26 protein-coding genes (1 of these 26 running past the window's edge) are annotated in these 57,671 nt (G+C 52.4%); 5 read left to right on the top strand and 21 right to left on the bottom strand.

Annotation, left to right across the window (positions count from 1 at the left end; translation table 11 throughout):
- From TH25_RS17235 to TH25_RS17195, 9 genes are all read right to left on the bottom strand, one after another.
- A protein-coding gene (locus TH25_RS17235; protein ID WP_114089549.1) for an efflux RND transporter periplasmic adaptor subunit crosses the window boundary here: on the bottom strand, positions 1 to 1,559 show its 5' portion. 310 nt of this gene lie to the left of the window's left edge; the window shows 1,559 of its 1,869 coding nt (coding positions 1-1,559); it begins with the start codon at positions 1,557 to 1,559; its stop codon lies beyond the left edge, outside the window.
- An 81-nt stretch (positions 1,560 to 1,640) separates the two neighbouring features.
- Positions 1,641 to 1,937, bottom strand: a complete 297-nt coding sequence (locus tag TH25_RS17230) for a DUF3467 domain-containing protein (RefSeq protein ID WP_114089548.1) — start codon at positions 1,935 to 1,937, stop codon at positions 1,641 to 1,643.
- Positions 1,938 to 1,993: 56 nt separating this feature from the next.
- Positions 1,994 to 14,464, bottom strand: a complete 12,471-nt coding sequence (locus TH25_RS17225; RefSeq protein WP_114089547.1) for a calcium-binding protein — start codon at positions 14,462 to 14,464, stop codon at positions 1,994 to 1,996.
- 458 nt (positions 14,465 to 14,922) lie between these two features.
- Positions 14,923 to 15,351: a universal stress protein gene (locus TH25_RS17220; protein WP_073957205.1), complete on the bottom strand. Its 429-nt coding sequence runs from the start codon at positions 15,349 to 15,351 to the stop codon at positions 14,923 to 14,925.
- A gap of 2 nt (positions 15,352 to 15,353) precedes the next feature.
- Complete coding sequence (locus TH25_RS17215) at positions 15,354 to 17,966, bottom strand: TRAP transporter permease (protein WP_114089546.1); 2,613 nt, start codon at positions 17,964 to 17,966, stop codon at positions 15,354 to 15,356.
- A gap of 183 nt (positions 17,967 to 18,149) precedes the next feature.
- Complete coding sequence (locus TH25_RS17210) at positions 18,150 to 19,127, bottom strand: TAXI family TRAP transporter solute-binding subunit (RefSeq protein ID WP_114089545.1); 978 nt, start codon at positions 19,125 to 19,127, stop codon at positions 18,150 to 18,152.
- Between the two features lie 213 nt (positions 19,128 to 19,340).
- Positions 19,341 to 20,192: a beta-keto acid cleavage family enzyme gene (locus TH25_RS17205; RefSeq protein WP_114089544.1), complete on the bottom strand. Its 852-nt coding sequence runs from the start codon at positions 20,190 to 20,192 to the stop codon at positions 19,341 to 19,343.
- Entirely contained in the window at positions 20,189 to 21,529 is a 1,341-nt protein-coding gene (locus TH25_RS17200; RefSeq protein ID WP_114089543.1) for an aspartate aminotransferase family protein, read from the bottom strand. The genes TH25_RS17205 and TH25_RS17200 overlap by 4 nt, the downstream gene beginning before the upstream one ends.
- Positions 21,526 to 22,473 (bottom strand): MurR/RpiR family transcriptional regulator, encoded by a 948-nt coding sequence (locus TH25_RS17195; RefSeq protein ID WP_114089542.1) that lies wholly within the window; start codon positions 22,471 to 22,473, stop codon positions 21,526 to 21,528. The genes TH25_RS17200 and TH25_RS17195 overlap by 4 nt, the downstream gene beginning before the upstream one ends.
- 701 nt (positions 22,474 to 23,174) lie before the next feature.
- Between TH25_RS17195 and TH25_RS17190 the strand changes: the two genes are divergently transcribed.
- Positions 23,175 to 23,618: a MaoC family dehydratase gene (locus TH25_RS17190; protein ID WP_114089541.1), complete on the top strand. Its 444-nt coding sequence runs from the start codon at positions 23,175 to 23,177 to the stop codon at positions 23,616 to 23,618.
- Positions 23,619 to 23,640: 22 nt separating this feature from the next.
- Here TH25_RS17190 and TH25_RS17185 read toward each other — a convergent pair whose 3' ends face one another.
- The 6 genes from TH25_RS17185 to TH25_RS17150 all read right to left on the bottom strand — a co-directional run bounded on the left by TH25_RS17185 (position 23,641) and on the right by TH25_RS17150 (position 30,821).
- Positions 23,641 to 24,174: a GNAT family N-acetyltransferase gene (locus TH25_RS17185; RefSeq protein WP_114089540.1), complete on the bottom strand. Its 534-nt coding sequence runs from the start codon at positions 24,172 to 24,174 to the stop codon at positions 23,641 to 23,643.
- Positions 24,175 to 24,182: 8 nt separating this feature from the next.
- Complete coding sequence (locus TH25_RS17180; protein WP_258549200.1) at positions 24,183 to 24,878, bottom strand: helix-turn-helix domain-containing protein; 696 nt, start codon at positions 24,876 to 24,878, stop codon at positions 24,183 to 24,185.
- Positions 24,879 to 25,160: 282 nt separating this feature from the next.
- Positions 25,161 to 26,279 carry a replication initiator protein A gene (locus tag TH25_RS17175; RefSeq protein ID WP_073957198.1) on the bottom strand — a complete coding sequence of 373 codons (1,119 nt, stop codon included), beginning with the start codon at positions 26,277 to 26,279 and terminating at the stop codon, positions 25,161 to 25,163.
- Between the two features lie 834 nt (positions 26,280 to 27,113).
- Entirely contained in the window at positions 27,114 to 27,617 is a 504-nt protein-coding gene (locus TH25_RS17160) for a hypothetical protein (RefSeq protein WP_114089536.1), read from the bottom strand.
- A complete protein-coding gene (locus TH25_RS17155) occupies positions 27,617 to 28,492 on the bottom strand; it encodes a ParA family protein (protein WP_114089535.1) in 876 nt (291 codons plus the stop codon). The genes TH25_RS17160 and TH25_RS17155 overlap by 1 nt, the downstream gene beginning before the upstream one ends.
- Before the next feature lie 1,114 nt (positions 28,493 to 29,606).
- Complete coding sequence (locus tag TH25_RS17150) at positions 29,607 to 30,821, bottom strand: winged helix-turn-helix domain-containing protein (RefSeq protein WP_181847676.1); 1,215 nt, start codon at positions 30,819 to 30,821, stop codon at positions 29,607 to 29,609.
- A gap of 879 nt (positions 30,822 to 31,700) precedes the next feature.
- On the opposite strand from TH25_RS17150, the gene TH25_RS17145 reads away from it, so the two are divergent.
- The 4 genes from TH25_RS17145 (at position 31,701) to TH25_RS17130 (ending at position 49,152) form a co-directional block, all read left to right on the top strand.
- Positions 31,701 to 33,248: a ShlB/FhaC/HecB family hemolysin secretion/activation protein gene (locus TH25_RS17145; protein WP_181847674.1), complete on the top strand. Its 1,548-nt coding sequence runs from the start codon at positions 31,701 to 31,703 to the stop codon at positions 33,246 to 33,248.
- A gap of 15 nt (positions 33,249 to 33,263) precedes the next feature.
- Positions 33,264 to 47,198: a filamentous hemagglutinin N-terminal domain-containing protein gene (locus TH25_RS17140; protein WP_147253037.1), complete on the top strand. Its 13,935-nt coding sequence runs from the start codon at positions 33,264 to 33,266 to the stop codon at positions 47,196 to 47,198.
- Positions 47,199 to 47,244: 46 nt separating this feature from the next.
- On the top strand, positions 47,245 to 48,039 hold the full coding sequence (locus TH25_RS17135) for a SapC family protein (RefSeq protein WP_258549199.1): 795 nt from the start codon (positions 47,245 to 47,247) through the stop codon (positions 48,037 to 48,039).
- Between the two features lie 192 nt (positions 48,040 to 48,231).
- Positions 48,232 to 49,152, top strand: a complete 921-nt coding sequence (locus tag TH25_RS17130; protein WP_114089531.1) for an SDR family NAD(P)-dependent oxidoreductase — start codon at positions 48,232 to 48,234, stop codon at positions 49,150 to 49,152.
- A 16-nt stretch (positions 49,153 to 49,168) separates the two neighbouring features.
- Here the strand turns inward: TH25_RS17130 and TH25_RS17125 are convergent, their stop codons facing one another.
- The 6 genes from TH25_RS17125 to TH25_RS17100 form a co-directional block, all read right to left on the bottom strand.
- A complete protein-coding gene (locus TH25_RS17125) occupies positions 49,169 to 52,501 on the bottom strand; it encodes an error-prone DNA polymerase (RefSeq protein ID WP_404969430.1) in 3,333 nt (1,110 codons plus the stop codon).
- A gap of 142 nt (positions 52,502 to 52,643) precedes the next feature.
- A complete protein-coding gene (locus TH25_RS17120; RefSeq protein WP_258549203.1) occupies positions 52,644 to 54,179 on the bottom strand; it encodes a Y-family DNA polymerase in 1,536 nt (511 codons plus the stop codon).
- A 16-nt stretch (positions 54,180 to 54,195) separates the two neighbouring features.
- Complete coding sequence (locus TH25_RS25500) at positions 54,196 to 55,041, bottom strand: ImuA family protein (RefSeq protein WP_258549198.1); 846 nt, start codon at positions 55,039 to 55,041, stop codon at positions 54,196 to 54,198.
- Positions 55,042 to 55,150: 109 nt separating this feature from the next.
- Complete coding sequence (locus TH25_RS25495; RefSeq protein WP_114089529.1) at positions 55,151 to 55,921, bottom strand: helix-turn-helix transcriptional regulator; 771 nt, start codon at positions 55,919 to 55,921, stop codon at positions 55,151 to 55,153.
- A gap of 42 nt (positions 55,922 to 55,963) precedes the next feature.
- Positions 55,964 to 56,734: a helix-turn-helix transcriptional regulator gene (locus tag TH25_RS25490; protein ID WP_181847672.1), complete on the bottom strand. Its 771-nt coding sequence runs from the start codon at positions 56,732 to 56,734 to the stop codon at positions 55,964 to 55,966.
- An 86-nt stretch (positions 56,735 to 56,820) separates the two neighbouring features.
- Positions 56,821 to 57,591 (bottom strand): helix-turn-helix transcriptional regulator, encoded by a 771-nt coding sequence (locus TH25_RS17100; protein WP_114089527.1) that lies wholly within the window; start codon positions 57,589 to 57,591, stop codon positions 56,821 to 56,823.
- Between the last annotated feature and the right edge of the window lie 80 nt (positions 57,592 to 57,671).

Raw genomic sequence — 57,671 nt, 5'->3', positions numbered from 1 at the left:
CGGTATTGGTTAAGGGGACTAAGCTCGAACAGCACATCGCCTTCCTTGACCGGCGATCCGATTTTCTGTGACAGGTCGCCTTCGATAACATACCCGCTAAAAGGGGCTGTCAACGCGGTCCGGGCCAACTGGCTTTTAACCAGTTCCAGTTCGGAAATCGCCTGCTGCATCCGGGATCGCAAAATCCGCGCTTCGGACAGATCGCGTTCGCCTGTCGCCGCCTCGATCTTGCGCTGGCTTTCCACAATCGAACTTTGCAGTTCAAAGCGGTGCAGTTCCAGTTCCCGAGTTTCCATGCGACCCAGAACATCGCCCTTCTGAACAACATCACCCGCCCGCACCAGGCCTTCGGCAATAAAGCCGTCAAAGGGTGCCGGAACGGCACGCTGGACCAGGCCCTGTACTTCGGTTTCCGCACTGACGCGATAGGGCATATGAATGATCAGGCTGGCGGCAAACAGCAACACGATCAGGGCGGCAATCGCCTTGATACGGGCATGATGCAGGCCAAAAACCCAGCCCATCGCCCGGTTGGCACGTCGGTAAAAACGGTCCAGTGTGCCGCGTGAAGCTGCCATTTGCAGCCCAAAGGCCGGAGCGACCAAACCGGCAATAACACCCCCAAGAGCCTGAACACGCAGACTTTGATCAAGGTTGCATTCAATCTGAACAACAATGATGCCATCGGCAACATCTGGCAATGCTACCGGCCAGGACCCCACCCACGCCTTTTCGCGCCCTTCCACCAGCTTAGCATGGCTTTCGGTGGCGGTTTGCGAACTGCTGCCAGCACCGGAAAAATAAACCGGCGCGTTCTGGTAAACCGCCTCGCGCATGGCATCGACGATCAGATGCACCCGGTCACTCTTGGCTGTTACCGATGCGGTATGAGAAGATCCAAGAATACGAACATGCCGCCCCTTGACCAGGCCAATCGTCACCCGGTTGGCAACAAGGTCATCGGCCATAACAGTGGCGCAACTTGTTGCGCCCGCCTCGATGTCGGTACAGGAAAGCAGGGCGGAACTGGCGTGTTGACCATAGCGCAAGGCAACAGTTTCGGCGGTATCGCGATATTGTTCCCCCCGCCAGAAACCTGCCAGCCACGCCGCATTCCATTGCAGGCACCGCATTGCAAGGTTCAGGCGCTGGGTATCGGCAGTTGGCAAAACAACGCCAACCGCGCCTTTCAAATCGTCATCAACAAAAATGACGTTTGAAACATAGCCGGTGCCCATTTCCGGGTTGGTGGTGGCAACACCACTGCGCACAACAAGGCTGCGCTGGACAACCTGTGTCAGAGCCGCGCCCGGGCTGTTATCGGCACCCCGATAGGCAGCGACGCGAAAATGCCTGTTGGCACCTTCGGCACTGTTAAAGGCCACAACAATTTCGCCAGGCTTTACCCCCAGAACAAGTTCCAGGTTGGCACGACACAAATCAATCCAGCCATCGGCCAGGTCCGAAAAAGACCGTGCCGATGAAAGCTTGCGCCATAATTCAGGGGATATAAACCCCGACGCATCGCCCAGTGGCGGATTACCGGGAATAGTGTTCAAAACGCCCCCAATCCCCGATAATCAGTCCCCCGCAAGTCATCTCCATTCCCCTCAAAACAGAGCCGTCAGGCAAACCCGAGCTTAGTCGAGTTTGCCATAAACCCGTTCATATTCGCCCAGCGTGTGATCCAGGATCTTTTTAAGGCGCTTGGCCGCAAACGGGCTCATGATGATGCGATCACTCAATTGAACGCGTACATCACCCTGCCCGCTGCTCCAGACCTGGCTGGTACCAAACAGGAACATGACCTCTTCGCGCGTGCTGGCAACGTTCGATACGTTGGCATAGGTGCTGCGCATGTTGGAATCATCCCAGTTGATTTTGCGCTGGTCTGCATCCGTCGCGACACCCGACTGCGGTTTGGTATTTTCGGTCATTCTTTGTAAATCCTTATATTCACTCGTAAATTCAAATTGTCAGCAAGGTGTCGGGCTTACGCGGCCCGGGATGCCTGTGTGATTTCCACCACCGGCTGATTCATACCCTGGGCCAGTTCCGGCACGAAAATCGGTGCATCGCCCGTCGCGGCATCGTTCAGCCACAAACCGGAATCCGCATCGAAAATCAACGACGTACCACCCGAGGGGGCCAATGCAGCGAAATCAACATAACGGCCGTTTTCATCAAGCCAGAGGAAAGCACCATCCTGCGGTTGTGCATCCTGGCCAGAAGAAGACTCACCACTGTCAGACTGCGGTGCATCACCACCCGGAGCCCCCGCGGGTGCTCCTTCCGGTGCTGCGCCACCTGCTGCTGTTCCATTATTTGATGCCGGTGCCGGCGAATTTCCAGCCCCCTGTGTTGCAGAACCTGTATCCGGCCCCGTCGCAGGCTGATCATTTGCACCGCTCGGCGTGCTGACCTGACCGCCGAAAGAAACCGACGGTGTAGCACCAGCCTGTCCGTCCGAGGCATGCCGGACCGGTTCAAGCAGTGTTGCGCCTTCGATGAATTCCGCGATGGTATTATCCACAACACTGCTGGTGCGCTGCGGGATCATCACTTGCGGGATCATTGACGCATCAAATGTGCCGCGCGGGTCAAGGCCAAGGGTCTGCGATGTTCCGGACGTGCCCTGATTCAGGCCACCAAAACCGGATCCAGTCGATTGTGTTGACGAAGACGGTTCATTTCGGGGCGCGGTCGGTTCGGGACGCTGATCCTTTGCGAAATAGGCCGCCTGCGGTTGCAGGATCGGATCGCCCTGGAAGGCCGGGAATTCGGTTTTGGAATTCCGTTTTTCATCGATACGGAATTCACCGTTTTCGATCTGAACCAGGTCGAGTTTCTTATCTGCAACGATGAAGTTTGGCTGTTCCCCACCCAGGATAAAGTCCACACCGGAACCGGAATCAAGGGTGTCATGACGACCGGTAAAGGATTCCGTTGAACGGGCCATACGCGGCAGACTGTCGTGATATTCCTTGCCCGCTTCACGCGGAACGAAACCGTAATAAACTTCGCCTTCGTCCCCGATCAGAATGTCGTCATTGGCACCGCCAAACAGATCATCTTCAAAGGCACCGCCGATCAGTTCGTCATTGCCTGCATTGCCAAACAGCGTGTCGTTGCCGTTATTTGCAGCCAGCAATTCCTTGGTATGAATTTCAAGGCGGTCTGTGGTGTTCCGATAGGTTGCCCCGCCCTGGTCGCCAATAATGGCGTCATTGCCGTCATTGCCTTCCATATAATCATCAAACGAGCCACCAATAATGATGTCATTGCCATCATTACCAAAAATGCGATCATTTCCGCCCACGGCCTGATTACGCGTTTCAAGGGTATAATGGGTGCCCAGATCCCAGTCTTTCTTCTCGGCAATCACAAAGATCGGCGAATCATCAAGTTTCAGGTATCCGGCATCCCCCAGGATAACATCGTCACCCGAACCGGCCGTAATCGTATCATTGCCCTGTCCGCCAAAAATGACGTCATTGCCCGCACCGGCCGTAACGGTGTCATGTCCGCCAACGCTTTCCTCAACCGTCTCAAACAGCACCAGCGTCCCGTCCGCCTTGCGAGTCAGTTCCGCCAGATCGCCAGAGATATAATCCTCGCCGCTACCGGTTGTGATGGTATCGGATCCCGACCCGCCAATAACAACGTTATTGCCATTCCCGGCATTAATGACGTCATCAGCAGCAGTATCCAAATCGCCATTGCGGCCCTTGACATCTGCGCCAACGCTCCATTTCGGAACAACAATGCCAAGGTCGCCGAGAATGGTGTCATCGCCATTGCCGGTTTTGATCGTATCTTTGCCGATACCACCCAGAACAAAGTCAATCCCGGTCGACGCGCCGGTCGTGATGTTGTCATCACCACTAATGGTTTCTTCAACCGTTTCAAAGCTGAGAAGGTTGCCGTCGCCATCACGTTTCAGTTCAGCAAGGTCGCCCGAAACATAATTGGTGAAACCCGCCCCATTTGTTGCGCCCGTACCAATGATAATCGTGTCATCACCGGAACCACCCAGAACAACCTTGTTGCCGTCATCGGCATAAATCTCGTCGCCATTGGCTGTACCGATATTGCCATTCCGTGCAATTATATCCGGTCCGGCATTGCCGACCGGGATGATGATGCCAAGATCGCCAAGAATAATATCGGTACCATTATAGCCATAAATGGTATCGGAGCCGATCCCACCCAGGATGAAATCATTCCCGGTCGAGGTGCCTGTGGTAATGTTGTCATTACCGCCAATGCTTTCTTCAACCGTTTCAAAGCTGATCAGATTGCCATCGGCATCCTGTTTCAGTTCGGCAAGGTCGCCGGAGATATAATTGGTGAAGCCTGCACCACTGGTCGCGCCGGTACCAATGGTGATGGTGTCTCCACCAGAACCACCCAGGACGATCTTGTTCCCGTCACCGGCTGTAATGGTGTCTTTGTTGGTCGTACCATTCAGAACGATGTCACCATTCCGCGCCGTGACTTCCAGTCCGACCGTGCCAACTCGAACGATTTGACCCAAATCACCTAGAATAGTGTCGTTCCCATTATAGCTGGTAATAGTGTCGTCACCGGTACCACCCAGGATGAAATCATTCCCTGTAGACGCGCCTGTAGATGTGCCGCTGGTAATGATGTCATTACCACCAATAGCCTCTTCAACCGTTTCAAAGCTGATCAGATTGCCATCGGCATCCTGTTTCAGTTCGGCAAGGTCGCCAGAGATATAGTTGGTGAAACCTGAACCACTGGTCGCGCCGGTACCAATGGTGATGGTGTCTCCACCAGAACCACCCAGAACGATCTTGTTCCCGTCACCGGCTGTAATAATGTCTTTGTTGGTCGTACCATTCAGAACGATGTCACCATTCCGCGCCGTGACTTCCAATCCGACCGTGCCGACACGAATGATTTGGCCGAGATCACCCAGAATAGTGTCGTTCCCATTATAGCTGGTAATAGCGTCATCACCGGTACCACCCAGGATGAAATCGTTACCGGTCGAAGCACCCGTCGTGATGATGTCATTCCCACCAATGCTTTCTTCAACCGTTTCAAAGCTGATCAGGTTGCCGTCGCCATCACGCTTCAGTGCGGCAAGATCGCCCGAGACATAGTTGGTGAAACCCGCCCCATTGGTTGCACCGGTACCAATGGTGATGGTGTCATTACCGGAGCCCCCCAGCACAACCTTGTTTCCGTCACCCGCGCTGATGGTATCGTTGTTGGTCGTACCAAGGCTGCCATTGCGCGCAATCACATCGGGCCCGACACTGCCAACCGGAATGACGATGCCAAGATCACCCAGAATAATGTCATTGCCGTCACCAGCGGTAATGGTGTCATCACCGATGCCACCCAGGATCACATCATCGCCCGCACCGGTTTCGATGGTATCGTTGCCACCATTGTCTTCATCAACCGTTTCAAACTTCAGAACCGGGTCGGCGGCAAGTTCACTCAGCGGATCATCCGATCCTTCTTCGACGGTGTAAGTGCTGCGCGTTACCGCTGCATTGTCACCGGCGACAAAATTATTGCCTTCGCCACCAAAGATGACATCTGCAGCACCACCACCAATCAGGAAGTCATTGCCCGCATTGCCGTAAAGGGTATCGTTACCGCCATTTAAACCATTGCGCGCAACAATATCGGCATCCGTACCATTGGCCGGGGTGACATAGCCGAGATCCCCCAGAATGACATCGATACCGTCTTCACCGGTGAGCGTATCCGCCCCCGTACCGCCAATGATCACGTCATTATCGGCACGGCCATTGATAACATCATTGCCGCCAACATTTTCAAATGTGGTTTCCGCCCGTGAAATACGGCTAACCTTGTCACGCGTGACCGTCCCGATATCGCCCAACAGGGTATCATTGCCTTCGCCACCATCAATGGTGTCGTTGCCGCCACCACCAATCACAACGTCATAGCCGCTATCGGCATTGATCAGGTCGTCACCGCTATTGCTGCCGTCACGCCCGGTAATCGTTGCACCAAGTCCGGTTGACGGTTCGATCTTGCCATAATCGCCAAGAATAATGTCCGAACCCGTCCCACCGAACAGGGTTTCGCTCCCGCCGCCGCCCAGCAGCATGTCCGAGCCCGAACCACCATCGATGGTATCGGAAGAACCTTGACCTTCATCAACGGTTTCAACAGAAATCACATCAAGGATCGTATTGGGCTGGCTGCGCAGCAGGCTGATATTATCACCGCCAACAACATCACGGCCAACTTCACCATAGAGTGTGTCAGACCCCAGACCACCAACCAGGATGTCGTTGCCACTGCCCCCCTTGATGGTGTCCTTGCCCGTTGCCTTATTATCACCCTTGACCAGATACTGACCCGGCGTTGTGGCACCAGCAGCCCCCTGAACCAGACCGGTATCACCCAGCAGCACGTCATTGTGGTTGCCACCATCAATAAAGTCATCGCCGATACCGCCAAAAATGATGTCTTCGTTGTCACCACCGGTAATCGTGTCGTTCCCGCCAACCAACGCGGCAATATCAGTATTGGCGTCAATCAGCATACCGTTATTGTCAAAGGTGATGGTGCCGGTATCGCCAAAGATGATGTCGTTACCATCACCCCCGTTAACCTCGTCAGTACCAGCACCGCCAAACATATAGTCGTCGCCGTCATCACCATTCAGGACGTCATTGCCACCCTCCGAGGCCGAGGAGACCAGCGTCAGGCTGATTGCGGTCGAGCTGGTTTCGTCACCGAACATGCGGTCGGAACCATCACCACCATACAGTTTATCGTCACCCAGACCACCAACGATCAGGTCAAGACCACGCTCGCCATACAGGGTGTCATTACCATCCTCGCCAAAAATGTCGTCATTGCCGGAGCCACCATAAACGATGTCATCCCCGGTACCGCCATGAATGATGTCGTTGCCGCTTCCGGCCTCGACATAATCATTCCCGGCCCCGGCATAGATGGTGTCATTGCCAACATCACCATAAATTTTGTCAGCACCCGACCCGCCATAAATGGTGTCGTCCCCCTTACCGGCACGAATAACAGCACTGCCCGTGCTCATGGTACCACCGGAAATACCGTTGCCATCCAGACGGATCACGTCGTCCCCGGCCCCGCCATCAAGAACCATATCCGATGTAATACCGCTCAGGATGATTTGGTCATTACCCGCACCGCCATAGGCGACCACGGATTTAACATTGTGGAAAGTCTGAACCAGATTATCAAACAGCGAGGAACGAACCTCAATTGTCTCATTCCCTTCGGTTCCGCCAACATGCTTGATATAGAAGGTTTCATCACCGTCTTCGGTGTTATCAACCAAACGGTCCCCGGCATGGGTCCCCATATTGATGGTCAGGGTGCCATCACTCAGGGTTCCAAGAACCGGTTCGCTTGGCGGAACCAGATCCCAGGTAAAGATGGTTGCCTTGAAAATCGTGTAATCAATTTCAAAGATCGTAACATCCGTGAACAGCAGATGTGCCGTAACATCGGCAATCGCCGCAACACGAATATAAAGTTCACCATGAATTTCAAACAGATATTCCGGCGATATTTCCATCAAGGCCAGGAATTCGGAAGGCCGTACCTTGCCGTCATGATTGGGATCGTTCAGATCAAAGGAAATGGTTGTGCCCAAGGCAAGCTTCAGACCGCCTGAGGCCGAAATAATACCTGCGCTGACCGTCAAACTGGCAGACCCGTAGATTTCGCCATTCAAAACAACTTCCGGCAGATCTTTGGAGCCAGCATGTTGATCGATGATATAGAAACCATCAAACAGCGAAATCGGATTCCCGCTATCGACAAAGTCTTCCAGACCCTTGAGGTCATAACCACCAGCAAAGTCGAACGTTGCCTTGAGATCGGTACCAATTCCGATTTCAAGCATCAATAATGGCGGATAAAGCGGATAGGGCCAGCTTTTGTTCAGGTTGAACTCAAGATCAAATTTCGGCAGATCAAAACGGAACAGTTCGACTGCATCGGTCTGGCCTGTCAAAAGTTTGAGTGGCAAATTTTTATCCGTAAGAATCGGCACTTCAAAGATATTATGCCAGGTTTCTTTGGTCAGATCATCGAACAGACCACCGACACCATATTTGGTCTTGAAGTCGTCGTAATTGCCAAACGGATAGCTTCCACTAATAACCTCGGCAAGATTGATGCTTTCAACACCCTTACTGTTATGAAGGACAGTATCGCCATCATAGCTGAAGGTACCAAAATTGGCACCAAGGGCATCTGTTCCCGCCTCTTCCCGGAATTTGTTAACGGTATCAATCAGGTCAAGCAGGTTATCGACCGTACTGATAAATCCAAAGACGCCACCATTGGCTGCACCAATCGAACGTGCCATATCGAGGATTGACATATTGCCAATCACTTCGGAAATACCGGGAATCGGCGATGTCAGAAACTCGACCAGCGGACGAACCGGATCAAGGATGCTGTCGATTTTATCAAAAATCGGCGCCAGCACATTATTAATAATACCGGTCAGACTCATCGTCACGTCACGGAACTCAAGCGTTCCGTAGTCTGCTACCGCAGTGGTGCCATTTCCAAACTGCTGGTGGAAATCAAAATCAACAAACAGCTCATGACTGATTTCCGGCAGTCCCAACCCGGAGGCAGCACCGGCAGCGGAGCTTCGAAGATTGAGGTCAAGCTGGCCTTCCGCATCAATACGGGAATTAAACAAGTGATTGACTGTGCGAACTTCACCAAAGGCCAAGCGGCCATCATGCGCGCGACTATTGCTGTCAATGTTGTTATCAACATTGTTGCCCTGGTCCGGATTGATATCAAAAGTCACTTTACCCGAAAAAGCCGATGCCTTGTCAGTAATATCGGAATTGAGAATGCCCTGTCGGCCATCCGCATCCAGACCGTTGAAACCAAGACTAAAGTCGACCACAAGTTCGTCAATCGCACTGGTATCGACAAAGAAACCCTGCGCAGCGTTGACACCGAAATCAAAATCAAAATCCATGCCCAGAGTAAGGTTGACCGAACCACTGGAAATATCGATGCCAAGACCTGCAATCCCCAAATCGTTAACAAGGGCAACCGCCTGGTCAAAGAAATCCCAGTGAATATCCGCTGAAAAACGAACTTCATCAATATCCTGATCATAAACGGAGATCACATCGACATTCTTGCTGTGATCAGATCCGTCAACGGCACCAAGCTGCTTGAGCACGGCTTCAATGGCATTTTCCGCAACAATATTGGTCGGCACAACCACGCCAGGATTGTCATCCTGGAAGTCCTGGATGGCTTCGGAGATCGAGTCAATAAGCCCTTCGTGAAGGTCTTCGAAATACTGCGCGGTTACGCCAAGCGCATCACCAATAAACGGCAAATCCAGTTCCAGCAGGCGATTTTCAATCTGGCCTTCAAGCTGGCTAAGGAAATAATCCAAACCGTTCAACAGCAAGCCCGGATTATTCAGAATACTGCCAGAATCCAGGCTGTCACCAAGGTCTGCACTGGTGACTTTGACAACTTTGCCATCACCAAAATAATCGCTGGCCTGAACACCGACACCCGGATTGAAGTCAACACCGCCAATTGAGAGTTGCAAATCTGCCTTAACAGCGACGTCAGATGAAACACTAGCAATGTTGGCAATATCGTTGCTGTCAAGTTCATTGAAATACAGCCGATCATCATTCGCCGAGCCGTTATATTCGTCATTCAGCGTCAAATCGAATTTCGCGGGGCCAGAAACCCCAAAGCCCGACTGCCCGGCAACAGTACTGCCCGCCAAGCTGCCCAAGGCAACAGACCCGCCACTGACTTTACCAGTTGCAGCACCGAAGTTGGTATTGAAATTCAGGTCATTGGCCGAAACCGTCAGGTCAAAATGAACTTTGCTGTTCTGGGTATCTATGAAGAAACGGTCATTATTGCCATCGGCATACAGCTTGCCGCCGGTCAGAATCCGCGCATTGTCGACTGCAGTTGTCTGCGTTCCGGCAATGCCCAAATCTTCTGCGGCGGTTGAACCGTTCACCGATTTAATGACCAGGCCAGGTTCGGCACTGGTGGTGGCAACGTCAGAAACCTGCAGGCTGGCACCGCCGCCCAACAGATCGGTATCCGCAGTTAAGGAAAGTGTTTGTCCGCTGACCGAAACGGTAATCAGGTTGCCAAGGGCGGCATAATCCGGCACGGAATCCGCAATACCATCAACATTAACGGTATCCATGAAGGCCGCACCGAGTGCACGTTGCAAAGCAGCCTCGAAATCGCTGGTCGTGCGGTTTTCATCGGCATCCAGATGAATGGTAACAGGTGCCGCCCCATTTACGGAAATGGCAAAATCAAACGCCGCAGCAGGGTTGAATTCATCGCCAAATGTACCGGAAATCACACCGCCACTGGCATTGCTATCCAGCCCCAGATCATCCAGACCAGAGGGAATAGAAGCCGCATCCGCCGTGGTCAGATCGGTAAAGACAAGGCTGCCATTTCCATCGATCTCGATGGTCAGTTCAGAACTGTCAATCCCGGCACTGGTCGCGGCCTGCTCAATACCGGCAATAATGTCGGAAACGGTGGCGCCACTGGTGATCAGGGCATCAAGATCAACTTCAAAGCTTTCGCCATTGGCAAGTTTGATCGACAAGTCGGTTTTATTTGACGCATTGGTACCAATGCCCTGCCCGCCATTCAAATTGCCAATGGTCGTGCTGCCCGTTGCCGGGGTGCTGTTTTCCGGCTGGCTGAGACGGAAACCCAGCGTGAGCCCGACGGTGGCCGCCGCCGTGACATCAACAAGACCCGTGCCGTTGACATCAACAATATTTTCAAGCCCGCCCAGAAGGTCCTTTACAGCCTGGTCATTGGCCTGATCGGCCAGATCGCCAATGGCAAGATTAAGCGATTCCTGGCTGGTAAGGCCCGCAGGCGAATAGTTGATGTCAATCATCAGGGCCGTCTGGTCCTGGGTCAGATGAACATCAATTGCGTCGCTGTTGGCATCCATACCAAAGGCGGTTTTAAGTGCGCTTTCAAGGTCGGCCAGACCGGAGGACGGATTGTTTTTAAATGCCAGAAGTTTTGCCTTCATATCGGCGGCAAAATCAAGCAGGCCAGTCGCGCTCATCCCCAGAAGCGGCAGATCCACGGCCAGATCGGAACCAGCATATTTGCCGCTGATATATTGCAGTGCGTTTTGAAGAGCTGCGGCAATACTGTCAACATCCAGATCGGTCAGGGCCGCAACATTCTCGCTGTCCAAACCACCCAGATCAACGGTCGGTGTCAGGTTCTGCAAATCGCTGATGGAAGCAAGCTGATCCATCGTAATCGAGATATTGCCAACCGTAACATCATCGAGAACATCGCCAGAAATATCGACATTCGACAATGTCAGTTGTGCGTAAGGCTGGTCCCCGTTACCCGAACTGAAATGGACATCGGCAATGGTATCAATGGATGTATTTTCACCACTCGCTGTGACAAGAACATCACGCGCCGTCGTCGGGGCGGTTTGCCCGCTTTCCGGATCGGTAAAGCTGTTATCAACCGACACAACCGCATTCAGCAACACCGAACCTGAACCATCCGCTGTAAAATCGATCAATCCAACGCGGCCGGTGGCATCTAAATTGGTAATCGACATGTCGATATGGACAGCAGTATTCATATTCTGCAGGCCAAGATGCTTGGCATAGCTATCGCCATGCAAGGCACTACCGGTAATACGGCCAACGGATTCAGATGAATTCGCCTGGTTGGAGCCTTCAATTCCCAGATTCAGGCCAACCAGTGAATCATTGATTGATGTCACCGTCAGATCAACCGCATCCATACGCAACGAAGAATTGATCAGGTTGCGTTCGCTGACTTTCTTGGTATCCGCATCAAATACCGAGGAAATGGATGTTGCAACCTTAAGGACCGCCTTACCATCCTCTTCCCCGACAGAAACCTGCACAATATCGCTGTAATGTTTCTGAAGTAGATTCTTGTCGCTATCCTTGGCACCGAGTTGTTCTTTCGGAACCTCAATCCCGGACAGTGCGGCATTTACAGCATTTGCAAATGCTTCAGCCGTGGTCCGTTCAGAATCTGCCGCAATATTCACGATCACCGGCGGGAATTTGCCGACCTTGAGAATGAACGATGTTGCTTCGGTAAAATCAGCATTATCGGCAATATTGCCACTCAGAACTGCAGACGGGGTCGAAGCCGTTGTATCTGTATAAGCATTTTTGCCAAGACTTAGGCCCATATCCCCGGCATTGTCACTGGAGCTGACCGATGAATCCGTGATGGTGATGCGGAACGTATCTGTATCAAGCGACACATCGAGATTTTCATCAAGCGCATTCAACTGGTCAACAAGCTGTTCAACGGTCCAGTTTTTATCAACGTCAAGGGTATATTGCGTCCCGTCACGCATCGTGATTTGCAGATCGGCCTTGCCGTCATCAGCAGTCACAATACCATTGCCATCGAACAGATTTTTCAGGAGTGGCGTTTCGCTACTCCAATCCACATCATGACCCAGGGCGTGCATATCAAACAGAAGGGTGGCCGAAACACCAATTGTCGATGTTACGGAAATGCTACCACCCGTTGCCGTTAAGCTGTCCAGCGAACCAATGGCACTACCGGCATTGAAATTGACATCGCCGCTGTAATCCTGGCTGTCTGAATAGGCAATATCCATTGCAAGCGAACCATCGACAAAGCGCAGGTTAAGCGCGTCGATCATCTGTTCGGCCGTGCCGGTGAAGCCCAAAAGTTCGCCAGCCTGTTGGGAAAATTCAACGATATTGGTAAAGGAGGTTTTACCCGCCAAACTGCCAATTTCCAGTTTGGCAGCCTTGTTGTCATCATTCTTGGTTGCAGTGAAAACCAGTTTGCCATTTTGCTGGCTAACACTCACACGATCTTTAACCGTTGTGGTTGCAAGTGCCGCACTAATGGCTGTCACCAGATCACCAAGACTGTCGATCGGCTGGTTATCGTCAGAGTCATCGGGCGCACTGTCATTGGGAACAGCAACATTAACTTCCTGACCATCAAGGGTCAGCACAAAGGTAAAACCATTATTGGGAAACGGATGCTCGCTCAGGTCAATAACATCGCTGACAAGGTCAACGCTGGAATTGGCATCGCTTGCAGTTGCGCTCTGATGTTCGTCAAAGCCCAGCACACCGACTTCGGAACTGAGCTGGGCGATGATATTCTCCATTTTGGCGGCCAGATCGACCGCTTCACCAATGGTCAGACCATCGGTGAAAGGCAGACTGGCATCCAGAACATCGCCCTGGTCAATGCTGTCAACCGCGCTGACAAAATTGTTCATGATGGCAAGGAAATCCTTGGCATCAAAATTGGACAGAAGCTGCAATTCCGAATTCATCGAAACATTGACTTCTTCGTTCAGGCCAACAACATGGCCCGTCACGGTAATGTCCGGATTGGTACCAGCAGCAATACCGGAAATTCCCGCCGCGGGCCCCTCAAGCGTCAAGGGCAGGCTGGCAAGAACCGTATTGGCGTCCCCGTTATTTGCAGCGTTAACCGTGACATAATTGGTCAGATTGGAAATTGACGACAGCTCGGAAGTCGATTTGTTGTCGAGCTTGTCACCATCAACCACATTCAGGGTAACAGAATATTTGATGCCCCCATCAGATGCATCGTTCGCTGTGCCCCCAACTTTAAAGGGCACAATCCCCAGAGTCAGGGTATGACCGGTCAAATCCTGGTCAACCGAGCTTTTCAGGCTGAGACTGTCAAGGCTGAAGGTAACGGCAGAGCTTTCGCTTGCAGCCCCCTGATCAACCGTCAGGGTAAAGCCGATGTCAAAGGTGAGATTCATGTGACCATTGGTATCAAGCGAAATATTGTAGTCACGCGTCGGGTCGTCCGCACCAATGGTGAAGTCGCGATCAATCTCCTGCGACATGACGACTTTAAAGACGTCCTTGCCATTTACCTCAGAATGCTCAATCGTTAACGAGCTGTCATCGGCATTGTAGTAGCCGGATTCCTCGAAAAACGCTTTCCAGTCCGTTTGCAAGTTGGAAAGATCATCGGTCTGATCATTTTCAATCGCAGCAACAATATTATCCAGGGGGTCCACCAAATTCTGGTGAAAGATGTCGCTAATATCGGCAATGGCACCCGCACCAGAGGAGGCTTCCGTACCCACAACCATCGGCAAGGGGTCAGCAAACAGGTCATGACCTTCGAGATTGTCGAGCAGGTTTTCAACCTGGGTCAGTGCCGCGCTGATGTCGTCAGTATATTTCGTTTCCAGAGGATCCGCCGACAAAAGAACACGTGGCTCAATCGGCTCCACATGCAGACGCCGGGTCGTGCGAATGGGGGCAGCCAGCAACGCCGCATGGCTGACCTTTGCATCACGGTCGTGTTTACGCTTGCCCGAAACCCAATTCCGAATTGTCCGCATCGAATGACGCCTTTTCCCGAATATCACTGAGACCCCTACATCTGCACCCCAAATGCAGACACAACTATACCATAGTGGTACTTCTTAAAATTTATACAATAAACACGGATCAAACTGGACTCGAAAATTCTGACAAATACTGACAATCATGTGCCAATTCGTCGCCCCGCCTGCTTTATCGGGCAACAGCACTACGGACAGTCAATATATTGAAAATAAAAATAAATATTACAAAAACACTGATCGAAAAGCCTCTGAGCCCAACCAAATTTCAAGGCACCGATCAAAACCGCATTTTTTATACCATTAGGTATAAAACTCACCTCGCAAGGCTATAGACATTCGGATAATCACCTTGCTGCGAAAATCATCACAATCGTTTACGTCGTCACTATCAGGCAAAAAAAGCGGGCATGCCACAACATGCCCGCCAGACAACAAGGGAATGGATAGAAGGGTCAGTCGCGAACGACAAGCACCGAACAGGTGGCATGACGCACAACACGCGCGGCATTTGGCCCCAAAAGATAGTCTTTCAGTTCCGGTCGGTGGGCCCCCATGACGATCAGGTCACAGTTGGTTTTTTTGGCGATCTGCAAAATCACCTCGTAAACCGTGCCTTGCCCCACAATATGCTGCACCTTGATTTCCGCCGGCACGTTTGCTGCGACAAATTCGTGCAGGCGTTCGTTATAGGCTTCGAGAACCTTTTTCTCGTATCCCTTGGGGAAAAACTGCCCGACCATCGACATGCCAACCGTTGGCACAACAGTAAGCACATGCAGACGCGCACCTTCCTGGCGAGCCTCGCGGATGGCTGCAGGCAGGGCCTTTTTCCATGACGAATCATGGTCCAGATCGACAGTAACAAGGATATCCTTATACATCTTCAGCCCTCCTTGACGGGTGCACGGGTGCCATCACTATGGCGATGGCGACGACGCTGGAGGAAGATGATCAGGCCCAGCAACAAAAATGCCGGGGCAAAAAACACTTCCTTGGGCATCCGTTCCGCCTCAAGCTTGATGGCAGTGATTTCATAATCAAAATCGATCCCCACCTTTTCGGCCGGGCCGCCAAAGACAACGTCATCGACATAAATGCGGCCGTCTTCATTACGCACCGCGATCCCGGCATTATACAGGCGATCTTCGCCTGATGCCTTGGGCCCCAGCGGCAACATGACCGATTTCTTGACCTCATCGCCTTCCAGGTTGATGCCTTCGACATCAATGCGCAAATTGGCATTGGCCGGCAAAGTGGCAACCTTTTCAACAATTTCGGCAGGGTTGACGTTGTTATAGGGCGGTTCGACCAGATCAAGCCAGAAACCGGGCCTAAACAGGGTGAAGGCGACCAAAAGCAATGCCGCACTTTCCCACAGGCGCGAACGGGTAAAGAAATACCCCATTGTTGCCGCCGCAAAGACCAGCATCGCAATGATCGCCACCACAATCACCCAGATGGCCTCGAAAACATGATCAATACCGATCATCAGAAGCTGGGTATTGAACAGGAACAGGAACGGCAAAACGGCGGTGCGCATGCTATAGAAAAACGCGACAAAGCCGGTTTTCATCGGATCCGCCCCGGATATGGCGGCTGCGGCAAAGGATGCCAGCCCCACCGGCGGTGTCACATCGGCCATGATGCCGAAATAGAACACGAAAAGATGCACCGCAATCAGCGGCACGATCAGGCCATTTTGGGCGCCCAGTTCAACAATCACCGGGGCCATCAGGCTGGAAACCACAATATAGTTGGCCGTGGTCGGCAGCCCCATGCCCAGGATCAGGCTGATAACGGCCGTCATGATCAAAATCAGCATCAGGTTGCCACCCGAAATGATTTCGACAAATTCAACCATCACCTGGCCAATGCCGGTAAGCGAAACCGTCCCCACGATAATACCGGCTGCGGCGGTTGCAACGCCAATGCCGATCATATTGCGCGCACCAGTCGCAAAACCGTCAATAACGTCAACAACACCGGTGCGGAACAGGGACATATAATCGGGCTGTTTGCGGAAAAAGGCCTTAACCGGCTTTTGCGTCAGCATGATGAAAATCATCAGCACCGTCGCCCAGAAGGCCGACAGGCCCGGTGATTTCAGTTCGATCATCAAAAACCACACCAGAACCACCACCGGCAGCAAATAATGCAGGCCGGCCTTTGCCGTTTCACCCAACGGGGGTAATTCAACAACCGGCTGGTTGGGGTCATCCATTTCCAGATCGGGATATTTCGAGGCGTAATAAAGACCCGCCAGATAAATCAGCACGCATTCAACCGAAACAATCCAGCCAACAGCCGCACCAAATAATTGCTGCTGCCATTCCAGGGCGTAATAAACCACCCCGGACACGATCACCAGCGAGCACAGAAAAATCAGCGAACGCAAAAGCGTGCGCTTCATATCGGGCTCTTCACGGCGCGGCAGGCCCTGCATATTGGCCTTAAGCGCCTCAAGATGCACAATATAAATCAGCGCAAGATAGGAAATGGTTGCAGGAAGGAAGGCATGCTTGATGACTTCGGGATAGGGAATACCAACATATTCCACCATCAGGAAGGCTGCAGCCCCCATCACCGGCGGCATGATTTGACCATTCACCGAAGATGCCACCTCAACCGCGCCGGCCTTTTCCCCCGGAAAACCAACCCGTTTCATCAGCGGAATGGTAAAGGTCCCGGTCGTGACCACGTTCGCGATGGAGGAGCCTGAAATAAGCCCGGTCATGGCCGATGACAGCACCGCCGCCTTTGCCGGCCCCCCGCGCATATGCCCCAGCGCGGCAAAGGCCACCTTGATGAAATAGTTACCCGCCCCGGCCTTATCGAGCAGGGAGCCAAACAGCACAAACAAAAACACAAAGCTGGTGGAAACACCCAGCGCGATCCCGAAGACACCTTCGGTGGTCAGCCATTGGTGCGACATGGCCTTGGAGAAACTTGCCCCGCGCCATTGCAAGACATCGGGCACCCAGGGCGCATTGCCAAAAAAGACATAGGCCAGAAACACCAGGGCCACGCACATCAGGGGCGGGCCAAGGGCACGTCGGGTCGCCTCAAGCAACATCACCAGGCCAACACCAGCCACCACCAGATCCATTGTGGTCGGCAGGCCGGGACGACCGGAAAGTTCAACATAGGCGATATAAATGTAGGCCGCGCAATAGGCGCCTACCAAGGCCTGAACCCAATCCTGGATTGGAATATAGGTTCGCGGTGAACTTTTGAAGGCCGGATAGGCCATGAAGGCCAGAAACACCGCAAAAGCAAGATGGATGGAACGGGCTTCGGTCGAGTTAAAAACGCCGAAATGGAATATATAGGGCAACGGCGATGCCAGCCAAAGCTGAAACACGGACCACGCCACGGCCACAAAAAGCAGAATTCGGGCAGTTATACCGCCAGGCTGTCGCGCGCCCGTATCGGATTCAGCAATCAGGTCCTGAAGATCCCGATCATTGTCATCCGCCGCACGTTTTTCGTTTGTCATGCTATTTCCCCGGTCAAAACGGCGATGCCGTTTCAGTTACACCCAGAACCTGATTGATCCCTGCCAGGAAAGGCCAGGGATCATGTGCGGACATATTATTGATTTCTTTGAATTTTAACGCCCGCGCAGGACAGGAGAGACAGGCAAAACGGGAGGCCCGAAGGCCCCCCGTTCAAAGCGACCTTACATCAGGCCAGCTTCCTTGTAATATTTGACAGCGCCGTCATGCAGCGGTGCAGACAGACCGTCCTTGATCATTTCTTCTTTTTTCAAAACGGCAAAAGCCGGATGCAGCTTCTTGAAGTCGTCGAAATTCTCGAAAACCGCTTTGACAACATTGTAAACAATGTCGGTGTCGGTATTGGTCGAAGAAACAAAGGTCGCGCCAACACCAAAGGTTTTCACATCTTCCGGGTTACCGCGATACATGCCGCCGGGAATGGTGGCGATACGGTAATAGGGGTTATCGGCAACCAGCTTGTCGATTTCCGGGCCGGAAACGTCAACCAGTACAGAATCACAGGCCGTGGTGGCTTCCTGGATCGACCCGGCCGGATGACCAACGGTGTAGATCATGGCGTCGATTTTGTTGTCACACAGTGCCTGGGACTGTTCGGCCGGTTTCAATTCGGAAGCCAGCGCGAAATCATCCACGCTCCAGCCTTTGGCGGCCATAACAACATCCATCGTGTCACGCTGGCCGGAACCCGGATTACCGATATTGACGCGTTTGCCCTTCAGGTCATCAAAGGTTTTGATGCCGGAATCCGCACGGGCAACAACGGTGAACGGCTCGGGATGGATCGAAAATACAGCGCGCAGTTCCTTGAACGGGCCCTGATCTTCAAATTTGCCGGTACCGTTATAGGCGTAATACTGGATATCGGATTGGGCAACGCCCATATCAAGCTCACCCGCACGGATGGTGTTGATATTGTAAACCGACCCGCCGGTGGATTCGACCGAACAGCGAATACCGTGGTCTTTGCGGCCCTTATTGACCAAACGGCAGATCGCACCGCCGGTTGGATAATAAACGCCGGTTACACCGCCGGTGCCGATGGTAATGAATTTCTGGTCAGCAGCCGACGCCTGGGTCGAAAACATCGAAACCCCGGCCAAGGCCACAACCGCACTTGCAATAGCAACAAGCTTTTTCATCAGGATTGACTCCCTATACACCCTGTTGGAATTATTCAACTGTGCAAAGCAACAGAAGAACTTGGACGCAGAACCATCGCGTGCGATGGTTCCCCCCAATTGCGGGGGACTATATTTAAAGCTGCACAATTATGAACCCAACAGCACGAGAAGTGATCCCTCCTGACCGTCAAACTGTGAACAATATCACAGGATTTTCAACTTTTTTTGATATTACCACGCCGGACGAAGCAACTTGCGCGCTACTTTTGCATCCGCCACCGGGCGTCCCAGCATCAAAACACCCTTTTTTGCCTGGTCAATTAACGCCGCATTGGACGTGGCAGATGTTCCATCCACCAACAGGGTGTTGTTTTCAAAACCGATCCGGGCATGACCGCCAAGCGCGATTGCCGCCATCGCACAGGCATTTTCAAATTGCCCGAAGGCGCACATCATCCAGTTTGACACCAGCGACGGTTGCTCCCGCAAAACGGGTGTTGCCAAAAACGCCAGCAAATCAACCGGGCTGGATTTTTGCCCTTCGGTATAGCGTCCCAGCACATATAACAGCGGAAAACCGCTGCCAGGAATAACACCACGCGCCACCAGCTCGGCATATCGCGCAAAGTCCTCCGGCGCATAAAGAATAAACTGCGGCAAAATATCCGCCTCGCGCATGAAGGCACAAAAGGCTGAAAGTTCCTGTTCGTCACAAGTTTCTGGTGCCACTTCACGAATGGCCAGCGATACCGCCTCGGGCACCAATTCACGCACCATCGCCATCTGGGCGTCGGCATCATAAATGCCAACCGCCTCGCTTGTAACCTGTATCAACAATTCATCGCCGACAGCTTTGCGAATTTCCTGTATTGCTTCGCGGTAGCGTCCCACATCCAGACTATGACCGCCTTCATCGTCCCGGACATGCAAATGTATCACTGACGCGCCAGCCTCAAGACAGGCGCGCGCCTCACATGCAAGATCCGCCGGAGTAATCGGCAGCCCCGGATAATCAGCCTGCATTTTGCGCGCCCCGTTCGGGGCAACAGCCAGAATGGCGGGCGTTTGTGCATAAAGGCTCATAATTGCCCCTTTGCTGAAAAGACCTGATCAACGGTTTTGGCAAACAGGGTCACAATGTCGTAAATCTGTTCTTCGGTCACAATATAGGGGGGCGCAAACAACACATGGTCCCCGTGCTGCCCGTCAATCGTGCCACCCATCGGATAGCACATCAGACCATTTTCAAAGGCGGTTTTCTTGATTTTGGCGTGAATTTTCAGGGATGGATCAAAGGGTTCTTTTGTCTTCCGATTAACAACAAATTCCACACCACGAAACAAACCACGACCGCGAATATCACCAATATAGGGATGATCGCCAAAGCGCGTCACCAGGGCATTTTGCAGGGTTTCCCCCTGTTTTACGACATTTGCCAAAAGGCCCCTGCCCCGAATGGCACGCTGCGTTGCCAGGGCGGCGGCACAGGCAGTTGCATGGCCCTGATAGGTATGCCCGTGCTGAAAAAAACCGCTGCCACTGGCAATGGCACGGTCAATTTTGCCTGAAACCAGTACCGCCCCAATTGGCTGATAACCGGCACCAAGGCCCTTGGCAATCGTTTGCAAATCGCCCGAAATCCCTTCCTGCTCGATCGCATGAAGGGTACCGGTGCGCCCCATGCCACACATCACTTCATCAAGGATCAACAAAACACCGTACTGGTCGCAAATTTCACGAATACGTTTGAAGTAACCCGGCGCGGCAGTAACCGCACCCGATGTTGCGCCCACAACCGGCTCGGCAACAAAGGCGGCAACCTGGCCTGCTCCCAGCTTCAGGATCGCCCCTTCAAGTTCATTTGCCACCCGCAGGCCATATTCCTCGGCACTTTCATCTGCTTGCTGGTTGCGATAGGCATAACAGGGCGAAACATGGCTGGCATCAATCAACAGGGGTTCAAACTGCCGTCTGCGCCACATATTTCCGCCAACCGAAAGCGCACCCAGCGTATTGCCGTGATAGCTCTGACGCCGGGCAATAACAAATTTGCGCTCTGGCTCTCCAATTTCCAGGAAATATTGCCGCGCCATTTTCAGGGCAGCTTCAACCGCCTCGGACCCGCCGGAAACAAAATATACCTTTTCCATCCCGGCAGGCGCATGAGCAATCAGATCATCGGCCAGTTCTTCCATCGGATCGGATGAAAAGAAACCGGAATGGGCATAGGCCAGCTTGCCAACCTGATCAATAATGGCGGCCCTTACATCCGGGTCCGAATGCCCCAGGCAGGAAACAGCCGCCCCACCCGACGCATCAAGATACCGTTTGCCATTTTCATCGATAATATAAATCCCCTCCCCCGCAACGGCGCGGGGCGGCTGGACAAGGCTGTTGCGATGTAAAACATGTGTTGTCATGATTTTATGTTCCGTTTGGGACTGGCATCCCGCCAGTATGTCTCGAAAGCCGAAAGCTGCTTTTCGGCCCGGGCAATTTGCTGAAGGGCTGTTTCTCCGCCACGAGAGACCAAAATCGCGACCAGCGCCTGCATCACCGCAACGGCAGCCGTAAAACTCTGAAAAAACGACGGGGACGCATCAGCAACCATCAGATTAATGCTGGCATGACGCGCCAGCGGCGAAACATCGGAATCCGTAACACTGATAACCGTAGCGTTTTGCGCCAGCACATAATCGAGCACCTGCAAACTGTCGTTACTATAGGGGCTTAACCCAACCGCCAGCAAAACATCGCGCCGCCCCATGCCCCGCAATTGATCGCCAAAGGTGCCAGCCGCCCCGTCCACCAGCGTCAGATTGTCGGCAAAAAAGCGATACGCATAGGCAAACTGAAAGGCAGCAGGAAACGCTCCGCGCCGCCCCAGCACAAAAACACGCCGGGCATTCCCGATCAGTTTGCAGGCATCCTGCATGGCAGTGCACATTTCCGGCCCAAAAGAGCGGGCAAGATTGCCAAGCTCCTGATGCAAAATTTCTGCTATCAATGTCGTTTCAGTGCTGCGGGCATCGATTTTGCTGTCATCTTTGTCCTCGTCCGATATGTGCCTGGCAGTACTGCGATGCTGCAACTGGCGGGCGCGTCCCGTGTAACTGGCGGGCATATCGCGCAAACGGTTTTGATAACCCAGACGACATTCCTGATAGCTGGCAATACCGATGGTTTTCATTAAACGGACAAGGGTGCTGGGCGTCACACCAGCCGCGGTTGCCAAAGCCCGCATCGATTTAAGGGCGACATCATCAGGATGATCAAGCATATAACGTGCCGCGCGTTGTAGCTGCGGGCTCATCGCATCATATGTATCAATCAGTTTTTCGCGACAATCGTCATATGCTGGCATCTTTGGCCCTGCCTGCTTCTGGATAATAGCTGAAATTAAGCCATATCACGGACCAGAAAACAACAAATGTTTCACAATATCTCATAATGAAACATTTGTTTTTATTTCTGTTTCACATCGTTCATTCTAGCGATTATTTATTCAGTAAAATCATATACTTAAAGAATATGTTCAGAGGCCGTGATACATATCGCAATATCTGAGTGTTTCACCGTGATTTGCGGAAATATGGGCAAAACCGCCCGGTGAAAGCGACTCTGGCGTCAGATGTGAGAAATTGATGGGCGCGCAGCCCAAATGATCGGCACTTCGCGGACATATGGACGTCCGCAATGTGCCGAATTTTAATTCAAGAAGGCCAAATAACCGGTTTTTCTTTGCGCGCCATAGTCGGTCCATCTTGCGCTAAATGTGGTCCGATGCTTGTACGCATTGGCACAATCAAAGACAATATCGAATAAATATTATTATTTTCAATATGTTGTTACATCAGAAACGATGATCGATCTTCGAATTTACGTGTCGCGTCTCAGGTGGTTATCCCACTGCCGCTTGTCCCAAAACATCATCCCTGTTCGATAGTCCGGGTTTAATTGCAAGCCTTGGGCCCAATTGGTAAAAGCGGGTTAGACAATCAGCCAGATTTCACCTGGCAGGGGCAACAGGATGTTTTATCCTGTTTTTAGGGGGCGATAATCAGCATGGAAAACAGGCAATATTTCAAAGACTACCGTAAGGGTGAAATGCGCCAGAGCCCTGCCCGTACCATTACCGAAACCGATATTGTCGTACATGCCGGGCATACAGGGGATTTTTCCCCCCATCATATGGATGCCGAATTCGCCAAAACGACCGAATTCAAACGCCGCATCGCACATGGCACTCTGGTTTTTTCCTTTGCTGTCGGTCTGGCATCACAAACCAGCAATAATCCGGTTGCCTTTTCCTCGGGATATGACCGGGTCCGTTTTGTTCGCCCGGTTTTTATTGGTGATACACTGCATGCCTCTATTACCGTTTCTCGCCTGATTGCCGAAACAGACCATTCAGATTTCGGCCAGGTTATTGAGCGGATTGATGTTTTAAACCAAAATGATGAAACGGTTCTAACCGCTGATCATATTTTAATGGTTGAACACGGTTAATTCTCGGTCCCCCCAATATCGCTCACAGTTGCTTGTACATGATCGTGGTTGGGTCCAGCGTTTCGCTAAACGGGTCCCTGGCAAAGCCGGGAATGGATCCCACTGTTACATATCCCAATGCACCATAAAGCGGTTCGGCCTTATCGCCGGTGCGGGTATCAAGCGTGATCAGGCACCGCTTACGACGTTGCGCCAGATCTTCAAGTGACCGCATAAGCTTTTTTGCCAGACCCTGGCGCCGATAATCCGGATGAACCAGCAATTTTGCCACCTCGGCACGATGTTTCTGGTTCGGTGGTGTATCACAATCAAGCTGAACCGATCCGGCGACTGCCCCCCTTACTTTTGCCACCAATACATTTCGGGTACCTGCAACGACACCGGGGCGGACATTTTCCTGCCAGAACTTTTGGGCATCATCAATGTCAAAAGGATCGATAAAACTGATGCTGGCCCCTGCATGGACGCACGCAAGAAGGAGGTAAGCCAGATCATTTAAATAAAGATCGAATTGTTCCGGCTGGCAATTTTCTATCGTTACGTCCGGGTTAAGCATTGGCCGTCTCATACAATAAACAGGTAATAGCGTGCGGCTGACTTTGCTGGCGTTTGAAAACGGCTTGCCCCGGTCAACTGATATCGAAGGCTCTCGCCTGGCCGTAATGTATAGGACGTATGATCAAGGGATAATGTTATCTCGCCGTCCTGCATGACGAGATGATGCTCAAGCCCGGTTTTTGGCGGTTGTTCGTATGTAATCGTGGTATTGGCCGGGATGGTGCATTCCAGGACTTCACCTGCCAGCGTTGAAGCAGGCGGTGAAAGAGAGCGTCGGACAAAACCTGTTTTGGGATCCGTCCATACCGGTTGTTGGCTAACAGGGTAATGAGGCTGGAAGTTATCTTCGATCAGCAACATCAAACGCGATAAGGTCAGCGTGTAGGCGCTGCATAATTTGGCGAGCATGTCTGTTGTCGGGCTGACATCGGCTTTTTCCAGCCTTGATAAGGTTGATTTGCTTATGCCGGTTTTGCTGGCAAGCTGATCGAGTGTCCAGTTGCGCTGCTGTCGCAAGTGCCGAAGCTGTCTTGCGATTTGCTGGTCCAGTTTGGCTTGCTGTGGGTGTTCCATATATGGGATATATTCCCAAATATGGCGAATAGCAAGTCCTTTGTAAAACGAACTTTGTTTGGCTGGCAGATCAGGCGTTTGCTTTTCTTGTGGACAGGGAAGGTGCTGTATGGTTTTATTTATTAACAAAGGATTAATTCATATATAACGTCCAAATGCCTTAGATTTGTTATATGAGTTAATAAAGATTGTTAGAGTAGAGTTATCTAAGTTACGTGGCAAAGAGACTCCTTTGTGTTTTCAGGAGTCAGTCATCCTGAGCCGTCCGCGTTGTACCGATCTTTTGTCCGCGAAGTATCAAATATCCCGTCCGTGATAACACGACCGCAAAGTACCGATTGATCGTCCGTGATGTACCGATCTTTGGTCCGCGATATGCCGTTAAGGGTCAAAAGTTATCCACAGATGGCTTTACATATCGATGCTGCGATTGGCGACATAGCGTTCGCAAAACGCCATAAAGGCCTTTTCCGGGTCCTTGATGACCAGTTGGTTTCTTTGGCTTGAACTGGCCCATTCACGCTCCAGATGGTCTATATCCCAGTCAGGAAAGCGTTCACGGGCATTATTGATGACGTGGATGGAAAGCGGTTTGGGTCGGAACTGGGCATCTCCCCGTTCAAACAGTTTTTCGGGGCTTTCTTCGGCCGGATTGGCCGCAGCATCAAGTGTTTCGTCACTTTGCGGACGGATGGGGCGGACTTCGAGCATCCATTCCTTGGGATTGCGGCTTTTAAACGCGCTGTCAAAATCGGCAGATTTGCCCATGCGCAGGGAATAATCGGGGATATTGCCATCCTCGATGATCTTGCCCAGATCGGCGCGAAACTTGCGTTCTTCGCGGTCAGAACCGCATTTTTCCTTGAGCGAGGGAATGCTGATCAGCCAACTGCGCTGCTGGCCGCAATGTTTGCGGGCCAGTTCATAAATGCGCCGTTCCAGCCCCTTGGAAAGGTCAAAATAACGCGGGCTGATGGTCAATACACGGCGGTCAATGACAATCGCCTTGAACATCCATTCATTCAGGGTAACTTCCACGCCGGCCATGATGGAACGGCCGTTTTTGGTTTTGCGTTCAATGATGCGGTAACTTTCGATCCAGCCAAAACCCGACCGGATTTTGTCATTTCCGGACTCAACGTTGGTTCGCACACGTGTCCCGTCAAGCCGTTCCAACATATCCAGAAAAAGGGTATATCCCCGCTTTGACGTCTGGCGTTTGGTCGAGCGCAGAAAATCATGGGCGGCGAAGGTGATTTTGCGGTCGCTAACCTTTTCACCGCGTTCAAGTTTTTCGTTGATGATCGAGCCAAGATACATCAACAAATCCTTGTCATAGATGTTTGCCATGCCTTTGGCACCCGGCTCTATGCGGATATCGACACCGCCGCGGCTGTAGTGAAATGGTGTGCGGCGCGGTTGCTTGGTCAGCGAGAACCAGGGATGCTCCATAAGCATCCGGTCGTCCTTGAAAGGGGCACCATCTACCAGTTGATCCAGAAATAGATCGACCTGTTGTGAACTTGCCACGTATCTGTCCCTTTGCCCCTGTTGTCCGCGATGTGCCGAGTTTGGTCAAATCTGCCCGATATATCAATGTTTTGATTCAGGACTGTCCGCGATGTGCCGAGAAAAAATGTCCGCGTTATGACGAAAAAGAACGTCCTTATGCGATTGAATATTCGGCATTTCGCGGTCAGATTTTTTCGATCGCAGTCTTGCCGAATTTTTTAAGGGTGTGTCTTATCGGGCCTTTGGCGGGATTTTTGCCCTTTTGTCCGCGTTGTGACGATCCGATAAAAGGCGGCTTGCGCTGGTTTTGAAAAGGCATTTTTCTAACCCTTTGGAATCCCGTCACTTTACGACTTTAAGCGATGCTTTAAGATTTATTTTCAAAAGGTTAACGGCACTTTGTCCGCGAAATAACGAATCGTTTGGTTCTCGAATCGGTACATCGCGGACAGATCAACGGCGTTTCAGGGGCGCTGGCGCGGCAGGACTGCCCTGTTTTAGTCCGGATAGAAGATTCATTTACCAAAGGAAGCGGGGTTTGTCCGTGAAATGCCGAATCGTGAAATGGCGCGTGACGGCGCTTTTGCGTTTCCCTGCTTTGGTCACATGTCCGATTGCAACAAAGACTTTGCCCTGCCCCACCCTGCCCGGGTTTTGATGAAATACCAGGCATTCAGTTTTGCGCTTTGGCTGTTTTGCCCGGTCATCATGGCATTACCGTTTTGTGCCGCCAGTGGAAATTGTCGCTAAATGGAGGGGAAAAGCACAGGCATAAAAACGGCGGTATTTCCAGGGAAATCCGCCGTTTGTGCCCATCGGGCATGTTCATTTTGTCCGCAAAGTTACGAACTGTTAATCTTCGTCCATAACTTTGCGTTGCAATTCGATTCGGTCATCAAAGTTGCTGTCGAGTTCGCGACAAAAGCGGATCAATGCCTCGCGCATGAAATCGGCCCGGGTATATTCTTCACCCTCGGGCAACGGATCATTTTTTTGCAAATGGGCTTTGCGTTTGCGCACAAGCATGCGGATCACATGATCTACGGCCTCGTCGACCTTGGTTTCGATGCGCAACTGGCCAATATATTCCTTGCCGGAATGCACGCTCCCGTCTGATTGCGGCGATGTGGTCGGCTCTTCGCGTGGTGCCGAAACCCGTGGCTGCGGCGATGTAGGCACGGGGTCGGGCCGTTTTGCTTCCGGTTCCGGCTCGGGCATCTGTTCTGAAAGGTCGCTGGCGATATCCGCATCCGTATCATCAGGATTCCAGATTTCCGCAAGATCCTGCGGACTTGGCGGGACTTTTTTAACTCTTTCGCGGCGGGCCAGACGGGCAAAATTGGGTTTTGTCGCCATTACGCTTCCTCCTTGCTCAGTCGGGTCACAAGCTCGAGCAGAAAACTGTACATTTCATCGGCTGCGGTGCCGCGCTGATAGCGGGTAATCGGCATGCCGACCGTTTGCGATTCCTGAAATGCCACGCGTTTGCCAAGGCGCGTTTCAAAAATTCGGTCGCGAATGCTGTAGTAAAATTCGTCGGGCTCCGCCCCCTCCCCGCGCATCAGTTCGACATAGTCTTTCTTGATTTTCGAGCTGTTATCGACGTCATTTAGAATGACGCCAAGCAGGTTAAGACCCGGATTATATTTTCGTTTGAAACGGGTGATGGTTTTGACCACATTTTTGATGGCATCTGACGAATATTCATCGGCATTTGCGGGCGACAACACGTAATCGGCGGCCATCGCGGCGGCGGTAACATGATTGCCCGGGGTGGGCGGGCAATCAATGATCATGACGTCAAACTCGGTCTGTCGCGCCAGATATTCGTCAAGTTCGAGCAACAGGTCATGCTGAATGCCCATCAGGGCGACCAGGTTGGTATTGCCGGTATTAAGGGCAAGGTTTCCACTAATTTCCAATGGTTTAACACGTTCATTGGCATTGGAAAAAATGCTCATGGAATTGGCGCGATCAATTTCGACATCGTCAAAAACGCGGTCATGCTGCAATTCGCCATAGCGAAGGGTCGTTTTGGTCAGGTTGCCCTGGGGGTCAAGGTCCACGGCAAGGACTTTCAGTCCGGCCTCGGCAAGGTGAACACATACCTGAAATGTCAGTGTGGTTTTGCCAACGCCGCCCTTTTCATTCAGCGTCGCAATAACCATTGGGCCTTTGGCCTTTACTTTTTCAATCAGGTCTGAGGGCAAATCATAATTATAGCGTGCCATGTCGGTTCCTTGACCCTTGATGATATGTGTGGTGTCCCGATCGCAATACGGTTTTCGGATATCGAGACCGGGTTTTCCGGGGATCGATATGCGAAAACCGATGGTCGATAATCGGATTCCGGTTCTTAATGTATCGATATTCGATGTTCGGGGCGCGGCTTTTCGATAATCGTTTAGCGGTTATCGTTTCGTCCTTTTCCGGTAATCGAATGCCGGTGTGCGGTTATTGATTTGTCGATAATTCCTTTCTCGTAATCCGATTATACGGTTCTCCATTATCGGTTTTCCGATAAACGCATCTTGAATAATCGATATCTGATCATCGATTTTCCGTAGAGCGATCGTCGGAATCCGGTTAATGCAAACACGTAAACCGATAGAGCGATACCCGAAACGGGATTCTCGGATATCCGTTGATCGAAGATTGTTTCTCGGAAATGCAAAAACTGATTCTTCGGTCATCGTTCCCCGATTCATCGATATTCGTAACACGAATAATCGTGAAACGCAAAACCGAAATGCGATTTTCACTTAACCGATCTACGAAACTCGATACGCGATTAATCGATAGTCGTTACATGATTAACCGATACACGGCTGCACGTTAAACGACAAGTCGTGTATCGAATAATCGAAAATTCATTATCGTCTATACGTTCCACGTTTAATCAATTTCCGTAAAACGATTATCCAATTAACGTCTATCGTATAAACGATAGTTGTTTATTGATTATACGATATTCGATAATCGATACACGATTAAACGATACGCGTGTTCCGTTCATCGAGTATCGCTTGACCGATGACCGATGACCGATGACCGATGACCGATAATCGTTTTTGTATTCATATCATCTTGAAAATAAAATGTTTTTGGTGAGGAGTTTGAGGGGTGTAGGCTACTATCAACAGGAAAAACGGGGAAACCTGTCTTGAAGGTTTCGCCTGTCAGTGAGCTTTTCAGTCTGTCCAGAACGCATTTAACGAAGGAGATTAGCAGTCAATGCCGGAAATGAAAATCGTTGATTAAGACTCTGTTCATCTTTTTCGGCTGTTCACGTCCGATAGAACGAAGGGGGTCCTGGCGCGAAATGTGTGGAGGCGGGCAGGGCTGTTACATATGTAATAGAAAATCAAGAAAGTAATGGCCGCCGACTTTGCCTTTGGGGCCGCGCGAGATGAGACCTGATTCGAGCAGTCGTTTCAATTGGTAATGCGCAGCCTGTGGTGTTAAATTGCATAATTCTACAATATCGGCCGCGCAAATGGTGCCGTGTTGAAAAAGGTGGCTGGTGATTTTTGCCAGGCTCAAACCGCGTCCGTCCGCCGAGAGTTTTTCCGCCTTGCGCCACTGTTGGCGAACCTGTTTTTCGGTTTGGTCAAGCCGTTCTATTCCGTCCAATATTACAGCGAGCGTATGGGGACGTGCATTTTCGGCAGGCGCATTGTGCGCGAAAAGGGGGCGCAATTTTACCAGAGAGTTGGTGACGGGTGTCCCGCACATCAACGGTAGCAGAATGCCATCGCAAAAATGCGCGACAAGATAGGGAATCAACAGGCGGCATGTCCGGTTCCAATAGATGGCTTGCGGATTATCCGTTTCCAGTTCCATCTCTGGCGACATATCATGATCGTGTGCGAGGGCGTCATAGTGCTGTTCAAGCTCATAAAGCCATTTTAAGGCCATATATAAAGTGTCGGCCACGGCCATAATACCGTTTCCCGGATTATGGTCATTCATTTGATCGCAAAAACGAGCAATCAAAACCGTGTCGAGCGGGCAGGGGATTTGCCTGTCGCTGATGATTTTATGCCAATCGAGCCGATCCGGCGACGAAAGCCAGTTCCGTGACCGCAAGCTTGCACGCGTGGCAATGGTCCGGACCAGTTCTGACGTCACTTTTCCCTGTGCAGGTGCCGCCGGTTTGCGACAGGTCGCAAAAACATCCATTGCACCGATCAGGTTTTCGTAATGCGACGATGAATCCCCTTCATATGCCATGAATTGCAAAAGGCGGCGGGGCGTTGCGCCGCGACCCTCTGCCGTCACGACGTCGCATGCTTCCAGTAGGGAAGCCGCAAAGCGACAGTTTTCAAGCATTCCGGTGTGATTCAGACGTTCGGCCAATCGCCCCAGTTTTCGTTCTGCTCGTAAGGCAACACCGATATAGGATGCAGGATCGGTTGTTGTGACACTGTTTGCAGGCGGCGGAGCCGAGGTCGCGATTTCTTTATAAATCTCCTGCGTTTCACTGGAAATCTTTTCCCGGTCTTTCGCCAGTTCCTGGCGTAGCCTAGCCAGATTGTCCTGAAATGAACCCTGATCCATAAGTTGTCTCATTCGACATAATATAACTCAATATCAATACATTATATCATACATATCAAAATATAGATCACCTTATTTTGATGTTGTCATGACGATTATGGAAGGCAGGATTTTGATCAGCAATTGAGCTGGATTTTGCTGGATGCAAGCAGGTGCCGTTGCCGGACTTTTTCTTCGCTGGAGTGCGATAACAGCAAGGTGGGTGGCTGCTGTCAGGTGCCATTTTGCTCTTACAGATGTTAATTTTTCCTATCTGCAACGATGTTCAGCATGGTTTGGTATTCCCTGTCGTTAAATAGTGCCCTGTCACGCCGCCCGGAAAGTGAACAATCTTAGATTGCTGGCGGTAAGAGAGTACCGGCTTCGGGTGTTGGTTTATCGGTTACGCAGGTACTAGGATGGCATAGACGTCCGGCAATCACTCGGGGTAGGGGGACCAATGGTTATATTACCAGGGCGCGAAAAATATTTTCCCAATAAAATCTTGATGTGTGTCGGTTGCGGACAAATATCGTACCGTTGAACCCAAAAATTTAATTGCATCGCGATTATTGTAACGCCTATAATGACACATTATCTATATTAACGTATTAGATTGGTAGGCGTGTGTGCGTTAAAACTGAGCGTTAGGGTAGCGCAGTTTATGCGTTTTTTTGGGGTTTTTGAAGGCTGCAAATGCGGCTTTCCACTTTAGGCGGCTGATTCTTGGGGGAATCTTTGAGCAAAAATATGGATTTGATGCGCCCTTGCCTGGCAGCAACGGTGCTTTGTGCGTCTCTGATATTTGGAGAGCCCTCTCAAGGCTGGGCGCAAACGGTTCCTTCCAAGTTGCCATCGGGTGCGGAAGCCGGTCGGGATCTGTCGCAACCGGATTTGGCAATGCCGTCAGGCAAGGCGGGCAGTATTTCGGTTCCGGGTGCTGCCGCAGTTGAAGTTCCCGCCGGTGCGGCGGAAGCAAGCTTTGTTTTGAAAACCTTTGAAGTCGAGGGGGCAACCGCCTTTTCGACAGATGAGCTGATGCCGCTTTATCGGGATATGCTGGGCAAGACCATCACGATTGCCGATGCTTTCCAGGTCGCTGCAAATATCGAACGTAAATATCGCAATGCCGGGTATGTGATTTCGCGTGTTGTGGTTCCCCCGCAGGAAGTGACGGATGGTGTTTTTAAGGTCCGTGTGATCGAGGGTTTTATTTCCGACATTGTCGTACAGGAGGATGTCGGCCCGGTCAGTGCGGCAATTAAACGGCTGTTGAACCCGCTGATTGGCAAAACGCCAATCACGGTTGAGGAAATGGAACGCCGTCTTCTTCTGGCCAATGATTTGGCCGGTATGAGCGTTCGCGCCACCCTGAAACCATCGGAAAATACGCCGGGTGGCTCCGAAATGCTGGTGGAAGCCGATCGCGATGCCATGTCTGGTACCGTGTCGATCGATAACCGGAATTCCCCCTATTCCGGTAATGCCCAGGGGCTTGGACTGGTTCAGTTTAACTCGTTTGGTTCCCATGCCGACCAGCTTGGTATTCAAACCCAGCTTTCATCACCGATCGAGCGTTCCTGGTCGATCAGTGCCAATTATCAGGGCATGTATTCGGACGATGGTCTGATGCTGGGTTTGAGCAGCAGTTATGGCCGCTCCCGCCCGGGCAGGGAGCTTGATGCCCTTGATGTCAACAGTGTTGTTATTGCCGAGCGTGCCATTGCGACCTATCCGGTGATCCGCTCCCGTCTTCAGAATCTGCGTATTTCCGGCGAATATGAATATCGCTCTATCGATACCGATGTGCTTGATAGCGCCTTTAACCGGGACAGGCTTCATATTGCGCGGGCCGGTATCAGCTATGACCTGACCGACAGTTTCCAGGGAATTACGGCTGTTCGCGCGACGATTCACCGCGGTTTGGACATTCTGAACGCAACGGAAAAAGATGATCCGCTTGCCTCGCGCTCTGATGCCAGTGGTTCCTTTACCAAGGGAACCATCGACCTGACGCGTGTTCAGCAGGTGACACAAACCGTCAGCCTGTTGGCGACCGCAACCGGGCAATATGCCGTGACCCCGTTGCTTGCCAGCGAGGAAATGGCGCTTGGCGGGGCGAATTATGGTCGCGGTTTCGATAATAACGAATTTTCCGGGGATAATGGCTGGGCGACATCGCTTGAAGTGCGCTATTCGCCCGACTTGCCCGCAGTCTTTCCCAACGGTGTTCAGTTCTACAGCTTTGTCGATACCGGGCAGGTTTGGGACATCGACGACAATGTTTCGCATGAACGGACCAGTGCTTCCTCGTTTGGCGGCGGTATCCGCGTGAACATTCTTGAAAATCTCTATGCGTCGGCTGAAGTGGCAAAAGGGTTCCGGAAACCCACGTCGGATTCATCGACAAAGCCCCAGGCCTTTTTCACCCTCTCAGCCAAATTCTAAGTGCGGGTCAAAATCATGAGCAAAAACAGCTTTACCAATCCGGCACGTCGTCCCCTGAAACTGGCTGCGACGCGTGCTGCATTGTCGCACCCGCAGACGGGCGAGGCGTTGGCCCCCGCACGCCAGCGTCAGGCCAAAGGCCTGACGCCTTTTAACCTTTTGGCCGGTGCAACCGCGCTGGGGTCATTCTTTTATGCCACGGCCCATCCGGCACAGGCCCAGTCGGCTTTGCCGCAGGGCGGCACGGTTGCTGCGGGCAATGTGACGATTGGGCAATCCGCGCCCGATACGATGAATGTCGTGCAGGGCTCGAACTCGGCCATTGTCAACTGGCAAAGTTTTAATGTCGGCAGCGGAAATACGGTTAATTTTCAGCAGCCCAGTTCTAGCAGCGTGATCCTCAACCGGGTGGTTGGCAACGACCCGTCCGCCATTTTCGGAACGATCACCGCGAACGGTACCGTCATGCTGGTCAACCCCAACGGGGTGGTATTTGGCCCGGGATCACGGGTGGATGTTGGCAGCCTTGTCGCGACAACGGCCAATATTCGGGATGCCGATTTTATGGCGGGCAATTATAATTTTGATATTGCCTCAGCCGATCCCTCAGCCTCCATCATCAATGCGGGCGACATCAGCATTCGTGATGCCGGTCTTGCCGCCCTTGTGGCGCCAAATGTCCAGAACGCCGGTGTCATCAATGCCCGCCTTGGCAAAGTCTCGCTGGGCGGGGCAAAAACTTTTGCCCTGGATTTCCACGGCGACGGTCTTCTTAGTTTTGGTGTAAGTGCCAATGTGGATTCAGCCCCGGTCGGCAAGGATGGTGTGCAGGTTGCATCGCTGGTCAGCAATAGCGGTTCGATCATTGCCGATGGCGGCGTGGTGGCGATTTCCGCCCGCGCTGTGAAGGATGTTATTGATAATGTTATCAACACCCAGGGTGTGATTCAGGCCAATAGTGTTTCCACATCCAACGGTCGTATTGTTCTTTCTGGGGGTGATAATGGCGCGGTTGTTGCCGGTGGCAGCATCAAGGCAACGGGCAATGATGCCGGTGAAACGGGCGGCAGCATTGTTGCAACCGGCGACAGGATTGCCGTAAGTGCCGGTGCGGAAATTGACGCATCGGGCAAAGCGGGTGGTGGCCTGGTGGCTATTGGCAGCGAAGGTGACGGCGAAAATGGCCGTGGCACGGGCGCATGGTCAAACGACGTCAGCATCGCAAAAACCGCCAGCCTGAAGGCCGATGCCATCGAGAATGGCAAGGGTGGCAATGTCACGGTTCTTTCCGAAAACCTGACCGACTTTGGCGGTAGCATTTCCGCCAAGGGTGGGGCAGAAGGCGGCAATGGCGGCTTTGCCGAAGTTTCAAGCCACAAGGGCGTTAAACTGACCGGTTCGGTTGATCTGACCGCCCTTAATGGCGATACTGGTACTTTCCTGCTGGATCCTGACAGCCTGACGATTGTTGCCGGGACAAGTGGCAGCCTTGATGGTAATGCAGGTGACGGTTCCGTTGGTGGTTCTGATGCCAATAGCGGCGCCAATACCATTTCTGCCAGTGTGCTCGAAGGTATTGCCGGGACATCAAATATTATCCTCGAAGCAACCGGGTTGATTACGGTTGACACCAGCCTTAGTCTTCAAACCGCCTCGGGCCACAGCTTTACGCTGAAATCAACCGGGTTGGGTGGCATTACCTTTACCGATGCGACCGATACCATTGCGACCAATGGCGGTGATATCGTGCTGCAGGCTACATCGCCTGGTGCAAGCATTACCAATATTGCCAATCTTTCGGCAAATGGCGGAACCGTTCTGATTCAGGCAGCACGTGATATTGAACTGGCGGGTAATATCAGTACCGGCACAGGCATCGGGGCCGTCTTCCTTAATTCTGTTGCGGGTTCGATTTATAACAAAGCCGGTTTGCAGACTGCACCCACGGTAACCACAAAAGACCTTACTGTTTCAACAGGTACAGGTAATATCGGTGCTGAGGGCAACGCAATTGTTACCAGCGTTACCGGCTTGACTATCGAAGCAGGCGGCAGCTTTGCCATCGACAACAGTGATAGTGCGCTGACGTCGCTTAATCTGTCGATGGATCACCTTCTGTCGACCAATACCCAGACTTATGCGCTGACTGCAGCCGGTCTGACATTTGAGATGACAGATACGGCTGATGCCTATGTTTTGACGTCGCTGGTGTCCACAGATACCGATGTTACCTTTGCCGGCGAAAAAAGCCTGAATATCGGCCAGATTGGTGTTGGCACCGGCGATGTAACATTGACTGTCAATAGCGGTGCCATTTATGGCGCTGCATCAACTGGTAATCATATTGTTGCAGATAACCTGACGATTTCGACCCGTGATGGTGTTACCGGCAACGATGTAAACCGGAGCCTGCGCACAGACATTACGTCCTTGAACGCCACGACCGAGAGTGGCGGTCTCTATATTAGCAATACTGACACCAACAATGGTGGACTGACGGTCTCGCGGTTTGAAGCCGCTGGTGGAAACGAGGTGACACAGCACGGTGCCCTTGGTTCTCTCCTGTATACCAGCCGCAACCTTACCGTTGGTGATGTAACTGTCGCCAGCGGTACGCTTTATGTTGAGGCAGGTCTGAACATTGCTGACGACAGTGATGATGCAACATCAATTTCCGCGCAAACGGTTGAGCTGAAGGCCGGTGCCGATATCGGTACATCGTCACGTGACTTGCAGGTTGACAGCAAAACGCTGGATGTTTCGGCCTTTCTTGACATTTATCTGGATGTCATCCCGACATCGGGCACCGTTACGCTTCAGAATCTGTCATCCACAAGCGGTAAGATTGACCTGACCACGCATACCGACACCACGATTACGTCGGCATCAACCTCTGACGGCAACAATATCGACATTGCTATGCGCTCGGACGAAACGTCCAGCAGCCCGGATCGGTTGAATATTTCCAGCCTGACTGCGGGTAGCAGCGGTGATGTAACGCTGACCCTGACGAACGGTTATGTTACTGCCAGCCAGCTTACCGCAGATGATCTGATTGTGTCGGCAACGGTTTCGCCGAATGGTTATGGCCAGACCAATTCGCTGGCCACGTCGGTCAACACGGTTGATATTAAGACCCTGGGTAAGAGCGGCAGCCTTGTTGTATCAAACAGCAAGGCTCTGCTTGTTAAAAATATCGAAGCGGATCAAACAACCAGTTCCGTGGATGTTACCGCTTCCACTGGTGATCTGACTATCGGCACCATTGATACCAGCGCGTCTGTCGATTTGGCGGCAAGCAATGGTAATATTCTGGCGCAGAATGCCAACAACAATGTGCATGGCACGTCGTTGTCGCTGATAGCTGCCAATAATATCGGCGGCTCTGGCGAAGAACTCAAAACTTATGTCACGTCGTTGACCGTTCGGAACTCGGCAGATATTTATATTCAGAATATTGATTCAACGCTGACATCTCTGTCGATTACGAACTATCACGATCAGAATCAGGTAGGTGATACCAACGTTGTCCAACTGACGTCGGATCATCTGGATTTCAACGTTACTGACAGCGGAACTGCCGTTTCTCTGAACCGGGTCATTGCCGGTAACCTGACGACCTTTAACTATGAATCCGACAGTAGCCTTGTGATTGGTCAGATCGGCACCAATCTGGCGACTGTTACGCTGAAAGCCACAGGCAGCATCAGCGACGACAATAATGCCAATACCCGTCTAATGACGAGCGGCTCGCTGACTCTTGATGCCGGTAGGGCCATTGGCACAAGTGATGACTTCCTCGAAGTATCCGCAACCACGCTGAAAATTAAGGCTGGGTCCGATGTCTTCCTTCGCGATATTGCTGATCTCGCAAGTCTTGATCTGAATATCAGCCATGCTGACAGCCAGCACCTTAATGCCTATGGCATTGAGGCAAATGGTTTTGAATTTACCCTGACCGACGACCTGACGAACGGTTATACGCTCAGTAATCTTTACGATAATTCAACACTGAACTTTACCTTTACCACCGATGCCGATTTGACTGTCGGGTCGATTGATGTGTCCGATACCGGTTCGCTGAAGTTAAATGTCGGTGGCGACCTGCTTGATGACGGCAATACCGTAACCGATTTGATTGCAAAAAGCATCTCGCTGAACGCCGATAAAGGTATTGGTAGCGCCGATGATGCCGTTTCGGTGAGGGCATCGACCCTGAGTGGTGATGCCGATGCCGGGCTTGTTAACATTATTGCAAAAGCCCCGATTGGGGATGGCAACACCAATACTCTGTTTACCGTTTCCTCACTTCAGTCAACCCAGGGAACATCGCTGACCCTAAACCAGGGCGATCTTGTTCTGACTGGTCAGATCAAAAGCGGTGGTAATGACCTTAACGTGACGGTTGATGACGGTTCCATTCTTGGTGGAAGCAGCGGCCAAATTTATGGCGGCTCTGGCAGTACTGTCAAAGTAAAGGCCAGTGGAGACATTGGCGTTAGCGGCGATGGCAACTATTATGACACCATCAGCATTTCCGGTTCCAATGTCGATATTCAGTCGACCAACGGCAATATCCTGACGTCTGGCAGTGTTTCTGACACAACGCTGACAATGCAGGCTGGCGGAAGTTCCGCAAGCTATACACTTACCAATGGCAACCTGACTGTAGGCGACGTAACAGTTTCAAGCGGTGATCGGAACTTGAAGCTGGCGGCCCAGTACGGTTCGATTATTGGGCAGGCAAACACATCTTTGCAGGCACTTGATCTCGACTTATCGGCTACGTCGGGTTCCATTAATTCGATCAACACAAACGCAACGGATATTTCGCTGGCTGCGGCTAATGCCATTGGTTTGACTTCTACGGCAACATTGACCAATTTGTCGATTGATGCCGCGTCAAATCTTTCACAGGGTGTCAGCCTTTCGGCCAACGGTCAGAGCTTTGCAATTTCCTATCTCAATTCGGCCATATCTCTTGACAGTTTGATTGGCGGATCGGGACTGGATTTCTCTCTGACGGCGGTTAACGACGTCGCGCTGGGGCAAATTTCGCTTGGCAACGTCGATGTGAAAACATCAGGGGCAATCCGCGATGACGGCGATCACGGAAATACCACTATCACGGCGACCAGCGTTAGCCTGACATCGGGTGGCAGTAACAATATTGGTTCGGCTGACAGCTCTATTGATTTGAATACCAATGATCTGACAGTAACCTCGGGCGGTGATATTTACGTTAGCAGCGCCAAAAACCTGACGCGTCTTAACTTCACCAGCACCAATTCTGCCAATAATTCTGACACTGTGTATGAGTTTGGCTCTGCCCCGGTCACCATCACTGATGGTGACACGGAATTGACTGCCGAAGTCTTGACCACAAATTACACACTCGTCGACTTTAGCCTGACCTCGGCTAAAAACATCATTGCCAAAGACATTACCGCCAGCGGAACGGTTTCTCTGGAAACCACCAGCACCGGCGTGAACAGCAATATCAGCAATTTTGATGCGAACACCGTCATTACGGCATCAAATGTTGAATTGAAAACAAATGCGTCGAATAAGACTTACGGACAGATTGGGGCAAGCGATTCCGCGCTGAAACTCGGAACTGGCAATTTGTCGATTACTTCCAAGGGAAGTTTTTACGTCGACAATACTTCGCACTCTTTGTCATCGCTAACACTTGATTTGGCTCACGTGAACGAGCAAACATCTACCACGCAAACCTATAGTTTGACGCATGATAACAATGTTGGCCTGACACTGACTGACAGTGGATCGCAGGTTGCATTGTCATTGACATCGTCGTCGGCGATCGATTTTGCATTGTCAATGGACCGTCAATTAAGTCTCGGAACAGTAGACGCGGGTACATCATCTACCGGTAGTGTTTCCCTGACAACAACTGGGCAGGCAAGCGGGACGAATGAGCATGGATCTATTGTTCGCTCATCGGGTACGATTACTGGCGGTACTGTTGTTCTGAACTCTTATGAGTCTGTTACGGCAAATACCAATACCCAAAACTTGTCTATTGATTCCAGTTTCAACGTTAATGTTTCGAACAGCACGACACTGAACAGTTTGAAGTTGGACGTCGACCGTAACAATGTGGATACTGGTTACGGTTCCTCGAACATAACCTATACTATTTCCAGTACCGGCCTCACGTTTAGTAACGTGACCAATTACGGATCAAGTAGTGAAGGTTTCAAGCTCGGTTCCATTAGCCAGTCTGGACTTGATCTGGAAATTACGGCGAACAAAACGATCACTGTTGGGAGTGTTAATGTTGGTTCGGGTAATTTGACGCTTACGTCAAGTAGATCTATTGAATCAAGAACTGGAAGCAGTGTCATCACAGCCGGTGATTTGACGCTTAATGCACAAAGCGTCGGCCGTTATTCGTCGTCAGATTACTTCTATATAGATGCAGCCCGTCTTATGGGTACTGTCCAATCATCGGCACGTATTTCGGACAATGGTGGTCTGACGGTTGCTGGTTTCAGTGCAACGGATTCTTCCGGATGGATTGAACTGCAGGTGACGCAGGGTGATCTGTCAACCGAGGCCGGTAAATCGCTCTCGGCTCATAGTATTGGGCTGGTCGTGAATGACGGAAACATCGGGGTCAATAACAACCTATTTTCAACCGATGCCAAGCTCCTGACTGTGCAGGGACGCGGCAGTATGTATCTGAAAAACACGTCCGACCTCTATGACTTCAATCTGACAGCGAACCATGTAAGCTCTTCGAATGTTTACAACATTCAGGCTGATGATCTTGCATTCACGCTGACCGACGATGGATCGTCGATGATCTTCGAGAATCTGGTGGACGATACTGGTCTTGATTTTACTTTTTCAACGGATCGAGCGATTCAGCTTGGCGTTGTGAATGTTGGCAATGCCGGCACGCTTGATATCAAAACCACGGCGACCAACGGCGATATAACTTATGACAGCCTTAACAGCCGGTCAGATATTACTGCGCGCAGCATTACCTTGCGTGCGACCGGTTCTATTGCTGATAGCTCACATCATTTGGAAACCAATGCAAAAGACCTGACGCTGCTTACTGGCGGGAACGTCTTTATTGACAACAGCCTTGACCTTGCTAGCCTTTCCATCACGTCCAGCCAGGGAACGGGTGGGACTGCGCCGTTCTATGAAATTACGGCTGCCGCGCTCACGTTTAATGTGACCGATGATGGCACCACCAACCTGACCGAGATCACCGATACGTCCGGTCTGGAATTGTCCTTTGATACGGTTCGGGGCCAGAAGGTTGGTTCGATCAACACGACTTTGACGGGCTCGGTTGACCTCGAAAGCAACAATTCCATTCTGGGGATTGACGGTAACAATCATATCACCACGGGTGAAATGATTTTCACGAACGAGAACTCGGGTAATCTGGGTGAAAGCGGCACCTACATCAATTTGTCGGCTGCGACGCTTACGACCAGCACGATTGGTGATGTTTACATCAACAATGATCGGTTGATGAGCAAGCTTTCACTGTCCACCGAGAACAATGCAACAGGGACTTACAGCATCATTGATTCTGCCAATAATCCTGATGGCGGACATGCGGTTGTTTCAGGCAGTGCAACAGCACAGAATGGTGTTACTTACGATAGTATCGCAGATAATACCGGCCTTTCCGTGCAACTGAATACGGATGACGATCTGACCATTAAAGATGTCGATCTGAATGGCGTTGGTATTTTTGATGCTGATAATTCGAGCGGAAATATCAATGGTGATAGCGACAGTAACACCGCGATCAATGCCGCAACCGTTGATATTTATTCCAGTTCGGGGACGGTTGGTACGGCGGCAAAGACCCTTCAGATTAAGGGTGGTGAACTTACCGTACGTTCAAGTGGCGATATTGACCTGACACTCAGCGGGCGCACCGATGTTAAATCGCTCACGATTTATAACGGTACTGCCAAAATCCACAATGAAACCGGGGATATTGTCCTGGGTAATATCAATTTGTACGGTCATGAATTTTATCTTGATAACCAGGGTGGATCGATCCTGAGCGGCACGCTCAACGATGCCGGTACAGTCTCGCTGATTGCAAATGGCTCGATTGGTAATGTCAGTGCTATTTCAATTAACGCAAATGGTAATGGCACGACGACGCTGGCCGAAATCACGGCGACAACCAATAGTCGCGGTGCGACCGGGACGGTCAATATTTCGGAATCCTACGGTCTGGATATTACGCAGGTTACGGCCACGTCTGATGTAACCATCACTGCAGGGTCCAGCCAGTATAACACCAACGATATAACCGTTCATTCAATCTCTGCTGGTACAGGTACTGTCACCATTTCCTCTGCATATGGCGATGTTTTCGGCGCAGGGTCGAACATGGTTACTGCTGGGACGCTGGCGATTTCGGCAACGCGCGGCAATATCGGTGCGTCTGGTGCAGCCATCAATACAAGTGCGACAGCACTGGATCTAAGCTCTCCACGTAATATCTATGTCAGTTCGACCAGTGATTTGTCATCGCTGTCTATTGACCGTCGCAACGATATTACAAACAGCTATGACAGCAGCGGGACTGTTTCAATTTCTGCAGCAGGTCTGACCTGGACGGTTACGGACGCCAACAAACTTACCACATTGACCAATATCACAGACCTTACCGGTCTGGATCTGACCTATAAATCGCTCGAAACAATCAGCATTGGAACGATTAATGTCGGATCTGGGTCGGTAGACCTCTCGGCACACTACTCGACTAATGATTTCGAGGACAAAACAGCTGCAAATATCATATCAACCAACAACAATTCGACACTCAAGGCTGGTTCTCTCACGCTGACGGCATCGAATTCGAATTCCTCTATTGGTACGTCTAGCCAGGCACTTAAGACGGATGTTGATTCCCTCGTGGCAAATTCCGGCACCGGCGGGATTAATGTCAACAATGCCAAATCAATGGAATTGGATGGTATTTCGACGACGGGTGACCTCGCCATTACCATCGCTTCTGGTGATCTGGTCATTGATACGCTGTCATATGGATCGGACAAGAATCTCAGCCTCACGGCAAGCAGCGGTTCGATCTTTACGGCTGTTGGGAAAACCCTGTCACTGGCAAGCGGCGACATTTCGCTTTCCGCATCGAATGGTATTGGTTCTGCGACGTCGCGTTTGCAGCTTTCGGGCAGCGGGGCGGGGGCCTTCAGTGCAAATGTTACCGGAAATGGAGACATTTACCTGAACGCCCTAAACGGCATGACCAACCAGCTTTCGGCCCACACCACCAATGGTGCGGTTGATATTGTCTCCAATGGCAACATTCGCCTGACGGACATTGGTGTTGGTCAGGATGCCGTTGGTAACAACATTATTGTCACCGCCAAGTCGGGCAATATTACAATTGGTGGTGAAACAGGGTCGACCGGCGTTGTTGCCGGTGCCAATTATGGCAAAGTCAATCTGACGGCACAAAATGGCGCAATCTATGCCGGTAACGCCGACAGTGCACTGGGCGCTTTCGAGGTACGTTTGACCGGCGCGAACGGTGTTGGCACTCAGAACAATGCGATTGCCGCTAGTGGCCAGCGTGTTCTGGTTTCGGCAACCAACCAGAATGCAGGTGTTTACCTGCGCTCCAGTGTTGATAGTACTTTCTCGTCCGTTTCGACCAATGGTGGCGTAATCTCGATTGCCGGTTCAAATGGTGCCAGCATTCTGGTGGCCAATGCGATTTCCGCTGCGGGTACGTATAACCATGCCGGTGACATCATTATTTCGACGACCGGCGAGGATGGTAACGTTATCGTCGGTAATCTCAACGCCAAGGGCAGTGCCGCTGATGGCAAAATCACCCTGACGTCGAATGATGGCAGTGTTCTTGATGACAATATTACTGAAACCCGCATCACCGGCTCGCAGCTGGAAGTAAATTCCGCAACCGGTGTTGGTTCCAGTCAGAATTACCTGCAAACCATCGTTACCGAAATTACCGGCACCATCACCTCTGACGACGTCTTTATTGACGACAACAATGCCAATGGTATCAGTCTGGGTAAATCTGGCACGGCGCTGCGTCTGGCAAATGGTTCGCTGACGGTGACGACCAGCAACAAAGTTACCCTTCAGAACATCAAGGCTGAAACCGATGGCAATAATGTCAAGGTTACCGCTGCCGACGGCGATGTATCACTTGTTTCGGTTATCGCTGGTGCAACCTCCTTCACCCCGCAAACCCAGCCTGTATCTTCGGCCGTAACGCTGAAAGCGACCAACGGTTCAATTGTCAATGGCGGTTCTGAATCCAACCCGACCCTGATCGCCGGTCAGCTTTCGCTAGAAGCCAAAAATAATATCGGTGCTTTTAGCTGGGTTCCGGGGCAGTCTGCCAATATTGATGCTCTTCAGGTTATCGTTGGCGGTCTTGATGCGACCACCCATACCGATGGTTCGGTGATTTCGGTCTTTAACCAGGGCACGGGTGCCATTACGCTGGGTGATAATATCCATGCTGACGGCAGCGTTTCAGTTGCTATTGGCTCGAAGGGCAATGTGACCTGGGGCAGCTTTAACAGCAACGCCATCGACAAGCTGTATCTGACGTCCGAAGACACCCTGACGCTTGGCGAAAATGTTCAGGCTGGTTCGATCTATCTATCTGGCAAGAATGACATTGTCAGTGCATCGAGCGAAACGCCACGTACGCTGAAAATCGAAGCAACCACCAGCAACGGTATTGAACTGCATAGTGGTTCGGCCGGTGGCACCACAACGATTGACAGCACGACATCGGCGATCCGTGCGGAAATTACTGAAAATGGCGGCGCACTGGTTGTTAACAACACGGGTGCTCTCAGCTCGATCAACCTTTCTGCCTATAATGATGTAACGCTTAACAGCAATGTTGCCGTAAGCGGTGGCACCATTACCACGAACGGTATTGGCCACACTGCAAGTGTTACCGCTGAAACTGGTGATATTACAGTTGGTACGATCAATACGGGTTCTGAGGGCACGATTGAACTGACCTCAAATGCAGGCAGTATTGCCATCGTTGAGAACCAGTCGTCGATGACGGCAAAGACCCTGTCACTGACCAGCGCGACTGGTATTGGCTCTGCGGATCAAAACTTCCACGCCAGCATTGAAACGCTGAATGCGACTGTTACCGGTACGGGTGCCATTTACGTTGCTTACGATGCGGACCGTTCTACGGGTATTCTTAATGCACATGATGGGGATATCTTTGTCACCGGTCTGGGCAATCTGGATGTTCTGTTGAACAAAATTGCACTGACAGATGGGCATGAAATCACCGTTAACGCGGGGCAGTCCGATGTGACCCTGACGGGGACTTACGATGGTGCTGACCAGGTCACCAGCTTTGATGTAACCGGCGGGAAAATCACAACGGGTGCCCTGACGACCGGTGGCAGCCAGACCTATAAAGGCACGACCATCCTCAATGGTGATTTGCAGGCCTCGGCCATTTCGATCACGGGTGACGTGCAGGCCAGTGGCACCGCGTTGAGCCTTACCTCGTCGAACAACGGCAATATCACCGTTACCGGCAGTATTGAGGGGACCAATGCAAATGAGGATACATCGCTTACGGTCAATGCCGGTACGGGCGATGTTACCATCGGCTCGGCAACGGTTAAAATTGCCAATGTAGCGCTGACCGGTGCGAATATCGCGGCTGGCAATGTTACCTCGTCTGGCAGCCAGACCTATAATGGTGCGGTCAATCTTAACGGTGCATATGTTGCCGGCGGTGAGTTCAAGGTAACGGGGGCAGCCCTGTTAACCGGTAACACCAACACAACAATCAATACCACGTCGAACAACAGCAATGTGACCTTCGGTGGTACGATTGACAGTACTAATAATCGCGGTCTGGAAATTACTTCCGGTTCGGGTTCGATCAATTTCAGCGGCGCGATTGGCGGAACCAATATTCTGCAATATCTCACGCTGACGACGTCGGCCAGCCAGGCCGATCAGTTGACAGACGGACAGATCGTGTTTGGCAGCAATGCCAATGTCAAAGTCGTTGACGATTTCAAACAGGTTGGTGGTCGTCAAATTTTCCTGCCGGTGTCGATTGAAAGCGAACTTGGCAATGTCGAGATCAGCGGTGCTGCCACCCTGAAGGCTGGTGCGACCAGCATTAAGGCCGTGAATGAAAATGAAGGCGGTCGTGTCCAGTTCTTGAGCACGATTAACGGCAATAATACCCAGTTGAAAGTCGAAGCCGCTGACAGGATCGAGTTTGTCGGGGATTACACGGACATTGGTGCCGGTTCGAGTGTTGAACTGATTGCCCCGCAAATGACGGTAAGTGCCGTAAGTACCAAAGGTGCGCAAAGCTATACCGGTCAGACCACCCGCATCACGGGCGATCTGACGGCAGGGTCAATCCTGGTGGATGGCAATGCGACTTTGGCCGCACAAACCCAGGTGTTTAGCCTGCCGCAGGTCGAAACCACCACGTTTGATACCAGTGCGGCAAATGGTGCCATCACCATTAAAGGTACGCTTGATGGCGGTACTGACAATGTGGTCATGAAGGCTGGCAGCGGTGCGGTTGCCATTGATGATGCGGTAAGCAACAGCACCAGCCTGACGATCACCGGTGGCACGATTGCCCTGCATGACGTAACCACAACGGCGGATCAATCCTATACCGGGACCACGACCCTGGATGGTACGTATCAGGCTGGTCATGATTTCACCATTGATGGCCTGACCCGCATTGCCGATGACACCGAAATCAATACTGAAAGCGGCACGCTACTGCTGAAGGGAACGGTTAACAGTGTCACCCATGCGGACCTGACCCTGAATAGCGGCAACACCAAAACGGTCTTTGACTTTGCCCTGGGCAATACCAGTGCCCTTGGCAAGCTGACGATCAATTCCGGTGAAAATGGTGTGACCGAGTTTGCCCGCACGGCCAGCATTTCGGTTCTGGACGGGCTGGTTTACACGGGCGGTATCAAATTGTTGTTGCCGGCCAATGTCACCGCAGCCAACGGGCCGATTACCCTTGGCAGCTTGAAATTGGAGGAAGGTAGCGATCCGCTTGATGAAATTGCGGTCAAACCGCAATCAATTGACGGGGCTATTGCAACCCTGCCGTCGGGCAAGGTCACAATCCGCAGCGGTGATGACATCACGATTGCCGGTTTGATCGGCACTTCGACCGATCTGGTCATGACGTCGGGAACGGGTGATATTCGGATCGGTTCCAAAGAGGGCACCAGCGATCAGAAGATCAATGTCAAATCTCTGAATGTGGCGGTGGCCGGAACGGCCAATCTTTACGGGACAATTGGCGGCATTTCCGGCTTTGACGCCTCCTATGAAATCGGTCCGCTTAAATTTGCGCCTTATTTCATCAATGATGCTTTCTGGCGGAACCGTGACCTTCCGCCGGCAGCAACTAAAACAACTCCGCTGCCCAAGCCGCCCAGCACCCCGCAGGTTGATGCCCTGTTTAACCTGACCACGACGACGACGGGCGTCACGCCAAACGTCATCGCGGCCTTCGCTGCGCCAACAGTTCTGAATGTCGGAACGGCCCCGGTCGCTATTTCGGCAACCACTGGCCCGTCGGTGATCAACACGACAGGCACCGTACCAGGTAGTGGCCGCGTAACGGTTAATCCGGGCCCGGGGGCAACATCGCCCGTGACGTTCGATAATCGTACTGGCACCACTACCATCATTGGTGGTTCCAGCGGAGGTCCGATTAGCGGCGGTGCGGCTGCCGCAGGCTTTGGTTCGACAGGCAATACAGGTGGTACGGGTGGCGCTGCACCGGCAACGGGTGGTTCGCCTGATGGTGGGACCAGCGCTACCGGCGGCAACCAGCCCGGCGTTGTTGACGGACAGTCAAGTGATAGCGGTTTGATCCAGTCGAATGACCAATAATTCGATGGCGAAAACCCTGGATAAACGAAAGATGTGAGGAACATTCGTGGCGAAAGAAAGCAAAACAAACGGTGCGGCGAAAAAAGGCGCAGCCGCGACAGCAACAGGTGCTGGCCCGGCAGCATTGCCACTGTTTTACAGCAAGCCGCGTGCGGTGCTGGCGGAACGGCATGGCAATATGTCGCTAACCCCGACGTCGGATTTTTCATTTGCTGCCAACACCAATTCTGTGCCCATCGTGGCGACTGAACTGCCGATGGTGTGCAAGAATTATCCGATCCTGTTTACTGACGGGGCACAGACCCAGATGGTCGCGCTGCTGGGCTTGCGTGCCTCTGAAAATCTGATGGTAGATGACAAGGGTAACTGGACACCTGGGACGTATGTGCCAGCCTATATTCGCCGTTATCCCTTCATCTTTTTTGAAAATGAAGAGAAAAGCCAATATACCCTGTGTGTGGATGAAGACGCCAAAACCGTTGTTGAAGGCACGGAAAACCCGTTCTTTGTCGATGGGGAACCGTCCAAAATGACGCAGGGTGCGCTCGATTTCTGCCGCGATTACCAGGCGCATTATGTCGCAACGGCAGAGTTCCTCAAGGCCATCCGCGAAGCGGGCCTTCTGGTGGAAAACCGGGCCGATGCGACGCTCGCCGATGGCCGCAAACTCAGCCTTTCGGGTTTCAAGGTGATTGACGAGGCCAAGTTCAACGCCCTTGATGATGAAACCTTCCTGGCGTGGCGCAAGCGCGGCTGGCTGCATCTGGTGTATTGCCATTTTATTTCCAATGGCAACTGGAATGCGCTGGTCGAACGCGCCGCGATGAAGGTCGCAAACTGACGGCGGTTTTTTGCCCGTTAAACATCATCCTCCCCCGATACAAAAATATCGGGGGATTTTTTTGACATGTTGTCATCGCCGTGGCTTTTGGCGATCTTGGACAAGCCCAGTGATTTTAGGAGTGACGAGACGGGCCCCTGTGTTAAGAACGCAGTCTTGGCTGGTCTGATATTTTGGGGATAGGGGGACGTTTTGAGCAAGATTTTGGTGACAGGTGGCGCGGGTTTTATTGGCCGTTATACATGCCGCGCACTGGGTGCTGCCGGGCACGATGTGACAATTTACGATAATTTCAGCAATGCCAGCCGTGATGGCCTTGAAGGTTTGGGGCGCATTATCGAGGCGGATATTCGCGACCGGGCCGCCTTGAAGGATGCCGTGATGTCGGCAGATCATATCGTGCATTTGGCCGCTCTTGTCAGTGTGCCCATATCGATTGAAATGCCCGCACAGGTATTCGACATCAATGTCGCGGCAACCGAACAATTGTTTGATGTATGCCGGGAAACCGGTTTTGCCGGACGGGTGATTTATGCCAGCTCCGCCTCGGTTTATGCCAATGACCTGCAAGGCAATTTCCGCGAGGAATGGGCAACCGGGCAGAGGCTGTTATCGCCCTATGCGTCAAGCAAATTTATCAACGAAATTCAGGCTGGCATTTACCACACCTGTTACGGGCTTAAAACAACCGCCTTTCGGTTTTTCAATGTTTATGGTGCAGGCCAGGACCCCAAAAGCCCCTATAGCGGTGTGATTACCCGCCTGCTTGAAGCCCGGGATGAAGGCAAGAAATTTACCATTTTTGGCGATGGTTCGATCACGCGGGATTATATCGCGGTGGAAGATATCGCCGGGGCCATTGCCCTGTTGGCCGGTTTTGACGGTACCGCGCCCCGGGTAATGAATTTGGGCACCGGACAGAAGACGACCTTGACCGAACTGGTTAACGCCTGGCAGGACGCCACCGGACAGGCCCTGGATTATGACTATGGTCCGGCCCGGCCGGGGGATCAACAACATAGCTGTGCCGATATTGGCCTGGTGCGCAAAATATTGCCGGACTGGCAGCCGGTTTCGCTAACCGAAGGTTTGACGCGCTGGGTCGGGCGTTAAGTTCATTAAGGTCGCTTTAGTGAAAATCATGGCTGTCAATTTTAAGGCGGCTGGTTTTGGCATGGTCCTGTTCGTGGCGCTGGCCCAAATCTTCAAGCTGACGGGTTGGTTCCGGGCTGGATGCCGGGGGAGATGTGGGGGATGTCCCCGTATGGGCGGGCACGCCCGTACCTCCGGTGCCGGTGGCCCAGCGCAGGTTGCGCGGATGGCCGCCAGACTGGCGGCTGATTTTGGTATTGTCGCTCAGGCTTTGCAGCATGCCGGAAAGATCAACCAGTTTTTCCGCGACAATGTGGGTAACATTGTCCTTGCGCTGAAACCGGCCCGAAACGCCCAGAAGGGTTGCCGTCATCACCTCGCGGCGGTGCTCCTCCATCACCTTGGACCAGACAACCAGATTGACGATGCCCGTTTCATCCTCCAGCGTAATAAAAACCACGCCGGAGGATGTGCCGGGTCGTTGCCGGACAATCGCAAGTCCGGCATGGGTGACTTTATCGCCATCGCGTGCGGCATTCAGGTCAATCGCGCGTTTAACCCCCGCCCTTTGCAAGCTATCACGCAGCAGGGTTAACGGGTGGCCCTTAAGCGACAGGCGCAGGCTGGCATAATCCTCGATAATTTCTTCGCCCGGCCCCATAATCGGCAGGTTTACCGCCGGTTCCGGGCCAAATTCGGCAGAAACACCCATATTGTGGTTAAAGTTTTGTGCGGCTTCAAACAGGGGCAAGGCGGCGGGGGCCTTGCGCCCCCTGCCAAAGCGTTTTACCGCCCACAGGGCCTCGCGCCGGCGCAGGGCGAGGGATTGAAAGGCATCGGCTTCGGCCAGTTTTTCAAGGGCAGCTGGCGACAGGCCGGTTTGGCGGGCCATCAGGTAAATATCCTGAAAACCGCCAATCGGGCGGTTGGCAATCAGTTGGGTGATTTCAAGTTCGGTTAAGCCCCGCACCTGCCGAAACCCCAGGCGTACGGCCAGATACCCCGATGAACGGCCCATTTCGCGTTCCAGGCTATTGTCCCAGAAGCTGTAATTTACATCGACTTCCAGCACCCGCACCCCATGATTGCGCGCATCATTAACCAATTGTGCCGGGGCATAAAACCCCATTGGCTGGGCATTAAGCAGGGCACATAAAAACACATCGGGATGATGATGTTTCAGCCAGGACGAGGCATAGGCCAGAATGGCAAAACTGGCGGCATGGCTTTCGGGAAAACCATAATCGGCAAAGCCCTCGATCTGTTTAAAGCAGCGTTCGGCAAAATCGGGATCATAGCCGTTGCGCAACATGCCCTTGATGAATTTGTCGCGATGTTCGCCAATCGTGCCGGTGCGTTTGAAGGTTGCCATGGCCCGGCGCAAATTATCGGCTTCACCGCCGCTAAAGCCAGCACCGACAATGGCAATCTGCATGGCCTGTTCCTGAAACAGCGGCACGCCTTCGGTGCGTTTTAAAACGGATTTAAGCTCATCAGACGGATAATCGACTTCTTCCCGTTTCATTCGCCGCTGTAAAAACGGATGCACCATGCCGCCCTGGATCGGGCCGGGGCGGACAATGGCGATTTGAATGGTTAAATCATATAAACATTTGGGTTGCAGGCGCGGCAGCATGCTCATTTGTGCGCGGGATTCCACCTGAAAGGTGCCAATGCTGTCCGCCTTGCACAGCATGTCATAAACGGCCGGGTCTTCCTTGGGCAGGGAGGCAAGGTCGTAGTCAATGTTTTTGTGATGGCGCAGTTCGTCAAATGCCTTGCGAATACAGCTTAGCATGCCAAGGGCCAGCACATCGACTTTCAGAATGCCCAGGGCGTCAATATCATCCTTGTCCCATTCAATGGTGGTGCGGTCCTCCATCGCGGCATTGGCGATGGGGGAAAGTTCGCATAACGGCCCGCGCGTAATGACAAAACCGCCCACATGTTGCGACAAATGGCGGGGAAAGCCGGTCAGTTCGCCAGCCAGGCGCAAAATCGCCTGCATACGGGCTTCATCCGGGTTAATGCCGGACTGGCGCATCATGGCCTCATGCGGGCCTTTGCTGCCAGACCCCCAGATGGTTTTGGTCAGTTTGACAATGCTGTCTTCCGACAGGCCAAAAACCTTGCCCACATCACGCAGGGCACTGCGCGACCGATAGGAAATGACCGTTGCCGTCAGCCCGGCCCGGTCGCGCCCGTAACGTTGATAGATGAATTGAATCACTTCTTCGCGGCGTTCATGTTCAAAATCCACATCAATATCGGGCGGTTCGCGTCGGGCGTTGCTGATAAAACGCGAAAACAGCAATTCGACTTCGGCGGGATTAACCGAGGTAATGTGCAGACAAAAACACACCGATGAATTGGCCGCCGACCCCCGGCCCTGGCATAAAATGCCCTTTGAGCGGGCAAAGGAGACAATGTCATGTACGGTCAGGAAATAGGGGGCATAGCCCAGCTCGTCGATCAGGGCGAGTTCGGTTTTTAACAGACCTTCCACCTTGGCGGGAATGCCATCGGGATAGCGTTGATGTGCCCCTTCCCAGGTCAGGCGGGTCAGGCGTTGTTGGGTGGTTTCACCAGAACCATCATTTTCATCGGGATATTCATATTGCAATTCGCGCAAATGAAAGCGGCATTGTTGGGCGATTTCCACACTACGCTCCAGCCAGTGCGGATGATCGGGGAACAGGGCCGCCATTTCCTGTGGCGATTTGATATGGCGTTCGCCATTGGGAAACAGGCGGTATCCGGCATCCTCGATCCGGCAGTGATGACGGATGCAGGTAAGCACATCCTGCAACGGTTTACGGGACCGGACGTGCATATGCACATCATTGGTCACAACCACCGGAATGTTCAGGCTTTTTTCAACATGTCCGGCAAAGGCCAGCCTGTGGGTATCAAAGCCATCCATAAACCGACCCACCGACAGCCATAAACAGTCCGGGAAGTGAGCCTTGAAATATTCAAGATGGCTGTAAAATTCATCATCGGGCACCTGGGGCGGCACGGCGATGAACAGCAATCCTTCACGATGTTCGATGACATCATTCAGGTACAGTTCGCATTCGCCCTTGGGGGCACGGCGTTTGCCCAGGGTAAGAAGGCGGCATAACCGGGCATAGGCCTGCCGGTCGGTCGGATAACATAAAAGCGATGGGGCATCGCCCAGATCCAGCCGACAGCCAACAATATAGTGCAAATGGTCCTGCCAGGGTTTATGGGCGCTAAACCCCCGCACAATACCGGCTAGGCTGTTCCGGTCGGTAATTGCCATGCCGTATAATCCCTTGCTCGCCGCCGTTAAAACCAGTTCTTCGGCATGGGAGGCCCCGCGCAAAAAGGAAAAATTGCTGCTCACCTGAAGTTCGGCATATCGCGGACATTTTGCAGTGCCCTCCTGAAAGCCCGTAGGGGTCAGGTTACGGGTGTGCGCGGGTGTTTTCGACTGGCTGTTTGTGGCTTTGGGTGCGGTGTGGGAACGATGATCAACCATGCAAACCTCAGGCAAACAGGCCATGAACCGACCATAAATCCGGGTCGGGCTGGGGAAGCATTGCGCAAGGGGGGCGGAAAAAATCCGGCTGTGGTGATGGGGTATGGGGGTGCGTATTTTCGTCCTCAATATGCCGATCCCGTCGAACCAGATGGCGGCAAAGCCACAATTGGCGGCCTGTCTGGTCCTGAATATGGAAATAGTCGCGGGTTTCCTCGGCCAGGGCGAAACCTTCCTGGTTCAAATAATGCCACCATTCGGGGCAAATCCGTTCGGGTCCCCTCAGGTTTTCAATTTTCAGGGCCATGCGCCGCCAGCGTATTTCAAGGGGCAGTCCATTGGCGGCACGGGAAATAATTTGAACCGGCTCTGGCGGGTTAATCAGCCGGATGGGCCGGGCGGGCAGGGGGGATTCTGCCAGGCGCGGGCAGGTCCCTTTGGCTGAAACGGGTTTTTTGCTAGCGGCCAGTTCCGGCAGGTGGCTGGCATGGTGGTCCGGGCGATAAAGCTGGTCTTTGGGGCCAAGGTGATGACCAATCCGGTCAAACAGTTCGTTTAAGGCGATAGTGTCACTGGCGGATGGATTTTGCGCCTCAAGGCTGATTTGGCGAAAGGCGATATTTTCCACCCACGGGGCATAGACAATCACTTCCTCGATACCAAAGCCGGTATCAACACCGGGCAGCTTTTCGGCCAGCAGGCGTAATAAATGCGGGGCGGACTGGCAGGCGCTGCTGGTGGTGATGGCAACGGTATGGGTGTGTCCGTCCACCCGGATGCAGCGCAGAATGATCCGCCGCAATCCTTTGTGATGGGCCTGCAAATCCTGGCACAGGGACTGCACAAGCTGCGTGATGGCGGCTTCAAGATTGGCGGCATCGCCCAGCGGTTCACCATATTGCTGGCGCATAAGCCAGGGCTGGCTGGGTAACTGAAAATTCAGATGTTCGGGCAGGCGGCCATAAAACTGGTCCAGCCTTTGCAAAACCTCTGGCCCCAGCCGGGTGGTCAGGGTCGCGCGGGGCAAATCGGCCAAATCGTGAATGTGATGAAGGCCTAGCCGGTGCAGGGTGGCCCGCGTGGCTGTTGGCAAACGCAGCCCGGCAACCGGCAATTGCCGGGCCTTTGCATGATCCGCCGGAAGCGAGAGGGTCCGCAAGGGCTGACCGGTCAGAAATTGTGCACAGGCCCAGGCCGCCCCGGCAGTATCGGCCATGCCGCTTTGGCAGGCAAAGCCCATATGGCGTAAATCCCGCTCAATTTGTGCCATCAGGGTTTCCTCGTCACCAAACAGGTGAATGCCGCCGGTCATTTCCAGCCAGAAACCGGTTTGTCCGGCCAGGTTTTCGCGTGCCAGGGCCCGGTCCGCCGCAATCCAGGGGCTGTAACGGTCCAGATGGCGCATGATCCGGGCCTGATATTGTTCATAAAGGGCGGGTTCTTCGGTGATATTGATAAGGTCCGGCACAATGCTGCGGGCTTCGGCCAGGCGCATGGCGGGCAATATGCCCAAGGCTCGTGCCTGTGCTGTCAGGCCACACACCAGCACGCCCTTGTGGTCATTTCGCGTGACGACAAAGGTCGGGGCCTTGGCGGCTGAAACCCTTGTTTTTGCCGTATCCTCCGGCGTGGGCCGGGTATCGGATTTCAGGGATGGCGTGTGGTTTTGGTGGCAGTCGGTTTTCCAGTGGGGCAGCCACAGATATACGAAGCGTTGCTTCATCGATACAGACTTTCCAGCTGGCCGGTCGAACCCCGCGTCCCCCGATCAGGCTGAGTTTGCGATAAATGCCATGTGGCGTGATGTGCCAGCGCGACCATGCCGGCGATGGGGCAATTTTTTGCCCGGCCCGGTGCTGGCGCAGCACAATCAGGCGGCAGGACCCGGCCTCGCAGGCCAGTTGCAGGCGGCGGGCGGTGGTCAGGTCGTAGTCGGTTGTTTCCAGTATGACATTGCCAATCTGCCCGGACTTGGCCGCTTCCTCGCAGGTCCAAAGGGCGGTTTGCTGCTGGTCAATATTCATCATGACCAGCGCGCATTGCGGATTGGACTGTTTTGCAAACAGGGCGGGCGCGTAAACCTGGCCCTGATCCAGTGCCTTGCGGTGCTGAACCCATAACCGGGTGGCGGGTTTGTTTTGTTTGGCAGGCTGGTGACTATGGGGTGAGAGACCGGCCATATACCAGGCCAGGGCCGATGCCGCACTGTCATGATGTTCGGTCATAATTTCGTGCAGGCCGGTGGTCATCAGGCCGCCAGCCGCGAAATGGTTGCCAAGGTCAATACCGCCAAAGGCCCGTTTGATCAGCACCGGTTGCCCGCCATTGACACAGGCCGCATGGCCTTGCCAGTGTTTTTCGGCCCGCAAAAGGGCCGCGCGTGCCTGTTGCAATCGGCTGGTCATGGAAATGTGCCCGTTAAATGTTCCTATTTTGTTCCTTTTATCTAACAACGCATGGGCCAGAGTCAAGATGAAAGCCTGATCTATCTGCGAGGGGAGGGATAATCCTGCTTCAGGGACTGATAAATCCCTGCTTTATGGCGGTCACAACCGCCTGTTCCCGGGTACGGGCATTCAGTTTTGTGCGGCTGTTGCGCAAGTGCATTTCGACGGTGACACGGCTAATGCCCATGCGATCTGCAATGGCATCATTGCGCAATCCCTTGCACAGCCAAAGCAGGCATTCGCGTTCCCGTGGGCTGAGTGCGGGATAATGCGTGAGTCTCTCTCGTACCAGGTGAAGATCTGTTTTGTTGAATTGATGATCAAGTTCCTGACACCGTTGCTGTAAGGCGTGGGAAGCGAGAATTAGGGTGGTTTCCTTGCCGCGATAGAATTTTGAAAATTCTTCCGTATCCATTGTATTGGAAATTACCACGGCGCTTAATTGCTGCGGCATGGGGTTCATTCCCGGAATGACCAGCCCGGCAGTTGATTCCGTCTCACCAAATTCATTAAGTATTTGTCTGGCTTTGGACGAAAGGGTAACGGGGAAATTGGTGAAGGGCGTTTCAAATTTTCTGGGTGTAATATAGGCTCGGGCCACATCAATTAACGGATCGCAGTTGCCATAATTGCTGTCCAGATAATGGTGCATCCACCAATCGGGAAGGGTGGTTAGAAAAACAATGCTGCCATCCGGTTTTTCAAAGCCATAGGTGATCTGACGCGCCCCGAACTTTCTGAAAAACTGCAAGCCAGCCTGCCAGGCGGCTGGCACATCAGGGGCATTCTCAAGGGCGTTTAACAGATCATAGAGATCGTTATTCGGGTCCGAGATCATCTCTGCTCATTGTCAGTTGGTGAAAATCAAAGCCTGTGGTTTTCATGGGGTAATGAACCCCTGTTTTATGGCCGTGACAACCGCCTGTTCCCGGGTGCGGGCATCCAGTTTTGTGCGGCAGTTGCGCAAGTGCATTTCGACAGTGACACGGCTAATGCCCATACGCTCTGCAATCGCGTCATTGCGCAATCCCTTGCACAGCCAAAGAAGGCATTCGCGTTCCCGTGTGCTAAGGGGGGCGTAATGAATGTCTTTTTGCGATGCCAGATGGATCTCTGGCTGGGATAATTGCGGGTCCAGTGCCTGACATCGGTGATGCACGGCATGGGCGGCAAGAACAAGGACATTTTCCCTGTCGCGATAGAATTGCGAAAATTCCTGCGGGCTCATGGCATTGGCAATATTGAAACCGCTGATCTGCAATGTCGAGGGTGTCATTGTCGGAATGACAAAACCGGCATTTGCCCCGGTTTCGCTATATTCCCGAAGCATTTGGGTGGCTGGTTCGGACAGCGAAATCGGGAACGTGCCGGATCTGGTGTCAAATCGGGTTGGCGTGAAATAAGCGCGACTAATGTCGGCGAACGGGTCCAGGGTGACATAGTCATTCTCGAGATACCGGTTTATCCACCAGTCGGGAACGGTGGTGAGAAAGGCGATGCTGCCATCCGGTCTGCCACGGGCATAGCTGATTTGGGTGCCGCCATATTTTTGGAAAAACACCAGCCCCGCCTGCCATGCGTCTGCAACATTCAATGTGCTGTTCAGGGCATTTAACAGATCAAAAAGGTCGTTCTGTGGGTTCACGCTCATCCCTGTCATTCCGGCAAAGTTGCAAACCTGTGGTTTTCCCTGTTCTTTGATCAAACCCGCCATGTCACAGCCCCGGGAAAGAATGTTTAAGGCGTAATGAAACCGCGTTTGATGGCGGTCACAACCGCCTGTTCCCGGGTGCGGGCATTCAGTTTTTGGCGGCAATTGCGCAAGTGCATTTCAACGGTAACACGGGTAATGCCCATCCGGTCCGCAATGGCATCATTGCGCAACCCCTTGCACAGCCACAGCAGGCATTCGCGTTCCCGCGGGCTGAGAAGCGGGTAATGCGTGTTTTTGTGTGGTGCCAGATGCACATCGGTTTGCACAAGATGGGGGTCAAGCTCCTGGCAGCGTTGATGTACGGCATGGGCCGCAAGGGCCAGGGCATTTTCCTTGTCGCTATAGAACAGGGAGAATTCCTGATTTTCCATTGTATTTGCAATGTTGAAACCACTGATTGTCAGGGTCGAGGGTGTCATGGTCGGGATGACAAATCCGCTACTCGAGCCTGTTTCGGCAAATTCCTGAAGCATTTGCGCAGCGGGGTCAGAGAGGGAAATCGGCAGATTGACGTTTTTGGTATCAAACCGGGTTGGCGAGAAATAGGCACGCCCGACATCAATGAACGGGTCCAGATCGGCATAGTTATTGTCAAGATAATAGGTCATCCACCAGTCCGGCAGGGTGGTCAGAAAGACGATGCTGCCATCCTGCCTTTCATGGGTATAGGTAATTTGATTACCCCCGTATTTCCGGAAAAAAACCAGCCCTGCCTGCCATGCGCCCGGAACATGCTGTGCATTGTCCAGTGCATTTAACAGATCAAAAAGATCGTTATTCAGTTGAAGGGCCATCCCTGCCGTTCCGGAAAGTTACACACCTATGGTTTTCCATAGATTGTTTCTAGGGTCCAGACTCATTCAAATCCAGTAGC

The organism is Thalassospira profundimaris (assembly GCF_003326755.1).
Classification (GTDB): Bacteria; Pseudomonadota; Alphaproteobacteria; order Rhodospirillales; family Thalassospiraceae; genus Thalassospira; species Thalassospira profundimaris_B.
This window is presented reverse-complemented; position numbering and strand designations above follow the sequence as displayed.

What these genes read in the sequence shown, in the direction of transcription:
- TH25_RS17230 (WP_114089548.1), bottom strand. Translation starts at nt 1,937, where the DNA reads ATGACCGAAAATACCAAACCGCAGTCGGGTGTCGCGACGGATGCAGAC.
- TH25_RS17225 (WP_114089547.1), bottom strand. Translation starts at nt 14,464, where the DNA reads ATGCGGACAATTCGGAATTGGGTTTCGGGCAAGCGTAAACACGACCGT.
- TH25_RS17220 (WP_073957205.1), bottom strand. Translation starts at nt 15,351, where the DNA reads ATGTATAAGGATATCCTTGTTACTGTCGATCTGGACCATGATTCGTCA.
- TH25_RS17215 (WP_114089546.1), bottom strand. Translation starts at nt 17,966, where the DNA reads ATGACAAACGAAAAACGTGCGGCGGATGACAATGATCGGGATCTTCAG.
- TH25_RS17210 (WP_114089545.1), bottom strand. Translation starts at nt 19,127, where the DNA reads ATGAAAAAGCTTGTTGCTATTGCAAGTGCGGTTGTGGCCTTGGCCGGG.
- TH25_RS17205 (WP_114089544.1), bottom strand. Translation starts at nt 20,192, where the DNA reads ATGAGCCTTTATGCACAAACGCCCGCCATTCTGGCTGTTGCCCCGAAC.
- TH25_RS17200 (WP_114089543.1), bottom strand. Translation starts at nt 21,529, where the DNA reads ATGACAACACATGTTTTACATCGCAACAGCCTTGTCCAGCCGCCCCGC.
- TH25_RS17195 (WP_114089542.1), bottom strand. Translation starts at nt 22,473, where the DNA reads ATGCCAGCATATGACGATTGTCGCGAAAAACTGATTGATACATATGAT.
- TH25_RS17190 (WP_114089541.1), top strand. Translation starts at nt 23,175, where the DNA reads ATGGAAAACAGGCAATATTTCAAAGACTACCGTAAGGGTGAAATGCGC.
- TH25_RS17185 (WP_114089540.1), bottom strand. Translation starts at nt 24,174, where the DNA reads ATGCTTAACCCGGACGTAACGATAGAAAATTGCCAGCCGGAACAATTC.
- TH25_RS17160 (WP_114089536.1), bottom strand. Translation starts at nt 27,617, where the DNA reads ATGGCGACAAAACCCAATTTTGCCCGTCTGGCCCGCCGCGAAAGAGTT.
- TH25_RS17155 (WP_114089535.1), bottom strand. Translation starts at nt 28,492, where the DNA reads ATGGCACGCTATAATTATGATTTGCCCTCAGACCTGATTGAAAAAGTA.
- TH25_RS17150 (WP_181847676.1), bottom strand. Translation starts at nt 30,821, where the DNA reads ATGGATCAGGGTTCATTTCAGGACAATCTGGCTAGGCTACGCCAGGAA.
- TH25_RS17145 (WP_181847674.1), top strand. Translation starts at nt 31,701, where the DNA reads ATGCCGTCAGGCAAGGCGGGCAGTATTTCGGTTCCGGGTGCTGCCGCA.
- TH25_RS17140 (WP_147253037.1), top strand. Translation starts at nt 33,264, where the DNA reads ATGAGCAAAAACAGCTTTACCAATCCGGCACGTCGTCCCCTGAAACTG.
- TH25_RS25500 (WP_258549198.1), bottom strand. Translation starts at nt 55,041, where the DNA reads ATGACCAGCCGATTGCAACAGGCACGCGCGGCCCTTTTGCGGGCCGAA.
- TH25_RS25495 (WP_114089529.1), bottom strand. Translation starts at nt 55,921, where the DNA reads ATGATCTCGGACCCGAATAACGATCTCTATGATCTGTTAAACGCCCTT.
- TH25_RS25490 (WP_181847672.1), bottom strand. Translation starts at nt 56,734, where the DNA reads ATGAGCGTGAACCCACAGAACGACCTTTTTGATCTGTTAAATGCCCTG.
- TH25_RS17100 (WP_114089527.1), bottom strand. Translation starts at nt 57,591, where the DNA reads ATGGCCCTTCAACTGAATAACGATCTTTTTGATCTGTTAAATGCACTG.